The sequence below is a fragment of the Tsuneonella sp. HG094 genome (assembly GCF_053819285.1).
Genome location: NZ_JBSORA010000001.1, coordinates 395,109 through 449,744, shown reverse-complemented (window position 1 = coordinate 449,744; position 54,636 = coordinate 395,109). Strand labels below are relative to the sequence as shown.

The window sequence follows — 54,636 nt, the reverse complement described above, 5'->3', positions numbered from 1 at the left end:
CGAGGCAGCCCGCCCGGTGCCCCGGTTGATGGCTGCCCGCAGCATCTGTTCCATCTCGGCATGGGTCCGGCCAGACAGACGCTCGCGATTGCTCCAGTCCCAGGCCTGCGCCAGCCAGCCTTTCTCGGGCTGGCCAAAGGCGCGCGGAACGACCGGGAAATCGTTTCCGGCGATCCCCGCATAGGCCGCGGTCAATTCGAGCAGCGTCATGGTCGAGGTGCCAAGTGCGAGGCTTGGATCGCCCTGTGCCAGCGGAGAGGTAACGCCGAGATCGCGTGCCGTCGCGATCACCTTTTCGCTCCCGACAGCCTGCAGGAGGCGCACCGCGGCGACGTTGCTCGAACGGGCAAACGCATCCTCTAGCGTGATGCTGTCGGAATAAGTACCGCCTGCGTTCTTCGGGCGATACCCGCCGGTGGTGATCTGGCGATTGTCGATTCTGTCGTCGGGGTCCATTCCGTCGCGCAGCGCGGCGAGCCAGACGAACAGCTTGAAGGTGGAGCCCGGCTGGCGCCGTGCCTGCGTCGCCCGGTTGAAGGGCGAACGGGCGTAATCCTTGCCGCCGATCATGGCGACGACCTCGCCATTCGGCCGCATCGCGACCAGCGCGACTTGCGCCTTTCCCGGCACCTGCGCGGTGGCGCGGCGGGCGATCGCCTGCAAGCGCGAATCGAGCGTCGTCGTCAGCGTCTGGCCGCCGTATCCCGTCTCGGCGAGTTGCCGGCCCTGCGGCAGCGCCCAGTCGGCGAAGTAGGTTCCCGTCGGCAAGTTGGGCGCGGGACGCACGTCGAGTCGCGGCGCGCGCATCGCGCGGGCCTCCGCGGGCGTCAGGTAACCGGCGTCGACCATCGCGGCCTTGACCATCGCCATGCGCCTGGCCGCTCGGTCGTAGTGCTTGGTCGGGGCGAAACGCGATGGTGCCTGGACCAGCCCCGCTAGCATCGCCGCCTGTTCGGGCCGCAGCCGCTCGGGCTGGCGGTAGAAATAGTGCAGCGATGCCGCGCGAAGGCCGTAGATATTATCGCCGAAATAGGTGTTCGACAGATACCGCTCGAGGATTTCGTCCTTGGTCAGCCACGCCTCCAGCCAGAAGGCGATCAGCATTTCGCGGCCCTTGCGGGTCAGCGTCTGTTCGGGGGTGAGGAACGTGAACTTGGCGAGCTGCTGGGTGATTGTCGATCCGCCGCCGACGCCGGTGAAAGCCGCCCGCGCGATGCCGCGCGGGTCGATCCCCCAGTGCGAATAGAAACGCCGGTCCTCGATCGCGAGGAACGCCTCGACCACGTGCGGCGGCAGCTTCTTCACCTCGACCGGCTCGTCGATTACCGCACCGTTGCGCGCGATCGGAGTGCCATCGCTTGCAAGCAGGGTGAGTTGGGGTGCGGCAATCGGGTTGAGCGACTTCGACAGCGGCGCGGTGACAGCGAGCCACGCGACGATCAGGATGAAAAGCGCCGCCAGCGCGGCGATCCCTCGCCCTATCCACCACCGCTTGCGGCGGCCGAACCACTGCCGCTTGGTTCGCGCGGTCGGCTCGGCAGTGTCGAGCCGGCGGTCCCAATCGTCAAATCGGTCATCGATCCGCGAGCCGTCTCCGTAGGTTTCATGCAGCGCGAAATAGCCGCCGTGCGGCTCGGGCTCGGCGGGCTTTCTAGGGTGAGACCAGGGAAGCGACATCGTCAGTGTGTTACCAAGTCAATACAGCTTTGGAAAGCGGCGCGTGTCGATGCGATATCAAAAGGATTCCACGATCGAGCGGTAGAATTGGGCATCGTCCACCTGTTCCAGGAACGGTCGGTCGGGCGCTTTCCGGCAGCGACCGATCACTTTCTGCCATTCCTTTTCGCGGCGCGCATAGCTTGCTTCACGCTGCTGGCGGCTGAACGGTTCGCCGCGTTCTATGGCGCGCAACCCGGGCAACGAGGTGTAGGCGTTCTCAAGCCAGAAGATTGCCCGCTCCCCCCTGTTGGCGGCGGCGAACCAGTCGGCTTCGCGGACCAGGTCGGCGCACGTGTAGTCGTCGAGCCCCCCTCCAGGGCTGCGCCTGTCCCATCGCGCGTAGGAAAGAAGGACGCGTGCGGTTCCGGCGACCTTCGCTCCCTGCGCGTCGAGTGCGGGGAGATAATAGGCGCGTTCTGCCCATTCCCGCGCCGTCGCATCGATCGCGGGAGAGTGGCTGGTGTCTATCAGGGTGTAGCCGGCCGCCTTGCCGTCCTCCCCCACACTCACCTGCCAGGTGACGCTGCCGTTGTGCCCGGCGTCCTTCGCCGCCTGCGGGATATCGACCTTGCGCCCGGTCGCGGTCGCTTCCGAGGGATGACGCCGCGCGACGGTCGGCACGACGCGCACAGGCTTTGCCACCGATGACGCTGCAGCCTCCTGCGCACTTGCCGGCGATGCCGCGAAGGAGATCGCCGCGACGGCGAGCAGTGCCCTCACTTCTTGCCGATCACGCTTTCCGGCAGGTCGACCCCGAATACGCGCTGGTAGTATTCGGCCACGAGCACCCGCTCGGCCTCGTCGCACTTGTTGAGGAAGGTGAGGCGGAACGCGAAGCCGACGTCGCCGAAGATCGCGGCGTTCTGGGCCCAGGTGATCACGGTGCGCGGGCTCATGACGGTCGAGATGTCGCCGCCCATGAAGCCCTGCCGGGTCAGGTCGGCGACCTTGACCATGTCGGCTACGACCTTGGCGTCGGTCTCCGGGCTCTTGGCCGAGACGATGTCCTGCTCGGTCTTGGCCGGCAGGTAGTTGAGCGCGACCACCAGGTTCCAGCGGTCCATCTGGCCCTGGTTGATCGCCTGCGTGCCATGATAGAGCCCGCTCGTATCACCGAGACCGACGGTGTTTGCAGTCGCGAACAGGCGGAAGTGCGGATCGGGGCGGATCACGCGGTTCTGGTCGAGCAGGGTCAGCTTGCCCTGTTGTTCGAGGACGCGCTGGATCACGAACATCACGTCCGGACGCCCGGCGTCGTATTCGTCGAACACCAGGGCGACCGGGTGCTGCAGCGCCCACGGCAGCAGGCCTTCGCGGAACTCGGTCACCTGCAATCCGTCGCGCAGCACGATCGCGTCGCGGCCGACGAGGTCGATACGGCTGATGTGCGCGTCGAGGTTGATGCGGATGCACGGCCAGTTGAGCCGGGCGGCGACCTGTTCGATGTGGGTCGACTTGCCGGTGCCGTGATAGCCTTGGACCATGACGCGGCGGTCGAACGCGAACCCGGCGAGGATCGCCATCGTTGTGTCCGTGTCGAACACGTAGCTGTCGTCGATGTCCGGCACGCGGGGGTCGGCCTTCGAGAAAGCCGGAACCTGCCAGGCGACGTCGAGGCCGAAAACATCGCGTGCGCTCACGGTCGTATCGGGCGCGGCGAGGACGGTGCGCTGGGCTGTGTCGAGTGCGTCGGTCATGTCGTTCATTGCGGTTGGCGGACTAGACGTGCGCGCGGGAGGCCGCAACGCTATTTCCTCGCGCGCGCCTCCAACCTTTGCTTCAGGCGAGGCGCAAGCTGAGAAACTACCTTGAGGTAGGCTCGTGTCTTGACGGTAAACGACAAAACCTACTAAGGGGTAGGTTGATGAAAACGAGCCGCGAAACACTGCTCGAAATCGGCACGGAAATCGTTCGCCGAAAAGGGTTTGGCGGGCTCGCCTTCGGCGAAGTTGCAAGTCGCGCCGGCATCAGAAAGGCCAGCTTGCACCACCATTTTCAAACCAAGCTCGACTTCGGCCTCGCCCTCATCGAACGACGCATCGCTGCTCTCGAGGCCGAGCAAGCCGTGGCCGATGCCGACCAGCGGCGCGGCACGGTGATGTTCCGCGCCTTCATCCGCGCTCGCCGCGAGGCACTGGCGGAAGGCGAAGCGCTCGATGTCCTGACCGCTCTCGCCGGAGATGCCGCACCCCTCGGTCGTGCGATGCGCGACGCCCTCGGCACTGCACGCGGACTGACCGTTCGGCGGCTTGCAGCGATCCTCCAGACCGGTCGGCGCGATCGGACGATCGCCGTGGCGGGCGACATCGACGAGGAAGCGCGCGCGCTGCTCGCCCAGATCGAGGGCGCAGAGCTGGCCGCCCGCGCGGTCGGCGACGTCGCCGAGTTCGACCGGGCGCTGGCTACGTTCGAGAAGCGGATGTCCGCTTACTGAAGCGCCTCAGGCGAGCGGCGGCGGCAGGCTGAACAGGCTGACGTAGCGCATGGCGAGATCGCGATTGCCCTCGATGCGAAGACCGGCATCGCGCTCGAGTTCGGTCCACGGCACGCCTGCATAGATCCCGCCCGCGATCACCGCGGCGACGGGCGCGCGGAACACGGCGTCGGCACCCTCTACCGGCGCCCTGGCGATCGGCAGTTCTCCCTTGCCCGGTTCGGCCACGAACGTCTCGTCGCCGACCGCGAACCCGATCCGGCCCTTCACCGTGCCAACCTTCGCCTTGTCGACCATCGTGCGCATCGACAGCATCAGCGATACCGGCGACAGCGGCAGCGTGGGATCGTGCGCGCTCGATTGCGCGGCCCAGCGGCCCGCTTCCTGGATCAGCGGCTCGGCGGCATAGCCCCAGGGGGTCAACTCGTAGACCTGTGCTTTCGCCGGATGCGGCAACTGGCGACGGACCAGCACACGTGCCTCCTCCAGCGAGGCGAGGCGCTCAGTCAGCACCTTGGCGGAGATTCCGGGCAGGCTGGCGCGAATGTCGGAAAACCTGCGCCCGCCGAGCATTAATTCGCGAACGATCAGGAGCGACCAGCGCTCGCCCACCAGTTCCATTGCGAACGCCGTTCCGCAGGCATCGGCATACCAGCGACCATGACCCTGTTTCGACTCGGACGTTTCTTTTTGTAACTTCATAGTTGCTTTTAGTAACTCAATGTGGGACGAATCGCAAGTCCCGAGTCGCGGCCCGGATGAGAGGAGAGCGTCATGACCCAGATGATTTTCGTGAACCTGCCCGTTGCGGACCTGCCCAGGTCCAAGGCGTTCTACGAGGCCATCGGCTTTACCAACGAGCCGAAGTTCACCAACGAGATGGCGGCCTGCATGGTCCTGTCCGATGCGATCTACGTCATGCTGCTGACGCACGATTTCTGGAAGACGTTCACAAGCAAGACGATACCCGACCCCAAGACGAGCGCGCAATTGATGCTCGCGATCAGCCGAGAGAGCCGCGACGCGGTGGATGCCATCGTCGATGCGGCGGCGAAGGCCGGGGGCAACCCGGATTGTAATCCGAAGCAGGACTACGGCTTCATGTACGGCCGCAGCTTCGAGGACCCGGACGGCCATATCTGGGAGCCCAACTGGATGGACCCGGCCGCGGTCGAGCAGGGGCCCGAAGCGTTCGCGGCCGAGCCGGCGAGCTGAGCGGTGGGTATGCTCGATCCCGCAGCCAGCCTCAAAATCTACGCATACGAGTGGGTACCACCGTTCGCGCAAGGGCATGTGCGCGACCTGCGCCCCCGCTGGGCGTGCGAAGAGGCTGGCATCCCCTATCGCGAGCACCTCATCAACGTGATGAACAAGCCCACGAGCTACTTTGGCGAACAGCCGTGGGGCCAGGTTCCCGCCATCGTCGATGACGGTATCCATGTGTTCGAAAGCGGCGCTACCCTCATCCACCTCGGCGAGAAGAGCGAAACCCTGCTCCCGGCAGGCGGGCAGGCCCGCGCGACCACCCTGTCTTGGCTGCTCGGCGCCTTCAACACGGTCGAGCCAGTGATGATGGAGTTTGGCAACATCACCTTCTTCGCCAAGGGTGAGGAATGGGCGACCTTGCGTCGCCCGTCGCTCGAGGAATTCCTGCGCAAGCGCCTCGCGCCGGTCGAGGCGCGGGTCGCGGGCGAGGAATGGATCGCCGGAGCGTTCTCGATCGCGGACATCGCGATGGTTACGATCCTGCGCACCATCGAGGACAGCCCCCTGATCGCCGAACACCCGGCGATCGGTCGATACCTCGAACGCGGCACCGCACGCCCCGCCTATGCGCGGGCATTGGCCGACCAGATGGCCGCCTTCGCGCGCCACCCACAACCCCAGATGGAAGGAGCCTGACCCATGTACATCAACGGATTCATCGTCCCCGTCCCGGCGGACAAGAAAGAGGAATATCGTGAAGTCGCCGCCAAGTTCTGGCCGATCGCCAAGGATTACGGATGCACCGGCCACGTCGAGGCGTGGGAAGCCGACATCAAGGACGGCCAGTGGACCGATTTTCGCAAGGCGGTCGACCTCAAGGAAGGCGAGAAGGTCGTCTTCTCGTGGATGATCTGGCCCGACAAGGAAACTGCCGATGCGTCGCAGGAAAAAATCATGGCCGACGAGCGCATGAAGACCGATTTCGGCGCTCCTGACGGCAGCGACATGCCGTTCGACGGCAAGCGCATGGTCTTCGGTGGGTTCGACCTGCTGTTCCAGGCGGGAGACTGAGCCATGGGTGATCCGACCGATCGCGGGGCATTCATCTGGTATGAGCTGATGACGCCCGACGTCGTCGGCGCGCGCGAATTCTACCGCGCGGTCGTCGGCTGGGAAATCGGCGAGCATGCCATGCCTTCGGGCGGGGGCGGGGCCTACCACATGATCGGCCGCAGCGACGGCGGCTTTGCCGGCGGCGTCCTCGTCATGGGCGACGAGATGATCGGCGACGGCTGGAAGCCCGGCTGGTTCGGCTATGTCCACACGCCCGATGTCGATGCCACCGCAGCGGAGTTCGTCGCGGCGGGCGGGTCGATCGTGATGGGGCCGATGGACATGCCGGGCGTCGGGCGCATCGCGCTGCTGACCGATCCGCAAGGCGCGCACATCTACCTGATGAAGCCCACCCCGCCCCCCGGCAATCCGGACGCGAAGAGCGACGTCTTCGACTATGAGAAGGCCCAGCACATGCGCTGGAATGAACTTCAGACGTCGAACCCGTCCGAGGCGGTGGCGCTCTACACCGGGCAGTTCGGCTGGGAGCAGAAAGACAGCATGCCGATGGGTCCGCTCGGCGATTACCTGTTCATCAATAGAGCCGACGGGATGATCGGCGCGATCATGCCCGAAATGCCCGGCGGCGGCGGCACCTCGTGGTCCTACTACATCGGTGTCGACGACATCGACCGCGCAGCTGGCGCGGTGACAACGGGCGGCGGGACGCTGAACGGCGAAATCATGCAGATTCCGGGCGGCGAATACTCGGTTCACTGCTCCGATCCACAAGGCGCGCCTTTCGGCCTCGTCGGCCCGCGCAAGGAGACCTGAAATGGACAAGCTGACAACGGTACTGTGGTTCGATGGCGACGCCGAGGAGGCGGCGCGCTTCTATGCTGCGACTTTTCCCGACAGCGCGGTTGGCCAGGTGTTCCGCGCACCCGCCGATTTCCCGAGCGGGAAAAAGGGCGATCCGCTGACCGTGGAATTCACCGTCTGCGGGCGGGCTTTTTCCGGGTTGAACGGCGGGGACATGTTCAAGCCCAACGAAAGCGTCAGCTTCATGGTGGTGACCGAGGACCAGGCCGAGACCGACCGCTACTGGGATGCGATCGTCGGCAATGGCGGGCAGGAATCGGCGTGCGGCTGGTGCAAGGACAAGTGGGGCTTCAACTGGCAGATCACTCCCCGCACGCTGCTCGAATCGCAAGTCGCGGGCGGCGACGAGGCGAAGCGCGCCTTCGCGGCGATGATGGAGATGCAGAAGATCGACGTGGCGAAGATCGACGCCGCGCGCCGAGGAGACTGATACGATGACCCGCAAGATTACCGGCGCCGCGTTCCTGTCGCTCGACGGGGTGATGCAGGCCCCCGGCGGCCCGACCGAGGACACGCAAGGCGGCTTCCGCGAAGGCGGCTGGATGTTCAAAATCTGGGACCCGGGCATCGAGGAGACTCTCGGCGGCCTGTTCTCGGGCGACTACGACCTGCTGCTCGGACGGCGGACCTACGACATCTTCGCCGCGTACTGGCCCTATGCCGAGGAGCCCGAGAACCGCCCGATGCGCGATGCGTTCGACGCCGCGAACAAGTACGTCCTCACCCGAGGCGACCAACCGCTCGAATGGCAGAACAGCCACCGGTTGTCGGGGGTTGAGGACGTTGCGCGAATCAAGGCCGAGCCGGGGTCGGACATCATCGTCCAGGGATCGAGCACGATCTATCCGGCGCTGCTCGAAGCAGGGTTGATCGACGAGCTGATCACGATGACCTTTCCGGTCCTCCTCGGCCACGGCAAGCGGCTGTTCGGCGAGGGAACGCCGGTCGACAAGCTGGCAATGACGCAGCACTCCGTCACCGACCAGGGCACCGTGATCGCGCACTACACGCCCGGCGGAACGCTGCCACCCTATCCCGATGCCGCCCCCATCGCCGCGCAAAGCGACCGCGAGCACGTGCGCCAGCAGAAGATGCAGGACGGTTCCTGGTGAGTGGCCTGATCCTCTACGGCCACCCGTTCTCGTCCTACACGTGGAAGGCGCTGATCCCGCTCTACGCCAATGACACGGCATTCGAGTTCCGCAACGTCGATCCCGCCGAGGGCAACCACTGGGATTTCGTGCGCGAGGCGCACCCGGCCGGCAAATTTCCCGTGCTGGTCGATGGCGAGGCGGTGATCTTCGAATCAACCGCGATCGTCGAGCATCTGGCGGTGCAACACCCCGGACCCGCACCGCTAATCCCCGGCGATCCCGCCAGTGCAGTGATCGCCCGGATGATGGACCGGTTCTTCGATCGCTACGTGATGGACGTCGCGCAGCTGACGGTGAACGCGTACATCGCCGATCGCGCCAACCCCGACCCCACGGCGCTGGCCGCCGCCAGCACGGGGTTGCTGCACAGCTACGCGTGGCTCGAGGAATGGCTAGGTCGCAATACGCTTCCGCCGCACGTCAGCCTGGTCACGTGCGCCGCGGTGCCGAGCTTGTTCTACGCCGACTGGATCGAACGGATTCCGCAGAGCTGCCCGCGTGTACAGGCACTGCGCGCCGAAATTCTCGCTCTCCCGGCTGCCGCGCGTTGCGTCGAGGAAGCGCGGACCTATCGTCACTACTTCCCGCCGGGCGCGCCAGACCGCGATTGACGGCCCAGTTTGTTCTATTTACGTTCCTCACGAACGAAAGGGCGAGACGATGGCTGAGTACACCTTCTACACGAACCCGATGAGCCGCGGGCAGATCGTCCGCTGGGCGCTGCACGAGGCCGGTGCGGACTACGAGCAGGTGCTGGTCGACTGGGCGGCGAAGGATAACCTCGTCGCGGTCAACCCGATGGGCAAAGTTCCGACTATCGTGCACCACCATGGTAGCCACGACCACGTCGTGACCGAGGCGGCGGCGATCTGCCACTACCTTGCCGAGATGACCGCGCCCGACCTCCTCCCGCGCGAGCACGAGAAGGCGGACTACTTTCGCTGGCTGTTCTTCGCCGCCGGGCCGGTCGAGCAGGCGGTCGTCGCGCGCAGCATGAGTTGGGAAGTGCCTGCGGAACGCGAAGGCATGGCCGGTTTCGGCAGCTACGATCGCACGATCGACGCGTTCGACGGCTGGCTGTCGGGCCGCGACTACGTCTGCGGAGAGCGGTTCACGATGGCCGACGTCTATGTCGGCAGCACGGTCGACTGGGGCCTGATGTTCGGATCGATCCCCCCGCGCCCCTCCTTCGAGGCCTATGCCGCGCGTTTCCGAAACCGCGAAGGCTACAAGGCGGGCAAGGCGATCGACGGCGCGCTGATCGCCGAGGCGCAGGCCAGCAGCTAGGCCAGCGCGGCGCTCTTCCTGAGGAGCTGGTACGCCTCGACCACGCGGGTCAGTCGCCCCTCGTGACTCCGGTCGCCGCCGTTGCGATCGGGATGATAGCGCCGGACGAGTTCCGAATAGCGCCGCCGCAGCGCGCTGCGATCGATGTCGCCGCCAAGGTCCAGCGTTGTCAGCGCCGCTTGCTCTTCGCGGTTGAAGCGGGCGGGACGCATCGTTTCGCGCGCCCGCTGCCCGGCATGCCTGCGCACGTCGGCCGCGCGCGCGCCGATGGCATCGAGCGGATCGGCGAAATCGGCCCAGCGCGGCGTATCCGACACGCCGGCATCGGCACGAAACGTGCGCGTGGTGCTGCCGTTCGCCCAGCCCGCCGCGGGATGCTGCGCGGCGACAATCTCGTCCGCGGTCATTCCCGCGAAATAGTTGTAGCGCGCGTTGAATTCGCGGACGTGGTCGAGGCAGAACCACAGGTGATCGCCGGGACCGTCGAAGCCTGGAGAGCGCGGACCGGGCGCGCGGAACTGCCCGGGCTCGTCGCAGCCCGGCGCCTGGCATTCCTGGACCTGGTCCTCGAAACGCCCGTGAAATCTCGCTGACCGCATCGACCCTGAGGTAGGCATGGACAAGCCCGCCCGCAACTTCCAAAGGAACCCCATGCCCGGCCCGTTGCAATCGGAAATGGAGTCGCTGCTCGCGGGCGCATTCGCCCCGACCCGGCTTGAAGTCATCAACGACAGCGCGAAGCATCGCGGCCACATGGGCGACGATGGCAGCGGTGAATCGCACTTCACGCTCGTGATCGAGAGCGCCGCGTTCGCGGGCAAATCGCGGCTCGCGCGCCAGCGCATGGTCAACGCCGCGCTCGGCGACATCCCCGGCCAGCGGGTCCACGCGCTCGCCATCCGCGCATCCGCCCCCGGAGAATGAGCATGATCGAAACGACCATCACGCCGGTCGCCCACGACCTCGGCCAGTTTGAGGTCCGCCGCGTGTTGCCCAACAAGGCGCGCACGATGGTGGGGCCCTTCATCTTCGTCGACCAGTTCGGTCCCGCACAGCTCGATCTCGGGGCCGGGATGGACGTGCGCCCGCACCCGCACATCGGCCTGTCGACCGTGACCTGGCTGTTCGAAGGCGCGATCGACCACCGCGACAGCCTCGGCAGCTTCGCGACGATCCGCCCCGGACAGGTCAACCTGATGACCGCAGGGCGCGGCATCGTCCATTCCGAGCGCTCGCCCGCCGACGAGCGCGGCAAGGGTGCGCGGCTTTACGGGATGCAGACCTGGCTCGCGCTGCCCGATGGGCGCGAGGAGATCGACCCGGCGTTCGAGGCCATGACCGACCTGCCCGTGATCGACGACGGCAGTGCGAAGGCGACCGTCGTGATGGGCGAACTGTGGGGCGCGCGCGCGCCGACCACGACATATTCGGGCACGATCTATGCCGAGATCGCCCTTGCGCCCGGCGGCTCGATGCCCATCGACGCCGAGGCGGACGAGCGCGCGGTGATGCTGTTGGGCGGCGAGGCAACGCTCGACGGCGTGGCGATCGAGCCATTCACGCTCGCCATCCTAGCCCCCGGCGTGCCGATGAAGCTGTCTTCGCAGAACGGGGGGCGCGTGATGTTGCTCGGCGGCGAGGCTTTTGCGACCAGGCGCCACGTCTGGTGGAACTTCGTCGGCTCCAGGCGCGAGCGGATAAGTCAGGCCAAGGACGACTGGCGCAGCGGCGCCTTCCCGCTCGTCCCCGGCGACAGCGAGGAGTTCATCCCCATTCCCGACCAGCCCAAGACGGTAAGCTATCCATGACGCACAAGGGCAAGGTCGCCTGGATCACCGGCGCATCAAGCGGAATCGGCGCGGCGCTTGCGCGGCAATGGGCGGCGCGGGGCGGTAACGTGATCCTGTCGGGCCGTGACATCGGACGGTTGCACGACGTCGGCGATTCGCTGCCGACAGAATCGCTGCTGCTCCCCTTCGACGTGAGGGACGAGGAAACGCTTGCCGAGGCGACCGAGGCCGCGCTGGTGTGGAAAGGAGCGATCGACCTCGCAGTCGCCAACGCGGGCATCTCGCAGCGTTCGGCGGCGGTCGATACCGACATGCGCGTCTATCGCGAGATCATCGAGATCGACCTCGTCGCCCAGATCGCATTTGCACAAAGTCTGATCGGCCCAATGAGCGAGCGCGGCAGCGGCGCACTGGCGTTCATCTCGTCGATTGCGGGCAAGGTCGGCGTGCCCATGCGCACTGCATACTCCGCAGCCAAGTTCGGACTCGCCGGCTATGCCGACGCCCTGCGCGCTGAACTGTCGCAGTCGGGTGTCGCAGTGCACACGATCTACCCCGGCTCGATCCGCACCGAAGTCAGCCGCAATGCCTTGGGCGCCGACGGATCGCGCCGCGGCAAGAGCGACAAGGCGATCGACGAGGGAATCGATCCCGATGTCGCAGCAACGCAGATGCTCGACGGGATTACGGCTGGAGCGCGCGAGATCATCGTCGCCGAAGGTGTGGAACTCGCGATGGGCGAAGCGCGGCGGACACCCGATGCGCTGTTCGACCAGGTCGCCGCTATGGTCGCCCGCGGCTACATGGAGCGGCTGAAAGGAGGCTAGCCCCCCACCCACTCGATGTCCGCGCCATGCGGGTGCGACCACGCGAGCAGGCGCTCCTGCTCCCCGCCTGGCCAGTATCGCACCTTCAGGCCGTGACGATGGACCGTCCGGTCCGCCTCGACCGCGATCCACGCCAGCGGCTTATCGGGCGTCGCGCGCGTCCCTGCTTCTTCCATTGCCGCAGTCACCCGCTCCTGCTGGTCCTTCGGGACGTACTGCCAGACGATCGAGTGCATCAGCACCCGCGTGGTGCCCGATGCCTGCGGCTTTTTCAGTTTCGTCTCGATGAAATCGGCGGCGTTCATCCGCACAAGGTCCGGCGCGCGCTCGGTGGCGGCAGCAATCGCGGCCTCCATCCGCTCGAAACGGATCGTGTGCTCGGGCCAGATGTAGGCTTTGAGGCGCAGTGCTTCCACCGGGTCGGTCAGGTCGACCGGCGCGACGTCGCAGCCCTTCAGCGAAGCGAATTCGACTGCCCCGGTGGGCGGCGGAGGCCCGAACCATTTGGGCGCGAACGCCATCGCCGAGTCCGCCGGCCCGACCTTCACGCCGCCCAGGTCGTAGGCGTAGCGATCCATCATCAGATTGATCCCCGCCGACGAGCCGATCTCGAGGCATTCGAACCGCGGCGGCAGGCCCTGCCCCGCCAGCCACAGCATCGCCGCCATGAAGTTCGACGACCGTCCCGCCTCGTTGGTTTGCGGCGGCCCGTCGAGCCACGGCATCAGCACCGCCTCGTGCGCGGCGACCGCCTCGCGCATGATGGTCACATCGTTGCTTGCCGCCTCGCCGCGATAGATCCGGCCCAGCTCGGGCTGGGCACCGGACAGCCAGAGCGAATGAATCCCGCCCGCGATCCGCAGCGGCAGCGCGTCGGCAAGCGGCGCGCCCTGCCAGGAGCGGATGCGATCGAGCAACGCGCCCGGCGCGTCGCATTCGACCAATTCGAGCAAGGCCGCGACGACCCGCGCGGTGATCGGCGCACTGGCCGAACGGCAATAGGCAACCTGGTTCTCGAACGCGCGGACGACGGCCCCGTCGCCGGTCAGGTCGATATCGACCAACTCGTACTTGGGAGCGGCCTCGGCCATCTTGCGTTGCCCTTTCACGTCACGCGCCCTAAGTCGCGCGCGCCATGACCGGGTCACTCACCCCCACCCCGCTGACGTTCGCCGTGCCGAAGGGACGCATCCTCGACGAGGCGCTGCCGCTGATGGCGCGCGCCGGAGTCGTGCCCGAAGCGGGGTTCCACGACAAGGGCGACCGGCGCCTTGCGTTCGGCTGCGAGGATGCGGATTACCGCGTCATCCGCGTGCGCGCGTTCGACGTGGCGACGTTCGTGGCCCACGGCGCGGCGCAGGCGGGCATCGTGGGGTCCGACGTGATCGAGGAGTTCGACTATTCGGACCTCTACGCGCCGGTCGATCTGGCGATCGGTCACTGCCGCCTCTCGGTCGCCGAGCCCGCGGCGGGAGCGTCCTTGGAGGGCGGATCGACCCATCTTCGCGTCGCCACCAAGTATCCCAACCTCACCCGCCGCCATTTCGAGGCGCGCGGCGTGCAGGCGGAGTGCGTGAAACTCAACGGCGCGATGGAGATCGCCCCGGAGCTCGGCCTCGCGGGCCGGATCGTCGACCTCGTGTCGAGCGGGCAGACGCTGAAGGATAACGGCCTCGTCGAGATCGCGACGATCATGGAGATCACCGCGCGGCTGGTGGTGAACCGCGCGGCGCTCAAGACCGATCCGCGCGTCGCCGCGCTGGTCGAACGGTTTCGGAACGCGTGTCAATGAAGCGCTTGATTGCCTCTGATCCAACGTTCGAAAAGGCGTTCCGGCGCATTGTCGACTACCGCCGCGCGAGCGACGATGACGTGGCGAGCGACGTCGCCGACATTCTCGCCCGCGTGAAGGCGAAGGGCGACGACGCGCTGAGCGAATACACCCACCGGTTCGATGATCACCAGCTGACCGAGGAAGGCGACTGGCGCATCGACCTCACCGACTGCCGCGCTGCGTTCGAAGGGCTGGAGCCGGGTCTTCGAGACGCGCTCACCTTCGCTGCCGACCGCATCCGCGCCTACCACGCAAAGCAACTCCCCGCCGACCGCGACGAGACCGACGCGGCGGGCGTGCGGCTCGGCGCGCGCTGGCGGCCGGTCGATGCCGCGGGCCTCTACGTGCCCGGCGGACGCGCGGCCTATCCTTCTTCGCTGCTGATGAACGCGATCCCGGCCAAGGTGGCGGGGGTCGAGCGACTGGCGGTCGTGACCCCGACGCCGGGCGGTCGCACCAACCCGCTCGTCCTCGCCGCCGCGCACGTTGCGGGCGTGGACGAGGTCTGGCGCATCGGCGGGGCGCAGGCGATCGCCGCGCTCGCTTATGGCACAAAGCGGATCAGGCGCGTCGACGTCGTCACCGGCCCCGGCAACGCCTGGGTCGCGGAGGCCAAGCGCCAGCTCTACGGCGTGGTCGGCATCGACATGGTCGCCGGGCCGAGCGAGATCCTCGTCATCGCCGACGGCGCCAACGATCCCGACTGGATCGCCGCCGACCTCCTCAGCCAGGCCGAACACGACCCCGATGCGCAGTCGATCCTGATCACCGACGATGCCGATTTCGCCGGGCAGGTCGAGGACCGCGTCGACGTCCAGTGCGCGATGCTCAAGACCCGCAAGGTCGCCCGCCAGAGCTGGGACGATCACGGTGTGATCATCGTCGTCGACCGGCTCGAACAGGCGATCCCGCTCGCCAACGCGCTTGCCGCCGAACACGTCGAGCTCGCGCTCGCCGACCCGCAGCCGTTCGTCGACGGCATCCGCCACGTCGGCAGCCTGTTCATCGGCCGCATGGCACCCGAAGCGGTGGGCGACTATGTCGCGGGACCCAACCACGTCCTCCCCACCGGTCGCCGCGCGCGCTTTTCCAGCGGGCTGTCGGTGCTCGACTTCATGAAGCGGACGAGCTTCATCGAGCTCGGCCTTGAATCCCTGCGCGAAATCGGACCCGCCGCCGCTGCGCTCGCCCATGCGGAGGGCCTCGAAGCCCACGCGCGCTCCATCGAACTGAGACTGAAATGACCTCCAGCCCCCGCTCCCAGGCGCGTTCCGCCGCCCGCCTCGCCGCCGTCCAGGCGCTCTACCAGCACCACATGGAGGGCACCGGCACCGCGCGCCTGCTCGACGAATTCCACCAGCACCGCCTGGGCATGACCGACGACGAAGGCGAAGCCGAATTCGCCGATGCCGAAGTCGATTTCTTCGACGACTTGGTGTCCGGCGCGCTCGCCCGCAGGGATGAGATCGACGACCTCTTGACCGCCCGCCTCGCCGACGGCTGGACCCTCGCGCGGCTCGACAAGACGATGCTGCAGATCCTGCGAGGCGGCGCCTACGAGCTTCTCGCTCGGCCCGACGTGCCGGTCGCCGCCGCGATCAGCGAGTGGGTCGACGTCGCCAAGGCGTTCTTCGACGACCGCGAAGCGAAATTCGTCAACGGCGTGCTCGACGCGGTGGCAAAGGGCGTGCGCTGAGCGGCGAATTCGCCTTCATCGACGCCCTGCGCCGCATCGCGACGCACCCTGCCGCCCGCAACCTCCAGGATGATGCCGCCGTGCTCGAAGTCGGCGGAGAGACGCTCGTCCTGACCCACGACACGATGGTCGAGGGCGTCCACTGGCTTCCGGGACAGGACATGGCCGACGTCGCATGGAAGCTCGTCGCGGTGAACCTGTCGGACCTTGCCGCCAAGGGTGCCGAGCCGATCGGAATGCTCCTCGGACATACGCTCGGCGTAGGGGATGATCGGTTTGTGGCTGGGTTGGACGAGGTCCTCGCAGCCTATGGCGTGCCCCTGCTCGGCGGCGATACCGTGTCCGGCAGCGGCGCGCGGACACTTGGCTTGACTGCCATCGGTCTCGCCACCTGCCGCCCCGTGCCGGGGCGCAGCGGCGCGCGACCGGGTGACGCGGTCTGGCTTACTGGCACGATCGGCGCGGCGATGGCGGGGTTCGAGGCGCTGCGTGACGGAACGGGCGCCGAGAGCGCCGCCTATCGCCGCCCCATCCCGCTGCTGGCCGAGGGTCGCGCGCTCGCCCCGCACGTCAGCGCGATGATGGACGTTTCGGACGGCCTTCTGCTCGATGCCTCGCGCATCGCGGATGCGAGCGGTGTTACCATCGACCTCAATACTGCCGCTGTGCCCATTGCAGAGTCCGAAGACCGCCGGGCCGACGCGCTGCGCTGGGGCGACGATTACGCGCTGCTGTTCACTGCTCCCGAGGCGGCCGATCTGCCCGTCGCGGCGACCCGGATCGGCACCGTCCTGCCGCGCGGGGATGCGCCCCTCCTGCTCGATGGAATCGCGCCGTCGCCGGACGACCGGCTCGGCTATCGCCACACGACCTAGAACCAAGGGCGCATACCCGGCGAAAACCGGGCGTTTGTGGCTTGCGCCTCCGAGTCGCGGCCTTATACCTCCCCGCCTCAACGCCGCACGGGAGATGCGGCATCATCCACGAATGCAGGAGGGGACTTGGCCGTGGACTTGGTACTCATATCGATTGTTCTGGGGGCACTGGCCGTCGTGTACGGCTTCGTGACCAGCCGCCAGGTGCTGGGTTCCAGCGCCGGCAATGCAAAGATGCAGGAAATCGCCGCGGCGATCCAGGAAGGCGCGCAGGCCTACCTTCGCCGCCAGTACACCACCATCGCGATCGTCGGCGTCGTCGTCGCCGTTCTGGTCGGTGTGTTCCTCGGCGCCATTTCGGCGACCGGCTTCGTGATCGGTGCGATCCTTTCGGGCGTCGCGGGCTTCATCGGGATGAACATCTCGGTCCGTTCCAACGTCCGCACCGCGCAGGCCGCTTCGGTCGGCCTGCAGGAGGGCCTGACGATGGCGTTCCGCGCAGGCGCGATCACCGGCATGCTCGTGGCGGGCCTCGCGCTCCTCGCGATCGCGGTGTTCTTCTGGGTCCTCACCAACTCGATGGGCTATGCGGCCAACGACCGCGTGGTGATCGACGCGCTCGTCGCGCTCGCCTTCGGCGCATCGCTGATCTCGATCTTCGCGCGCCTCGGCGGCGGCATCTTCACCAAGGCCGCCGACGTCGGTGCCGACCTCGTCGGCAAGGTCGAGGCGGGCATCCCCGAAGACGATCCACGCAACCCGGCGGTGATCGCCGACAACGTGGGCGACAACGTCGGCGACTGCGCCGGCATGGCCGCCGACCTTTTCGAAACCTACGTCGTCACCGTGGGCGCCACGATGGTGCTCACCGCGCTGCTCATGCAGGGCCTCGGCGATCTGCTGATGCCGATGATGAGCCTGCCGCTGCTGATCGGCGGCGTCTGCATCGTGACCTCGATCATCGGTACCTACTTCGTCCGCCTCGGCGGATCGAAGAACGTCATGGGCGCCATGTACAAGGGCTTCCTCGTCTCCGCCGTGCTGGCAGTACCGGCCATCTGGTGGGCGATCATGACCGCGCTCGGCGGCATGGACACCCAGCTCAGCGTCGGCGACACCACGTTCACCGCGATGAGCCTGTTCTGGTGCGCCCTGCTCGGCCTCGTCATCACCGGGCTGATCATCTGGATCACCGAGTACTACACCGGCACCAACTACCGCCCGGTGCGCTCGATCGCCAAGTCGTCGGAAACCGGCCACGGCACCAACGTGATCCAGGGTCTCGCGATCAGCATGGAAGCCACAGCGCTGCCGACGCTGGTGATCGTGGCGGGCATCATCATCGCCTACCAGCTCGCCGGCCTCATCGGCATCGCCTATGCCGCCACCGCCATGCTGGCGCTCGCGGGAATGGTCGTGGCGCTCGATGCCTATGGTCCCGTGACCGACAACGCCGGCGGCATCGCCGAAATGGCGGGCCTCGACGACAGCGTGCGCGAGAAGACCGACCTGCTCGATGCGGTGGGCAACACCACCAAGGCGGTCACCAAGGGCTACGCGATCGGATCGGCCGGCCTTGCCGCGCTGGTGCTGTTCGCCGCCTATACCACCGACCTCAAGGAGTTCTTCCCGAACCTGACGGTCGATTTCAGCCTCGAGAACCCGTACGTCATCGTCGGGTTGCTGCTGGGCGCGCTGCTGCCCTACCTGTTCGGATCGATGGGGATGACCGCCGTCGGCCGAGCGGCGGGCGACGTCGTCATCGACGTGCGTGAGCAGTTCAAGAGCAACCCGGGCATCATGACCTACGAGTCCAAGCCCGACTACGCGCGCACGGTCGACCTCGTCACCAAGGCGGCGATCAAGGAGATGATCATCCCCTCGATGCTGCCGGTGCTGGCGCCGATCGTGGTCTATTTCGCGATCACGATGATCGCGGGTCAGGCCAACGGCTTCGCTGCGCTGGGCGCGCTGCTCCTCGGCGTGATCGTCGGCGGGCTGTTCGTCGCGCTGTCGATGACGGCGGGCGGCGGCGCGTGGGACAACGCCAAGAAGTACATCGAAGACGGCCACCATGGCGGCAAGGGGTCCGAAGCCCACAAGGCCGCGGTGACCGGCGACACCGTGGGCGATCCCTACAAGGACACCGCGGGTCCGGCCGTGAACCCGATGATCAAGATCACCAACATCGTCGCGCTGCTACTGCTCGCGGCGCTGGCGGGGGGCCACGCGGTCTGACCGCGGCGCCCCGGTAACGGGCATCGAAAGGCCCGCCCCGTTTCAGGACGGGGCGGGCTTTTTCGTGGGCGCGTTAAGGCTTCCTCTAACGCTGCGCGGTATCGCGGCATCAGATGGAGCAGCGTGCCGCCCTTGCCACTGACGCGCCAGCAGGAGTCCCCGCATTCGCGGTGGCGCCGTGGCGTGCGCTGCCCGGTGCGATGGAGTGGGATACCCTCGCCGCTAACGCCACCGAGCCAAACCCTTTCGCCGAGCGATGGTGCCTCCAGCCCGGCCTTGCCGCCTTCGACCCGCAAGAGCGCGTTAGCCTCGCCGTTCTCCGCGACGGCGATACGCTCGTGGGGGTCGTGCCGATCGCCCGCAGTGGACGGTACGAACGCTATCCGCTGCCCCATATCGGCAACTGGCGCCATGCGAACGCCTTCTGCGGCACCCCGCTGGTGGCGGCGAGGCACGAGCACACCTTCTGGCACGCCCTGCTCGGCTGGGCGGACGACCACGCGGGCGCCGCGCTGTTCCTGCATCTCGACGCCCTGCCCACAGACGGCCCGCTCTTCGCCGCTCTGCGCGACGTGTGCACGGTCGAGCGCCGCCCCGCCGCGGTCGTGCACCGGTACGACCGCGCGCTTCTAAAATCCGACCTTTCGCCCGAGGCGTATTTCGAATCCTCGATGACCGGCAAAAAGCGCAAGGAACTGCGCCGCCAGTTCACCCGGCTGTCGGAAGAAGGAGCCCTCTCCTTCGAGCGGTCGACCGATACCGTGGGCTTGGCGGAGTGGATCGCGGCCTTCCTCGCGCTCGAAGGCACGGGGTGGAAGGGCGCCGAAGGCTCGGCGATCGCCTGCGACCCGGCCAAGGCGCGTTTCTTCGCCGAAGCCCTCGACGGAGCGGCGTCCTCAGGTCGGCTCGAAAGGCTGTCGATCCTGCTCGACGGACGGCCGATCGCGATGCTCGCCAACTTCCTCGCCCCGCCCGGCGCGTTCAGCTTCAAGACCGCGTACGACGAGCGGCTGGCCCGCTTCTCGCCCGGTGTGCTGCTCCAGCGCGAGAACCTCGCCCTGCTCGCCCGGCCGGACATCGCGTGGACCGATAGCTGCGCCGCGCCCGACCACCCGATGATCGAGCGCATCTGGCGCGAGAAGCGCACCATTGCCCGCGTCAGCATCGCCATCGGCGGCCGCCTGCGCCGCGCGGCCGCCGCTGCAATCTTTCGCGCCGAGACACGCGCCCACTTGCAAGGACTTTGACCGATGGACGCCCGCACCGGTTTTACCACTCTCGACCGCCCCGTCTTCGGACCCGAGGCGCGCGCGCAGTTCGCCGCCGCCTATCCCGAGGTGCCGCGCACGCTGCGCCACGGCCTTGCCGACAACGCGCTGCTGTCGCTCGATGCGCTGGCGTCGCTTGCAGGGAGGCTCCCTGACCGGTCGATCGAGTACAATCGCGGCGACCTGCCGATCGGCGTCGACGGCAAGCCCGGCGGCACCGGCCTGTCGATCGAGGACACGATCCGCCAAATCGCGACCAGCAACAGCTGGGCCGTCCTCAAGAACATCGAGCAGGTGCCCGAATACGAAGCGTTGCTGCTGTCGCTGCTCGGCGAACTGCGTCCGGCGATCGAAGCCCGCACGGGCGCCATGCTGCGGCCACAGGGGTTCGTCTTCATCTCCAGCCCCGACGCGGTCACCCCGTACCACTTCGATCCCGAACATAACATTCTGCTCCAGCTGACCGGCATCAAGACGATGACCCAGTTTCCCGCGGGCGACAGCCGGTTCGCTCCCGATACGACCCACGAAAGCTACCACACCGGCGGCCCGCGCGAGCTCAAGTGGAGCGACGAGCTGGCGGCGGGCGGGTCCGAATTCGTCCTGCATCCGGGCGAGGCCGTGGTCGTCCCGGTGATGGCCCCGCATTTCGTCCGCAACGGGCCTGCCAGCTCGATCTCGCTGTCGATCACCTGGCGCAGCGACTGGTCGTTCGCGGAGGCCGATGCGCGCTGCTGGAACAGCCTGCTCCGCAAGGCCGGAATAACCCCCCGCGCCCCCGGACGCTGGCCGATGAGTAACCGGGGCAAGTCGTTCGCCTGGCGCGCATGGCGCAGGGTCGCCCGCGCCGGTTGACCAAAGCGTAAGGCAGGGCCAAAGCCGCCCTGCATGACCGACCGCCCCGACCCCGAAACGCTCGTCGCCGACCTGCTGGCGCTGCTCGATCCGCGCCCCATCGGCCTCGACAGGTTCGAGGGTCCGCGCAAGAAGGATGGCGTCGGCCGGGTATTCGGCGGGCAAGTGATCGCGCAGGCGCTGATCGCCGCCGAGCGCACGGTCGCCGACGACCGCGCGGCACACTCGCTCCATGCCTATTTCCTGCGCGGCGGCAGCGAGGATCACCCGATCGACCTTGCGGTCGACCGCCAGCTCGACGGCGGCAGCTTCTCCAATCGCCGCGTGGTCGCGAGCCAGCCCGGCCCGGACGGCACGCTGCAGCCGATCCTCAACTTGTCGGCGAGCTTCCAGAAGCACCAGCCGGGCCTCGAGCACGAGCGGGCGGAGATGCCCGACGTCCCCGGACCCGTCGACCTGCCGAGCGACCAGAACCTGCGCGAAGAGGTGGCCGAAAAGCTGCCGGAACGGGCGCGGCAGTTCTTCGCGGCACCGCGCCCGATCGAGATCCGCTCCGCCACCGGACGGCACTGGCTGTCGTCCGAGCGCCGAAAGCCCGTGCAGCACGCCTGGTTCCGTGCCTGCAGCGTCCTGCCCGACGATGCTCGCATTCACCGCGCGGTGCTGGCCTACCTTTCGGACATGCAGTTGCTGGGCACCAGCATCATGCCGCACGGCCTGTCGTGGCTGCGCGGCGAGGTGAAGAGCGCCAGTCTCGACCACGCGATCTGGTTCCATGCCCCGTTCCGCGCCGACGAGTGGCTGCTCTACACCTGCGACAGTCCGTGGTCGGGCGGCAGCCGCGGATTCAACCGCGGGCAGATCTTCCAGGACGGCCGACTCGTCGCCAGCGTGGCACAGGAGGGCATGATCCGACCGGTCGAGCCGCGCGCGCGATGAATTCAACGTCAAGCTAACCTCGTCTTAACCCCGATCGCCGAACCTCATCTCCGCCAATTGTTCAGCGGAGTGTCCAGACTTGTCCATCGAAGCCCGGTTCGAAACGACCGACCCCGCCGATCAGCGCGGTGCTCTCCGGCGCACCCTGCATCTGGGCGTCAGCGGCCGCTTCGCGGAGGCGAGCGTGGGCGCTGCGACGGTTCACAACATTTCCGCGACCGGCATGCTCGTCGAAACCGAAGTGCCGCTGGAAGAGGGCGACACGATTGCAGTCGAATTGCCGGAAACCGGCGAGACGAGCGCGACCGTCGTGTGGGTCGACGCGCCGATGCACGGGTGCCGCTTCAACACCACTATCTCCACAGCAGCGCTCAGCGCAGCCCAACTTCGCGGCGCGGTGCGTCCCGACGACGCAGGGTTGCCGCCACTTGCCGAAACCTTTGGTTCGCGCCTACACCGCCTGCGCTCGGAACGCGGCCTGTCGCTCGCCGACGTGGCCGATCGTCTCGGCGTCAGCAAGCCGACCGTCTGGGCGTGGGAACACGGCAAGGCCCGCCCAGTGGAACGCCGCCTTGCCGCGCTCGCCGAAGCGCTGGGCGTAACGCCCGGCGGGCTCGAACCCGCCACGTCGGGTCCGATCGAGGCCGTCGAAGCAGGACGTCGGCAGATCGCCGCAGCCTATGGCGTCGAACCGGCGCGCGTTCGGATCATGATCGAACTGTAAGTCAAGCCATTCACAAATCTGCTTGCAAGTTTTCCACAAATGGAAAAGAAGAACGTGGTTAATGAATTGCGTTTTTCGGTGAAACTTCAAGTCGTTAGTTCAAGCTAACAATTCACCTAACGCAATTCACTGACAAGACCGGAGTAGCAATACTCTTGTCGAGTGGCTGCGTTTGTTGGGATCATGCGCAGCCTGGGGCATCGTTAGTTTCTCGCTTCGGACGTTCTGCCGAATCGGGTGATGAAACAGGGGATTGCGACGAGTATGTGGGGCGAACTCTCGCCGGGCGAAGCCTCGGCGCTTTATCGGCTGGTCGCGGATAGTCCGACCGACCTCGTGCTCAAGACCGATCGCCATGGCCGGATCGTCCATGCGACCCCGGCGAGCGCGGGACTGGGCCTGGCATTCGCGGGCGATCCGGTCGGGCGGCATCTGCTCGAACTGCTGCACCCCTCGTATGCCGAGATAGTGCTTGCGGAGCACACTGCGGCGCTCGACGGGACCGATGGCCGGGGATGGCTGGAAGTGCTCGCGCTGGCGCAGGACGGTTCGCCGCGCTGGCTCGAGATGAAGCTCGGCACCCTGCCCGGCCAGCGCGGCGCGCTCGGCATCTTCCGCTCGATCGACGACCGCCGCGCCCTGGAAGATCGCCTGTTCGCCGCCGCGATGACCGATCCGCTCACCAACCTGACCAACCGCGAGGCCTTCGTGCGGATGCTCGGCCATCTCGTCGAGGCCGGCACGGCAGGCCACGTCGCGCTGTTCGACCTCGACCATTTCCGCACGATCAACCTGAAGCACGGACACAGCGGGGGCGACCGGGTGTTGGTTGCCTTTGCGCGCCTGCTCCAGAGCCTGCTGCGCGCAGACGACATCGTCAGTCGCGTAGCCGGTGGCACCTTCGGCGTGCTGCTACCCGATGCGAGCGAGGCTGCCGCCCACGCCGCCTGCGCGCGGGTGATCACCGCGATGGAAGAGCTGAACGCCGGGGCGGGCCGCGAGCGGCTCACCGCCAGCGCCGGGGTCGCGCGGTTCGCCCGCTCGGCCGACGCCACGCTGCGCGACGCGGAACTCGCGCTGCTGGCCGCCAAGTCCCGTGGGCGCAACCGCGTCGAGCGGAGCACCACGCGCCACTAACTCAACCGGCGCCGAGCTTCGCGCTGTCCATGATCTGCCGCACCTCCTCGAGGTGGTGCTCGTAGTAGTGCAGCTTCGGCGCGTCCCAGTTGATGAGGTAGAGCCGCCCGCCGATGATCGCCCCGCGCACGAGCCCGCGCCGCGCGACCTCGTCGCCCCCGGTATAGATGAACTCGAACTCCACCCCCGGATGCCCGGCGAGCGTCGCCGGCTTGACATAGGTCGTCTCGAACAGCGATCCGCCGAGCACGGTGCGCGCGGTATCCTCGAAGAACTCGACGAGGTCGGTCGGCAGCATGTTCGGATCGAACTTGGGCAGCGGGGCCTTCTTCTTGCTCTGCTCCTTGAACAGCGGCTCGCCCGGCTTGAGGCCGAGCCAGAAGTCGAGTTCGCCCAGTGTCGTGCCGTCCTTGGTCCAGATCTCGGTCCGCTTCGTGGGCCGGTCTGTCGACCGGTTCCACTCGGCTGGCGCGGTCACGACCATCGCCCCGCCGACCACCTCGCGCGGTTCGGCTGCCTTGACGAGGCGCCACTGCGCGGCGGCAGGGGCCGAAGCGAGGCCGAGCGCGAGCGCCAGCAGGAGGAACAGCCGCCTCATGCCCCGTCTCCCGCCATCGCGCGGAGCATCGCGTAGTCGTAGGCGTCCGGGTTGCGCGTCAGGTAATCACGCAGTGCCGCCTGACCGCCCGGCCGATCCCCGCCGCGCATGAGCGCGAGGCCGAGGCCGCGCCAGCTTTCGACCGGTGCATCGCCCTTCGCGATCGCCTGCCGGTAGAAGTCGGACGCCTGCGCGAAGTCCGTGCCCTTGCCGCGCGCGCGATAAAGCTCGCCCCGCGCGTAGAGCAGGTCCGCAGTCCATCGCGCCGGGTCGTTGCCGGCCAGTGTCGCCAGCATATACTCGGTCCCGCCAAAGTCATTCAGGCTGATCTGGTCGTCGACCAACCGGCCCCACCACGGCGCGATAGCGGCCTTGTATTCGGCCGCGCGAGTGACGCCGGGATCGGCAAGCTGCTTCGCCTCGGCAAGTTTCGCCAGCGTGGCCATGCGCTCGGTGGTTCGGGGATGGGTCGAGAACATCCCGCCGCGATCCTTCTGGCTCTTGTGCTTGCGTTCGGCGGCGGTCGCATCGAGCTCGGCGCCGAGCTGCGCCCAGATGCGCGACGCCTCGCGCGGGTCGTAGCCACCGCGCGCCATCTCCTCGATCGAACCCGCGTCCGCCTCGCGCTCCATGTCGCGGCTGAAGCCGTAGACGCTGCCGATCAGCGCAATCTGGCTCGCCATGCCGAGGTAGGGGATAGGGATGAAGCTCAGCCAGCTCAGCGCGTCGGTCTTGGCGCGGATGTCGCGGAAGAGGCGCACCGAATGCCGGTTCTCGAAGTGGGTGAACTCGTGCCCCAGCACCGCGGCAAGCTGCGCCTCGTCGCGCATCCGCAGCAGCAGCCCGGTGTTGACGATGGTGAGCCCGTTGGGCGCCATGCTCGCGTTGAATTGCGGCACGCGCACGATGTAGAGCCGAGTCTGCTGGCAGCGATCCTCGCCCACGGTGCGGCAAAGCACGCCCTTGACGTATTCGTTGAGCGCGGGATCGGTGACGAGGAACTTGCTCGTCTTCAGCTCGCGCTCGGCCTCGTCGACCTGGTACCACAGCCCGCGTTCGAGCTCGTCGGCGGGCTTGTAGCCGGCCGTGCTGGGAGCGGGTTCAACGGGCTTTGCGGTCTGCGCGGCGAGCGGCTGCGCGAGGACCGCGCACGAAAGCAGCGCGGCGGCGATGGTGCGGCGGATCACTTCGGGTCCTCCTTCACGGGCGGAGGAGGTGGAGGCGGCGCTTTCGGATCGTCGACTGTGCCGGTGCCGGGCAGTTCGATCGTCGCGGCTCCGTCCGGGTTCGGGCGCGGCGCCGGTTCGGGCGTGGCGAGCGCGGGGCCGCTTGCCTTGACCGGAAATTCCTCGAGCAACTGCGCCACGCGCTTCTCGGCCCCGTCTGCGGTCCGCACGTCGCCGCCCATCGCGAGGTCGGCGTTGAGCCAGACAAGGTCGCCGGTCTTGAGGTCGACCAACCCCGCATAGCCGACATGGACGCCCGAACTCATCAGCCCGAAGCCCATGACCGCGCCGAGGATCTGCGCGACCTTGCGGCCAGTCGAGCCGTACGAATCGAAGGTGAAGAAGAACAGGCCGTAGTCTCCGCCAAGGGCACGGAGCTGAGATGCTTCCTGCCCCAGCGTCCAGTCGAATTCCTTCTTCTTGGTCGGCAACCGGTTGCCGGGGAACATCTTGTGGTTGAACGCGGCCTCGGCGACCGTGCGGAACAGCGCGGTATAGTCGGCGACGAGCTGCTGCTGCTCACCCGCGAGGTCCGGCACCATCACGAGGCTGGTACCGCGCGCCCGCTGCTCATTCTCGAGCGCGGTGACGAGGTGGCCCTTCGCCGCCTCGGTCCACGCCACGCTCGGCTCGTTCATCCCGCCGGTCGTTTGCTCGCCGACCGCGACCTGCGGGCGGAAGACGAGGACGCGCACCTCGCCCGGCGGAAGGACGAAACCTTCCCGCACGGCGGTGGCCTCACCGCCGCCGAACTGGGCTTGTGCGGAAGCGAGCGGCAGGAATGCGATCGATGCGACGGCGGCAAGCGCCAGGACACGGCGAATCATAGGGTGCGACCCCCGGTGGAGTGGTGGTTGCGGTTTATGCATCGAGGTGGTGAACCGTGCATGAAAGGCGACAAACTCCTCGCCCATGCCAGCGTTCCCTAGCGGCGCTGATCGAATCGCCGGCCCACCAGCGCGGCGGCGATGTTGGTCTTCTGCACGTCGATGCTGCCCCCGGCGATGCCCCACGCGAACCCGTCGCGCAGACGCTGCTCCATGCCGTAGTCCTTGTGGTAGCCGTAGCCGCCCATGACCTGCATCCCCAGCGCGGCGACCGTGCGCACCATCTCGTTGGCAAAGCATTTGGCCATGCTGCTCTCAAGTGCGCTGGGCAGGCCGTTGTCGGCGTGGGCGGCATTGGCGGCGGCGCGCCAGATCAGCAGGCGCGCGGCCTCTACCTGCATCGCCATTTCCGCGAGCTTCAGCTGCACCGCCTGGAAATCGACGATCGGCTTGCCGAACGCTTCGCGTTCCTGGGTATAGGCAAGCGCCTGTTCGAGCGCAGCCGCCGCCGTGCCAAGCGCCTGGGTCGCGTTGCCGCAGCGTTCCAGCCCAAAGGCGGACATCAGCTTGCCGAACCCGCCGGCGGCGATCACCTCGTTGTCTCGCGGCACGCGCACGCCGTCGAGGATGATGTCTGCCGTCTCGATACCGCGAAATCCCATCAGGTGCTCGCGCTTGCCGAAGCCGACGCCGGGCAGGTCCTTTTCGACCATGACCGCGCCGATGCCCTTGGCGCCCGGCGCGTCCGACATGCGCGCATAGACGATGTAGTAGCGGGCGTGGCCCGCGCCCGAGGTCCAGCGCTTCGCCCCATCGACCACGTATTCGTCCCCGTCGAGCACGGCCCGCGTGGTCAGATCGGTCAGTGCCGTCCCGGCATCGGGTTCCGACATGGCGACCGCGACCGTTGCAGCGCCGGACGTGACCTGGGGGATAATCCTGCCCTTCAGGCTATCCGAGCCATAGCGTTCGATCGTGTGGACCGGCCCGACGAGCGCCTCGAACACCGGAAATGCGACCGCGCTCGAAATCATGGCGAACTGTTCGAGAACCAGCAGCGCCTCGAGGTGCCCGAGGCCGAGCCCGCCGTATTCCTGCGGCAAGTTGACGCCCAGGAAGCCTTGTTCCCCGTACCGGCGCATCATCTCGGCGGGGACCGGATAGTCGTTTTCCTCCATGTCGCGCGCAAGGTCGGGCAATTCGCGGCGGGCAAATGTGCGCGCCGCGTCCTGCAGATCGCGTTGCGTTTCGGTCAGTCGGAAATCCACTCAGTCCCCCACACGCCATTGGCCGGCGAACGGATCGACGGCCGGGCAATCGTAGGCGCAGTTCGCGGCGGCGCGCAACTCTACCCGAGCTTCGCCTTCAAGAGCTGGTTGACGACGCCCGGATTGCCCTTGCCCTGCATGGCCTTCATCGTCTGGCCGACGAAGAAGCCGAACAGCTTGTCCTTGCCGCTCCGATACTCGGCGACCTTGTCGGCGTTGGCGGCGAGGACCTCGTCGATGACGGCCTCGATCGCCCCGGTGTCCGACTGCTGCTTGAGGCCTTCGGTCTCGGCGATCTCGGCCGGATCGCGGCCGGTCTTGAGGACGATCTCGAAGATCTCCTTGGCCTGCCCGCCGCTGATCTCGCCCGCGGCCTGCATGCCGAGAATCGCCGCCTGCGCCGCTGCGGTGGCGTGCGCGGGGTTGGCCTCGGGCCCAAGCGCGTTAATCACGCCGGGAGCGACCGAAAGAGACCAGTTGGCGACCTGGGTGGCGACATCCTTTTCTTGCCTGCCCAGCTTGGTCGCGGTCTCGCCCAGCAGCTGCTCGAACCTGGCGAACGTCTCGACCTCGGCGGTCAGTTCGCGCGCGTTGTAGTCCGACAGGCCGAGCGTCTCGACATAGCGGGTACGCTTGGCATCGGGCAGCTCGGGCAGGCTCGCGCGGCATTCGGCGAGGAAGGCTTCGTCGAGTTCGAGCGGCAGCAGGTCGGGGTCGGGGAAGTAGCGATAGTCGTGCGCGTCTTCCTTCGATCGCATCGAGCGGGTCGTGCCGGTGCCCGGATCGAACAGCCGGGTTTCCTGGACCACCTTGCCGCCGTCCTCGATCAGGTCGACCTGGCGGCGCGCCTCGTGCTCGATCGTCTGCATGACGAAACGCACCGAATTGACGTTCTTGGTCTCGGTCCGGGTGCCGAATTCCTCGCCCGGCTTGCGCACGCTGACGTTCACGTCGGCGCGCATCGAGCCTTCCTCCATGTTGCCGTCGCACGAACCGACATAGCGCAGGATCGCGCGCAGCTTGCGCACATAGGCGCCCGCTTCGGCGGGCGAGCGCATGTCGGGGCGGCTGACGATCTCCATCAGCGCGACGCCGCTGCGGTTGAGATCGACGTACGACATCGACGGGTGCTGGTCGTGCATCAGCTTGCCCGCGTCCTGCTCGACGTGGATGCGCTCGATGCCGATCACCTTGTCCGCGGCGATGCCCACCTTCTCGTCCGCCTCGATCGTCAGCGATCCCTCGCCCACGATCGGGTGGTAGAGCTGGCTGATCTGGTAGCCCTGCGGCAGGTCGGCGTAGAAGTAGTTCTTGCGGTCGAACCGGCTCCACGCGTTGATCTGCGCGTCGATCGCCATGCCCGTGCGCACGGCCTGCCGGATGCACTCGCGGTTGGGCACCGGCAGCATCCCCGGCATCGCCGCATCGACGAGGCTGACCTGACTGTTCGGCTCGGCCCCGAACGCCGTCGCCGCCCCGCTGAACAGCTTGGCGTTCGAAGTGACCTGCGCGTGGACCTCGAGGCCGATCACGACCTCCCACTCGCCCGTCGCGCCCTGGATGCGGTAGGTGCTCACCACCATTTCTCCGGCTTGGCGTTGAACATTGCCCGCTGCTCGATCGCGAGGCCCGCGTTGAGCACGCCCTGCTCGTCGAACGCTCGTCCGATGATCTGGAGGCCCAGCGGCAACCCGTCGGAATTGAGCCCGGCGGGCACACTCATCGCGGGGAGGCCGGCGAGGCTGGCGGGGACGGCGAACACGTCGTTGAGATACATCGCCAGCGGATCGTCGACCTTGTCGCCGAGCGGGAAGCTGGCGGTGGGCGTCGTGGGCGCGAGGATGACGTCGCATTGCTCGAACGCGGCCGCGAAGTCGTTCGCGATCAGCGTGCGGACGCGCTGGGCCTGGTTGTAGTAGGCGTCGTAGAACCCCGCGGAGAGCACGTAGGTGCCGATCATGATGCGGCGCTTCACCTCGTCGCCGAAGCCGGCGGCGCGGGTGGCGGCATACATCTCCTGCAGGTTCGCGCCCGTCGGCAGGTCGCGCAGGCCGTAGCGCACGCCGTCGTAGCGGGCGAGGTTGCTCGACGCTTCGGCCGGAGCGACGATGTAGTATGCGGGCAGCGCGTACTTGGTGTGCGGCAGGCTCACCTCGACAATCTCGGCGCCCGCGTCGCGCAGCCACTCGATCCCGCGATCCCAGCTCGCGAGAATTTCCGGATCGGTGCCGTCCATACGGTATTCGCGCGGGATGCCGACCTTCTTACCGCGCAGGTCGGCGTTCAGTGCCGCTTCCCAGCCCGGCACCGGCATGTCGAGGCTGGTCGAATCCTTCGGATCGAAACCGGCCATCGCCTCCAGCATGATCGCGCAGTCGGTCACGTCGCGCGCCATCGGCCCGGCCTGGTCGAGGCTGCTGGCGAAGGCGACCACGCCCCACCGGCTGCATCGGCCATAGGTTGGCTTGATACCACTGATGCCGACGAACGCGGCGGGCTGGCGGATCGAGCCGCCGGTGTCGGTGCCGGTCGCCGCCGGGCACAGCCGCGCAGCGATCGCTGCCGAACTGCCGCCCGAGGAACCGCCCGGCGCCAGCGCGGCATTGCTGCCCTGCTTGCGCCACGGGGAAATCACGTTGCCGAAATAGCTCGTCTCGTTCGACGAGCCCATGGCGAACTGGTCGAGGTTGAGCTTGCCCAGCATTCCCGCGCCTGCGTCCCACAGCTTCTGCGAAACAGTGCTTTCGTATTCGGGCACGAATCCTTCGAGGATGTGGCTCGCCGCGGTGGTCTGCACGCCGCGCGTGGCGAACAGGTCCTTCATGCCGATCGGTACGCCGGCCATCTTGCCCAGCGTATCGCCTTTCGCGCGCGCCGCATCGACCGCATCGGCCGCCTCGAGCGCCTTTTCGGGCGTGGCGACGATGAAGGCGTTGAGCGCTTGCTGCGCCGCGGCGACGTTGGCGTTGAACGCTTTCGCCACCTCGCGCGCGGAGAACTGCCCGGAGGCGACCCCGTCGCGGATCGCCTTGACGCCGAGTTCGGTGAGGTCGCTCATCTACTCGATCACCTTCGGCACGCCGAAAAAGCCGTGCTCGGCCGCGGGCGCGTTCGCCAGCACCTTGTCGCGCACCCCGCCGCCGGTCAGCGGATCGGCGTCGATCACGTCGTCGCGCAGGCGCAGGTGGTTCGGGATCACCGCGGTCATCGGCTCGACGCCGCTGGTGTCGACCTCACCCAGTTGGTCGACCCAGGCGAGGATGTTGTTGAATTCGGGCACCAAGCGATCGAGGGCCGCGTCATCCATGCGGATGCGCGCGAGGCTCGCGATCTTGGCCACTGTTGCTCGGTCTACGGACATGCGCGCGCCCTAGCGAGGCGGGCGCGGCGCTTCAACCTTGCTGTCGTCCAGCGGTTGTCCGATCGGCACGCCGTCCACGGTGATGTAGCGGCGTGGCAACGTCTGCACCTCGACCTTGCTGTCCGGCCGCAGGGTGACGTCGGAGGTGGGCGCGACCTCCACCGGGCGGCCGTCGCTCGGCAGCACGGCCTCCTGGTAGCCCGGCCCGTTGACGATCGCCACGCGGCGCTTGCCATCGGGCGCTGCGCCCAGATCGATTGCCACGCACGTCTCGCTGCAGGCCCACGGGTTCTGCCGCAGCCAGTCCCGCACCATCCGCTCCAGCGCCGGATCGGCGGGCTGGACGCGCAAGTCGATCTCCGACGGCTTCGGAGAGCCGGGCCAGACCCGCACGGTCTGCGCCCTCGCCTCCGCCGCCGCCCTGGCGATGACCGGATTGCCGCTTTTCGCAAGCCGCGCGAGCGCCCGCCGCCCGGCATCGCCGAAGTCCCAGCGCAGCGCGGCATAATCGAAGTCGTCCGCACTCACGCGGCCATCGCCGAGCCGGGCAAGCTGGCTACGCGCGCTGATCGCGCCGAAATCGAAGATCGGCAGCGCGAGGATCAGCGCAATGCCGCAGATCGCCACCGCGAGGTGAAGGTTTGCGCGCCGCACGTTCTCGCGCCATTTGCCACCCTTCCAGCCCCGCACCACAGCGACGAACCACGCGAGGCCATACGCCGTCGCGACGCCGATCGCGATGAGGCCCCAGAGCCGTTCGGGGCTGAGGCCATGCTGGGCGATGCGCGTGCCGAGCGATACCGCGGCGAACACCGTCAACGGCAGCACCACGAGCGCGAGCGCCAGTCCCGCTCCCCGCAGCACGCGGTTGCCGCTCATCTCGGCGTCGTCGTCGCGCACGATCGCGTTGGCGAGCACCCATGCGCCTGCTGCGCACAGCAGCAGGATCGGCGTCGCGCTGCGGGTCGCCTGCCACAGCACCTCAGGGCCCGAGAGCACCATCGCGACGAGAAACAGCGCGAGTCCGGCTGCGAGAGGCACCGCGAGGATCGACAGGACGGTCATCACGACCCGCTTCAGTGTCGAGAGGATGCCGATCTCGTTGCGCAGAACGCCAAGCGCGGCGGCGAACGCGGCGCACGACCATGTCCAGCCGAACCAGCCGTCGTCGATCAAGTCATGCAGCAGGTCGATCCTGAGCAGGCGGAACAGCTCGGACAGCAGCACCAGCAGCAGCCACGACGCGCCGAGGAACACAAGGCTGCCCCCGGCGCAGATCGCATCGCTCCAGACGTGATGATGGACCGCGCGATAGGGCGTCGCCAGCCGCGTCCGGTGGAAACCGGCCTGGAACAGCGGCAGCGCGAGGCCGGTGGCGATCACGCCCGCGAGGAAACCGTACTGCGGGTCGGCAATCGATTCGCCCGCGCCGACCGCGCGCCACGCGAGGCCAGCCATGACAACGCCGACAAGCACCGCGAACGCCAGTGGCCCGCGCCAGTCGTCCCTTTCGGCAGTAAAACCGAAGGCGAGCGGCCCGAAGAAGAACAGTGCGGTCGCTGCCGCCTGCCAGCCGACCGTCGTGCCCGGCCCGTCGCCGCCGCCGATCGAATAGATCAGGAATCCCGCGACCGCTCCGATCGCGCCGAGGATCCATGGCCGCAGCGGCCACTCGGGTCGGTCGATGGGCGTATCGGTCATGCGTGGTCCTCCCGTTGGAGAGCCACACCTAACCGATCACGCCCGCCGAGGCATGAGCGCGGCGTGAGGAAGCGGTGAAAAACGCCCGATTATTGCGGAGCGGCTGGGTTCGCCGGAGCCGCCGGGGCAGGAGCGCCCGGAGCGGGAGCGGCACCGTTGGGCTGGCCGCCCTGCTGCGCCTGCATCATCTGCTGCAGCACCTGGAAGCGGCGCTGGGCATCGGCCTCGCTCATGAAGTCGATCAGTTCGACATCGAACACGAGGTCGGCGTTGGGCGGGATCGGCGCACCCTGCGGCGGGGTGGCGCCGTAAGCGGACTTCGACGGGATGAAGAGGCGATACTTGCCGCCCTTCTGCATCTTCTGCAGCCCCTCAGCGAAGCCCGGAACGACGCCCGAAACCTGCATCGGCATACCGTCGGGGATGATGCCGCCGGTCGGGAAGGGAAGCTCGCGCGAGCGATCGAACTCGGTGCCGTCGGCCAGCTTGCCGACGTACTTCACGAAGACGACATCCGACGCGTTCGGGCTGGGTCCGGTACCCGCGGTCAGCGTTTCGACCTCGACCCCGGCGGGCACGCTCGCCCAGGCGATGCCTGCACCCAGGACCACCGCGGCGATCACGCCGAGCCAGAGCTTGATCAGCGATCCCTTGGCGATCGGCTGGAGGGGAACGCGGGTAATCTCGGTCATACGGGTCGGGTCCTGAAACGGAAACGGGGCGCAGCTTGCGCCGCGCCCCGATGCCTTATCGCTGTGGTGCTTGCAAGACGGCGCTTACTTCGCGCCGTCGCGTTCCATGCGCTTGCGCTCGAGCTTGCGGGCGCGGCGAACGGCAGCGGCCTTTTCGCGGGCGCGCTTCTCGCTCGGCTTCTCGTAGTGGCGGCGCAGCTTCATTTCGCGATAGACGCCCTCGCGCTGCAGCTTCTTCTTGAGCGCGCGCAAGGCTTGATCGACGTTGTTATCGCGAACCATGATCTGCATAAAAAGTCCAACACCTCACAGCAAAAAGCCCAGAGCCCGCATCGGTCGGCGGGGTATCGCCTTTTGAAAACAAACGAAAAAAGCGGCGCATCCGTACCCGGACGCGTCCGAACCGGGGCGCCCTTAACCCCGTGGCACCGATTCTGCAACCCTTGCGGGCACACCGCAGCGCTTTGCATCGTGCGGCGCAGCGGCTAGGGCGCGCGCCATGACCGTGCCTTCGCCCCTTGCCGCAAGCGCCCTCGTCTTCGCCGGCGGGGGAGCGGGCGCGCTGCTGCGCTACCAGACGGGGCGGGCGATGACCCGCCTCCTCGGCCCCGCGACGATGACCGCTTTCCCTTGGGCAACGCTGGCCGTCAACGTGATCGGCAGCCTTGCGATGGGTCTCGTCGCGGGCGCGCTCGCGAAGGGTGCGGACGGAGGGAGCGAGACGCTGCGCCTGCTGGTCGGGGTCGGCCTGCTGGGCGGCTTCACCACCTTCTCCGCCTTCAGCCTCGAACTGATGCTGCTGATCGAGCGCGGCGCGGCGGGCACGGCGGTCGCCTACGCCGCGATCTCCGTCCTCGCGGGCCTCACCGGCCTCTACATCGGCCTTATCGCGATGCGACTGGCATGAGCGAGCCAACAACCGACAGCGTTCGCCAGTTCACCGTCGCGCCTGACGATGACGGAGTGCGACTCGACCGCTGGTTCAAACGGCACCTGCCGCAGGTCGGCTTCGCGACTGTCAGCCGCTGGGCGCGCACCGGCCAGATCCGCGTCGACGGCAAGCGCGCCAAGCCCGAGGATCGACTCGTTGCCGGGCAAGTCCTCCGCGTGCCCCCGGGCGGCGAAGCGCCGCGCGCCAAGGCCGCACCGCGCCGCCGCGAACTGACACCCGAACAGATCGCCGAGGCCGAGGCCATGGTGATCGAAATGACGCCTGCCGCGATCGTGCTCAACAAGCCGCCGGGCCTTGCCACGCAGGGCGGAACCAAGACGTTCGACCACGTCGACGGCCTGCTCGACGCCTTCATGGGCGAAGGCGAACCGCGTCCGCGCCTCGTCCACCGGCTCGACAAGGATACCTCGGGCGTATTGCTCGTCGCCCGCACGCCGGGCAGCGCGGCATTCTTTTCCCGGCGCTTTTCGGGGCGCAGCGCGAAAAAGGTGTACTGGGCGCTGGTCATGGGCGTGCCCGATGTGGCGCACGGCATGATCGAGGCCCCGCTCGCCAAGCAACCGGGCACCGGCGGCGAGAAGATGCACGTCGACGAGGAGAACGGGCAGCCGGCCAAGACGCGCTACCGGGTTGTCGAGCGCGCGGGCAACGCGGCATCGTGGGTCGAGCTCGAGCCGCTGACCGGGCGCACCCACCAACTCCGCGCGCACATGGCCGCGATCGGCCACCCGATCGTGGGCGATGGCAAATACGGGGGCCGCGATGCGTTCCTGACCGGCAGCGTCAGCCGCAAGATGCACCTCCACGCGCGGCGGCTTATCATCGACCACCCCGAGGGCAGGAAGCTCGACGTGACCGCCCCGCTCCCCGACCATTTCGCGGCGAGCATGGAACAGATGGGCTTCGACGTGTCGAGGAGCGATGCCGCGCCGACCGAAGGCCCGGTCGAGAAGTCGAAGGACGAAAAGAAGCAGGCCGCGCGCCAGCACTTCAAGCAATTGCGCAAGAGCAAGCCCACCCGCCGCGGCCGGGCCACCGCCAGCGCCGCGCCGAAACGCAAGCCCTCTGGTCCCAGGAAACCGGGGGGCAAGGGTCCGGGGGGCAAACACTGATGCATCCCAACCCGCTGTTCCGCAGCGAGGATCGCCCGCTTCTGGAATCGCTGATCGACGAGGTCGGCTTCGGCATGGTTTTCGCCGGCACCCCCGACGGCCCGCGCGTGGCGCACACCCCGCTGCTGTCGACCGGGGACGGCGTACTCCAGTTCCACCTGTCGCGCGGCAACGGCCTGACCCGCTGGCTCGACGGCGAGACCGCGCTGATCGTGGTAAACGGGCCGGACGCCTACGTCTCCCCCCGCTGGTACGCCGACCGCGCGACGGTCCCGACCTGGGACTACGTCGCGCTCGAACTCGAAGGCCGCGTCCGGCGGATGGAGCGCGAAGGGCTCGACGCGTTCCTCTATGCGCTGATCGAAAAGCACGAGGGGCGCCTCGGCGGCGAGCAATGGAGCGCCGAGGAGACCCCGCGACCGATGTGGGACAAGCTGCTGGCCGGGATCGTCGGGTTCGAGCTCGAAGTGCTCGCCTGGCGCCCGACGCTCAAGCTCAGCCAGAAGAAATCGGCACCCGAACGCGAGACGATCGCCGCGGGGCACGAGGCGAACGGAGCGCCCGCCCTCGCCCAGCTCATGCGCACGATGGTCCCGTGAAGCTTGCCGTATTCGACTGCGACGGCACGCTCGTCGACGGGCAGGCCGCCGTGTGCGAGGCGATGGAAGCCGCGTTCGCCGAGGCCGGTCTCGACGCCCCCGCCCGCCCCGCGATCCGCCGCATCGTCGGCCTGAGCCTGCCGCAGGCTGTGCGCGCGCTCGCCCCCGGTGCCGACCCCCTGCGCCAGGCCGCCGCGGTCGACGCATACAAGGCCTCATTCAGAGCTTCCCGCGAGAGCGGCCGGCTGGAAGAACCGCTGTTCGACGGCATCGCCGACCTGCTGCGCGAGCTGGCGGCGGACGGCTGGGCGCTCGCGGTCGCTACCGGCAAGTCCGATCGCGGCCTTGCTTCGTGCCTTGCCGCGCACGGGATCGCGGACCTGTTCCGCTCGCTCCAGACCGCCGACCGGCACCCGTCGAAGCCGCATCCCGCGATGCTCGAGGCCGCGCTGTTCGAAGTCGGCGCCGCGCCGCAAGAGGCGGTGATGATCGGCGACACCAGCTTCGACATCGACATGGCGCGCGCCGCCGGGGTGCGTGCGATAGGCGTCGCCTGGGGCTATCACTCCGCCGCCGAACTGCTGGACGCCGGGGCCGACGCGGTCGCCGACGATACGCGCCACTTGAAGGACCTACTCGATGGCTAGCCGCCCGCCCGAATTCACCCCCACTCCGCCGACCGCGCAGGAGCGGAACCGCTTCTTCGTGCTCAACGCCATGCGGCTGTCGGGTGTGGCGTTCGTGCTGTTCGGCATCCTCGTGCTCAACGGCAAGGTCGGCCTGGCACCCGGTGCGGGCTGGGTGTTCCTGGTCGTCGGGCTGCTCGACATCTTCGTCGTGCCGCAGGTGCTCGCCCGCAAGTGGCGCACGCCCAAATCATGAAGCGGTTCTGGAAGGAGGTCGCGGTCGGCGAGGTCGATGGCGGCTGGCGCGTCACGCTCGACGGGCGGCCGATCCGCACGCAGGCGGGCGCCGCGCCGCAGGTCGTGCCGACGCGCGCGCTGGCCGAACTGCTTGCCGCCGAATGGGCCGCGCAGGGCGCGGACATAGACCCTGCCGCGTTCGCCTCGCGCGACATGGCCGACTATGCACTCGACGAGGTCGCCGCCGCGCCTGAAGCGACGATCGATAAGTTGCTGCAATACGCGGAAACCGACACGCTCTGTTACCGCGCCGACCCCGACGAGCCGCTGTGGAAGCGCCAGCAGGCGGTGTGGGAGCCGGTGCTGACCGCATTCGAGGCGCGCGAGAGCGTGCGGATGGAACGGGTGAGCGGGATCGTCCATCGCCCGCAGCCCGCCAGGACGCTGGCGGCATTGCGCGACAGGCTGTCGACGCTCGATCCCTTCACCCTCGCCGCGCTGGAGGCGATGACCTCGCTCTCCTCTTCGCTGGCGGTCGCGTTGTCCGCGATCGAGCCGGATGCCGACATCGCCGCGCTGTGGGCCGCCGCCGAGCTGGAAGAGGCGTGGCAGGTCGAGCAATGGGGCAGCGATGCGCTGGCGCAAGAGCGGCGGGACAAGCGCGCCGCCGCTTTCGCCCACGCCGCCGCCTTTGCCCGCGCCGCCGCCTGACGGATCAGCCCGCCCAGGTCTCGAAGATCACCCACGCGCCGAGCACGAGGAACAGCACTGCGGCGATCGTTCGCACGACCTTCAGCGGCACCCATTCGACGATCCGGTGGCCGAGGAATACCGCGGGCACGTTCGCCACCATCATGCCGAGCGACGTCCCCGCTGTCACCGCGAGCACGTCGCCATAGCGCGCGCCGAGCGCGATCGTGGCGATCTGGGTCTTGTCGCCGATCTCGACGATGAAGAACGCGACCAGCGTGGTGAGGAATGCCCCGAAGCGCGAGGGCGCGGTCGCCTCGTCGTCATCGAGCTTGTCGGGCACCAGCGTCCACGCCGCCATCGCGATGAAACCCGCGCCCACGGCATAGCGGAACCACTCGCCCTCGAGCAGGCTCGCCACCGATTGGCCGACGAATGCGGCGATGCCGTGGTTGGCGAGCGTGGCGACGAGAATGCCGAGGATCACCGGCAGCGGACGGCGGAAACGGCTGGCGAGCACGATCGCCAGCAGCATCGTCTTGTCGCCGATCTCGGCAAGCGCGACCACCGCGGTGGAGGTGAGGACGGGTTCCATGGACATTCTCCGGGCCGGGCGGATCGAGACTGCAACGACACCGCCTCCCCCGCCCGGCCGGACGTGGGTTTCGGTGTCATTGGTCTCGCCCGAACGGTGTCCCGTCCCCGCCGCGCCATGACCTCTCGGCCAAGTATGTTGACGCGGGGCACCGCCGAGGCGGCGGGCTACTCCCCAGATGACGAGGGTGCGCTAGCGGGGCGGCGGGCGAACCGCAACCCTGCTCAAACGGCGAAGGTGACGTGCCCCTGTTCGTCGATCGTCCACGCCGGGTTCCACGCGATCTCCCACGCGTGGCCGTCGGGATCGGCGACGTAGCCGCGGAAACCCCCGTGCGGCGGGGCATCGCCGGCGCGCAGGATCGTGCCTCCAACGGCCGCAAGCCGGTCGATCAACGGCTGGACGTCGCCTTCGGTGGGCACGTTGTGCGCCAGCGCACAGGCTCCTGCTCCCACTGCGTCGGGCCGCTGCATATCCTCCGCCAGCGAATCCTTGAGCCAGGTGCCGAGCACCAACCCGTTCATCTGGTAGAACGCGATCTCCTCATTCTCGAACACCGGGGTCCAGCCGAATCCTTCGCCATAGAACCGCCGCGACCGCGCGAGATCGTCGACGCCGAGGGTGATCACGGAAATCTGCTGCTGCATGCCAAGTCCTTTCCCGTGCCGCCGCAACGCCGCGAACGGCCGTTCGGGTCCCGCGACACGGCGCCGCGCGACGAAGGTCGGGGTTCGCTGGATGCGATGGCCGGGCCAACCGCACCGACTTCGCTTTTGCAACCTCGGCGCACGCTAGGCACGGTGCTGCGCACGGGCGAGCAAGCTCGCACGTCTTCGATGTCGGCTCTTGGGTTGTGCTGGATCTTATGTGAGCGACGGAAATGAGGGTGGAAAGCGGACATTCCGAACTACGCGGTCCGGCGTCGACCCTTGGACCGATAATGGTAAGCCTGCTCTTGGCACCTTAGTCGGCAACAAGAACATTCGCTGGTCCAGGGGGCCATAGCGCATCGCGAGGCGTTCTCCTCATATGTCCATGCATCACACGCGATCAGGCCGCGGCAAACCCCTTCTTCTCGTCCACGGCCTCGGAGGGAGCTACCGCTCTTGGGATATCATCTCGGCCTCTCTCACAAAGACAAGGGACGTGATTGCCCTCGATCTTCCGGGCCACGGGCAGACCCCCGCAGAGGCCGACAGCGGCACGTTTAAGGGCTTGGCCCGCAGCTTGGAGGACTGGTTGGTTTCGGAGAATCTCACGGGCATTGACATGGTCGGCAGCTCAATGGGCGCCCGCCTCGTGCTTGAGATGGCTCGGCGCGGCCGCGCGGGTTCCGTCGTCGCGCTCGATCCGGGTGGCTTTTGGCAAGGGTGGGAGCGTACGTTTTTCAGAACCACCATCACGGCATCAATTGCACTGGTGCGGGCGATGCAACGGGTGCTTCCGGCCATTGCGCGTAATGTCGCAGGCCGGACGGCTCTCATGCTCCAGCTTTCGGCAAAGCCGTGGGCGCTGGAGCCCGCATTGGTATTCAATGAACTCCGGTCGTTCGCCGGAACACCTACTTTCGATTCGCTCGTGAAAGATCTCGCCACTGGCCCAATGCAGGAGGGCCCCGCAGCCACCTCAGCGCCGGTTATCATCGGGTGGGGCTGCAAGGATCGGCTGTGTCTGCCTCGCCAGGCACGCCGTGCGCTTGCCGCTTTTCCAGACGCGACGATGCACTGGTTCGCGCAAAGCGGGCATTTCCCGATGTGGGATCAGCCACAGGAGACCATTTCGGTGATCCTTGATGCCACGCATCGATTGCAATCACCCTGACGTCGCAAAAGCTGGTCGGTACCCGATGGCGAAGACTTGCTGCGACGGTGGCAATTTTTGGGGTCGTTTGCCGACAGTCAGCTATCGGCAACACGCTGGCGAAAGCCGACCTCTATGGGCCCGCCCTTCAGCTCACCCAGTCGGCGACCTGTCCCGCTACGTCGTTCGCTGCCTGGTTGAGCGCGGCGCCGACCGGGGCGGCTTCGGCGACGACGCCGGGGACGGTGGCAGTGAAGCGCTTCGTGGTCACGTTGGTGCCGTTCACGTCGCGGATGGCGTCGAAGGTCACGACCACGCTCGACGAGCGGGCGTCGTAGCCGAAATCGACCAGCGTGCCGCGCAGCTGGTTCTTGGGCGTGAGCGCAGCGTCGTCGTTGTCGATGACGAGGCGGTTGCCTTTCGCGCGGATCGTTTCGCCGAGCAGGCGGCGGAACAGGCGGCTGGGCTTGTCCACCCACACCGCGTCCTTGATGTAGGCGATCTGGGTATCGTCCATTTGCACCGGCACGCGGGTGTTGGCGAGCTTTGCGGGGGTCGAAGGTTCCTCCACCGCGATCGCCTGCGCGACATCGCCGCTGATCGTAGTGCCGGCCGCAACCGTCGCGGTCGGCGTCAGGCTCAGCAGGCTGTCGGGCACCTTGCCGCCGAGGCTGAGGCAGCCCGAGAGCAGCAGGCTTGCGCCCAACACGGTTGCGATCCGGCGCACGGTCATGGCGTCCCTCTTCATGGCTTGTAGTCCGGAAGCTTCTGGCCGCCGATGAGGCCGCCGGCCCCTTGCGTCTCGATCTTTTCGGTCACGGCGCGCAGCGAACGGCTGGTCTCGCGCAGGTCGCGCAAGGTCGCTTCGGCAGCAGGCAGCGTGCTTTCGGAGAGCTGGCGCGCGGCGGGCCGCGCATCATTGAGCGTGGCCGACAGCGATTTCGCCGCGTCGTCCGCCGATTTCAGCGTGGTCCGCATCTGCGCGGCGAGGTTCTGACCTTCCTGGTTCAATAGCTTGTCGGTCGAGCCGAGCACCTTTTCGAACTGGTCGAGCGTTTCGCTCGCTTCACGCAAGGTGACCTGCAGCTCGGCCAGCGTGCGTTCGACCTGCGGGGTCGCCTGCGCGAGGTCGCCGGTCATGCGGTTGGTGTTGGCGAGGATGCCCTGGATCGACTTCTGGTTCTCGTCCGACAGCGTCTGCGTCAGCCGTTCGGTCAGCGTGGCGAGCCGTTCCATCAGCAGCGGGGCATTGGCGAGCAGTTCGCCGAGGCCGCCCGGCTTGGTCGGGATCACCGGCACGCCTTCGGGGCACGCGGTCTTGCCGATGCCCTCGCCCTCGCACGTCAGCGGCGGCGCACCGCGGCGCGCACCGTCGAGCAGGATCGTCGAGACGCCGGTAAAGCTGCCCTGGATCGTCGCCGTGGTGCCGACGAGCACGGGCGTGCCCTCGTCCACCTTCACGCGGACGCGGACGAATTCGGGATCCTTCGGCCAGAGCTGGATCTCGGTCACCTGGCCCGAGGGAACGCCGGAAAAGCTGACCTCTGACCCCTTGGCGAGGCCCGAGACCGACTGCTTGAAAAAGATGTCATACTCGTTCTGCTCGCCCTTGTTCAGCCCGGCGAGCCAGACGATGAACACCGCGAGCAGTGCAAGCAGCACGAGCGTGACCGCCCCCACCCAGACATGATTGGCCCGTGTTTCCATTCGGTTGCCCCTATGCCCCCGGCTTTGCAGGCTTGTCCAACGATTTGGCGTGCGTCTGGCTCGCCTTGGCGGCGCGGCCACGCGGGCCGTTGAAGTATTCCTCGATCCACGGATGCCCGGTTTCGAGCAGTTCGGGGATGGTGCCGACCGCGACGACCTTCCTGTCGGCCAGCACCGCCACGCGGTCGCAGATCTCGTACAGGGTATCGAGGTCGTGGGTGATCAGGAACACCGTGATGTCGAGCGTTTCCTGCAGTTCGCGGGTCAGCGCGTCGAACGCCGCCGCGCCGATCGGGTCGAGGCCCGCGGTCGGCTCGTCGAGGAACAAGAGCTCGGGATCGAGCGCGAGCGCGCGGGCGAGACCGGCGCGCTTCTTCATGCCGCCCGACAGCTCGCTGGGGTACTTGGCCACCGCATCCTCGGGCAGGCCCGTCAGCATGACCTTGTAGCGCGCGATCTCGTGCATCAGGTCTTCGGAGATGTCGGGGTAGAACTGCTTGAGCGGGACCTCCACGTTCTCGCCGACCGTCAGCGTGGAGAACAGCGCGCCGCCCTGGAACAGCACGCCCCAGCGGTTGCGCACCCCGACGACTTCCTCCGGGTCGCCATCGGTAATCGCGCGGCCGAATACCTCGATATGCCCCTCGTCGGGGGTCTGGAGGCCGATGATCGAGCGCATCAGCACCGACTTGCCGGTGCCCGATCCGCCGACCACGCCGATGATCTCGCCGCGCTTGACCTTGAGGTCGAGCCCTTCGTGGATCACCTGCTCGCCGAAGCAGTTCTTCAGCCCCTCGACCACGATGGGGTATTCGCCCTTGAACCGTTCGAACCGGCGGTTGACGTCGGGATCGCCGTATTCGCCGGGATCGAGGTCTTCCTCGGCCTCGATCTCTTCGATTTCCTCGGGCGGCAGTTCGCTCTCGCTCATGCCCAGCCCACGTTGGTGAAGAACACCGCGAAGAACGCATCGAGCACGATCACTGTGAAGATCGCAAAGACGACCGCATTGGTGGTCTTGAGGCCGACTTCCTCCGAATTCCCCTCGACCTTCATGCCCTGGTAGCAGCCGGTCATGCCGACGATGAGGCCGAACACCGGCGCCTTCACCAGGCCGACCCACAGGTCGTAGATCGGCACCACTTCCTTGATCCGGGCGAGGAAGGTGAGGAACGGGATGCCGAGCTGCAGGTCGCCGATCACCGCGCCGCCGATGATCGCCATGCACGCCGAATAGAACCCCAGCAGGATCATCATGAAGGTGACCGCGAGCACGCGCGGAAGGACCAGCGCCTCCATCGGCGAGATGCCGATCGTGCGCATCGCATCGACTTCCTCGGTCAGCTTCATCGTGCCGATCTGCGCGGCGAATGCGCTGCCTGAGCGGCCCGCGACCATGATCGCGGTCATCAGCACGCCGAGTTCGCGCAGGGTGATCCGGCCGACGAGGTTCACCGTCAGCGTTTCCGCCCCGAACTGGGCAAGCTGCACCGCGCCCTGCTGCGCGATGACGATACCGATGAGGAAGCTCATCAACCCGATAATGCCGAGCGCGGAGACCCCCACCAGCTCGAGCTGGCGGACGAACGCCTTGGTGCGGAAGCGGCGCGGATGGCGGATCACCATGCCCGCGGCGAGGAGGAACTGGCCGAGGAAGGCGATCGAGCCGATCGTGCCGCGCTTCATGCCCGCCACGCGCGATCCGGTCGCCTCGAACACGCGTTCGACCACCGGGGCGCGGTCGGGATGGACGTCTCCCTCGGCCTCGGTCTTGCTCAGCGCTTCGATCAGACGGGTGGCGCGTTCGTCGCCGCCGACGATCCTGCCGCCGGTCTGCCGCGCGAGGCTCAGCGCCATCCATGCGCCGACGGTATCGATCTCGCGGATGCCGGAGAGGTCGATCTCGCCGACCTGCTCGTCGATCGCGCGCAGGTCCTGGTCGACGGGCCCGATCGTGGACACGAGGTAGTTTCCGGACAGCACCAGCCGGCGCCCCCCGTTGCCATCCTCTATCGCGAAGTCTGCCCCGTCGCTCATGCGAGGGAGCGTATGGGGCGAAAAGCGCGTCTCGACAAGCGGATGCGTGAAGCGGTGTTGCGCGTGCGAATAGGCGCTGGCATGGCCGCGCCGCTATGAGCACCGAACTCGACAAGACTTTCGATCCCGCCGCCATCGAGGCGCGCTGGTATGCCCACTGGGAAAGCGCCGGGCTGTTCCGCCCCGAGCGTCCCGACGCGCGGCCCTTCACCATCGTCAACCCGCCGCCCAACGTGACCGGCAGCCTCCACATCGGCCACGCGCTCGACAACACGCTGCAGGACGTGGTCATCCGGTACGAGCGGATGCGGGGCAAGGACGCCCTGTGGGTGGTCGGCACCGACCACGCTGGCATCGCCACGCAGATGGTCGTCGAGCGGCAGATGGCGGAGCGCCAGGACAAGCGCACCAACTATTCGCGCGAGGATTTTGTGGCGAAGGTGTGGGAGTGGAAGCACGAGAGCGGCGGCACGATCACCCGCCAGCTCCGCCGTCTCGGTTGCTCGATGGACTGGTCGCGCGAGCAGTTCACGATGGACCCGCACTTCAGCGCGGCGGTCATCAAGGTGTTCGTCGACCTCTACAACCAGGGCCTGCTCTACCGCGACAAGCGGCTGGTGAACTGGGACCCGGCGCTGAAGACCGCGATCTCCGACCTCGAGGTGGAGAGCCGCGAGGTGCAGGGCCACATGTGGCACTTCAAGTACCCGCTCGCGGGCGGCGAGACCTACACCTACGTCGAGCGCGACGCCGACGGGACCGTGACCCTCGAGGAAGAGCGCGACTACATTTCGATCGCCACCACCAGGCCCGAGACGATGCTGGGCGACGGCGCGGTGGCGGTCCACCCGTCGGACGCACGCTATGCGCCGATCGTGGGCAAGCTGTGCGAAATCCCGGTGGGCCCGAAGGAGCACCGCCGGCTGATCCCGATCATCACCGACGAGTACCCCGATCCCGACTTTGGCAGTGGAGCGGTGAAGATCACCGGCGCGCACGACGAGAACGACTACGGCGTGGCGCAGCGTGGCGGCATCCCGATGTACCGCCTGATGGACGAGGTCGCCGCGATGCGGACCGACGGCGCATCCTATGCCGAAGCCGCCGCGCGCGCCGGCGAGATTGCGCAGGGTGCATCGTTCGACGCCAAGGAGATCGACGCGCTCAACCTCGTCCCCGACGAATACCGCGGGCTCGACCGTTACGAGGCGCGCAAGCGCGTCGTGGCCGACATCGACGCCGAGGGCCTGATGCTCGGCATCGAGGACAAGGTCATCATGCAGCCCTTCGGCGACCGCGGCGGCGTGGTGATCGAACCGATGCTGACCGACCAGTGGTACGTCGACGCCAAGACGCTCGCGCAAGCGCCGATCGAGGCGGTGAAAGACGGCCGGATCGAGATCGTCCCCAAGACCTGGGAAAAGACCTTCTTCAACTGGATGGAGAACATCCAGCCGTGGTGCGTCAGCCGCCAGCTATGGTGGGGCCACCGCATCCCTGCGTGGTACGACGCCGACGGTAAGTGCTACGTGGCCGAAACCGAGGAGGCCGCGCAGGCGCTCGCCGGTGCGGGCGTGGCTCTGACCCGCGACGAGGACGTTCTCGACACGTGGTTCTCCTCCGCGCTGTGGCCCTTCGCCACGCTCGGCTGGCCGGAACAGACCGACCTCGTCGCCCGCCACTACCCCAACGACCTGCTGATCTCGGGCTTCGACATCCTGTTCTTCTGGGACGCGCGGATGGCGATGCAAGGGATGCATTTCATGCAGGAAGTGCCGTGGAAGCGGCTCTACCTCCACGGGCTCGTGCGTGCGGCGGACGGGGCGAAGATGTCCAAGTCCAAGGGCAACGTGGTCGATCCGCTGGGCCTGATCGACCGCTTCGGCGCCGACGCGCTGCGCTTCTTCATGTGCGCCATGGAGAGCCAGGGCCGCGACGTGAAGATGGACGAGAGCCGGGTCGAGGGATACCGCAACTTCGCGACCAAGCTGTGGAACGCGACCCGCTTCTGCCAAGCCAACGGCATCGGCGCATCGCAGACGCTCCACGCGCCTGAGGCCACGCAATCCGTCCACAAATGGATTATCGGAGAAGTCGTTGCAACTCAGGTGGCCGTGGACAAGGCAATGTCCGATTTACGGTTCGACGCGGCTGCAGGAGCGATCTACCGCTTTGTTTGGGATACCTTCTGCGATTGGTATCTCGAGTTCGTAAAGGGCTATTTTTCCGCTGAGAAGCAGGAGGGAATAGCTCCTGAAGCCATGACAAACAGAAAAATGCGAGCTGAAGAATCCCGAGTCGTCACCGCTTGGGTTCTCGATCAGATTCTCGTGATGCTGCATCCATTCATGCCATTCATAACTGAGGAGCTGTGGCACGCGCAGGGCGAGCGACCCTACGAGCTGATTATTGCTCGCTGGCCGGAAACCAACGCAGAAATTGACGAAGCGGCTGCACTTGAGATTCGCTGGCTTATAGAAACGATCCGCGATGTTCGATCTGCTCGAGCGTTACTCAATGTCCCTCCTAGCGCACGTCCCACAATGGAAGTTTACGAGCAATCCAATCAGGTAAGTGATTACCTCTATAACAATCAGGCGTCTTTTATGCGCCTAGCGCGTGTTCGCTTGTTATTTCCGCAAGGCGGACGAGGAACTGACCCCCTTTGGAATCAAGTGCAAACTCGGCGAGCACGTAAAGGTGCAATTCTAATCGAGCGAGAAGGTTTCGCGGCGAATATACCGGTGGCGGAATACATCGACATCGAGGCCGAAAAGGCGCGGCTGGCGAAGGCGCTCGCGACATCCGAAAAGGAAGCGGCATCGCTTGCCGGACGGCTCGGCAACGCGAGCTTCGTCGAGCGCGCCAAGCCCGAAGCGGTCGAAAAGGCCCGCGCCGACCACGCGCACCACGCGGCCGAGGCGGAACGATTGAAAGCGGCACTGGCGCGGCTGGGCTGAGGCGTTTTCCTACACGCGAGGAATGTGCCAAGGGTCTGGGATGACCACCGCCCTTCCTTTCGCGAGCTCTTCTTTCCACGAGCACGGTCCGCTCTACACGTTGGAAGTGGAAATTGGTGTATACTTCGTGTCACCTTCCGGCGCCTGACGGCAGGCGATGACCGACCTCGTCCTCGCCACCGACGACGCCGGCCATCCGGAAATCTTCGCCTCGCTACAGGGCGAAGGTCCATCGGCGGGCCAGCCTTGCGCGTTCATCCGGCTGTCGCGCTGCAACCTCGCCTGTGTCTGGTGCGACACCGCCTACACCTGGCGGTTCGAGGGGGATGAGCGCCCGCATCGCGACGGCGTGGTGTTCGACCGCAAGGCGAACCAGTTCGCGCTCTCGCCGGAGGACGCGGCGCGCGCGATCGCCGCGCTCCCGCCGCGCCGCCTCGTCGTGACCGGAGGGGAGCCGCTGCTACAGGGCGCGGCACTGGCCGAACTTGCCGCCCTGCTGCCCGACTTCGCGATCGAGGTCGAGACCAACGGAACCGTTCCGCCCCATGCCGGGTTCGACGCCTTCGTGGACCACTACACCGTCAGCCCCAAGCTCGCCCACAGCGGCAACGCGGCGAGCCTTGCGTTGCCGCCCGAGCGGTTGGCTGCATGGGCGCAAAACCCGCGCGCGTGGTTCAAGTTCGTCGTGGCGAGACCCGCCGACGTCACGCAGGTCCTCGCGCTGCAGGCGGCATTCGGTATCGCGGGATCGCGGATCTACCTGATGCCCGAGGGCACCGACAGCGCCGCGCTGCGCACCCGCGAACGGTGGCTCGCCCCGCTCTGCGTCGAGCAAGGCTACCGCCTGTCGGATCGCCTGCACATCCATCTCTACGGCGACACCCGCGGAACATGAGCGAGGCCGACCTGCCCCTTGAGCCGGTCCCCGCCCGCCAGCCGGGCCAGCGGCGCGACCTGACCAGCGGTCCGGTCATGCGCACGCTGATCCTGTTCGCGCTGCCGACGCTGGGATCGAACCTGCTCCAGTCATTGAACGGCACGGTCAATTCGATCTGGGTCGGGCGGCTGATCGGCGAGGCGGCGCTCGCCGCGACCGCCAACGCCAACCTTATCATGTTCCTGACCTTTGCCGGGGTGTTCGGCTTCGGCATGGCGGCGACGGTCAAGATGGGCCAGTTCTTCGGCGCGGGGGACGAGGACGCCGCCCGGCGCACTTTCGGCAGCGCGGTGGGGCTGTGCCTGGTCCTGTCTCTGCTGGTCGCAGGCCTCGGCTGGGTCTTCGCGCCCGCCTTGCTCGACCTGCTCGGCACCCCCGGAGAAGGCTACACGCTCGCGCTCGATTACCTGCGGATCATCTTCGTCGCGGTGCCATCGAGCATGGTCACGGTGATGATCGCGATGGGCCTGCGCGGAGCGGGCGATTCGCGCACGCCGTTCCTGTTCATGGCATTGACCGTCTTGCTCGACGTGATCCTCAATCCGCTGCTGATAGCAGGAGTGGGTCCGTTTCCGGCAATGGGAATCGCCGGGTCCGCCATGGCGACCGCGATCGCCGGGTACGTCTCGCTCGCCGCGATGGTCGTCTATCTCTACGCACGCGACCTGCCGCTGCGCCTGCGCGGGCGGGAGCTTGGCTACCTCGTGCCGCGCCGGGCTGAACTCGGCTACATCGTTGGTAAGGGCTTTCCGATGGGCGCGCAGATGCTGCTCGTCTCGTCCGCAGGGATCGTCTTCATCGGGTTGGTCAACCGCGAAGGACTGCTGGCGGCGGCCGCCTATGGCGCGTCGTTGCAGCTGTGGACCTATATCCAGATGCCCGCGATGGCGATCGGCGCGGGCGTGAGCGCGATGGCGGCGCAGGCGATCGGCGCGGGCCTCCCCGAACGGCTCGACAGGATCAGCCGCGCGGGCGTTACCGCCAACCTGGTGATGACGGGGGTTATCACCGCGTTGCTTCTGCTGTTCGACCGGGCGGCGCTGGTGCTGTTTCTCGGCCCCGACAGTCCCGCGGTTCCGCTCGCGCGCCACATCCAGTTCCTTGCCAGCTGGAGCTTCATCCTGTTCGGCGTCACCATCGTGCTGTTCGGCACCATGCGCGCGGGTGGCGTGGTGTGGGTGCCGCTGGTGGTGCTGGGCATCTCGCTGTTTCCCGCGCGCCTCGGCTTCTACTACGCGCTCGAGCCGGCGTTGGGACAGGACGCGCTGTGGCTGTCGTTCCCCGCAGGATCGATCGTCTCGATGACCCTCGCGATCCTGTTTTACCGCCGCAAGGGCTGGCGGGCGCAGGCGCGCGCCATCAGCCCCGAGCGCGCCGCCGAGGAATGCCAGACCGACGGCGACGCCGCCGGCCGCTTCAAGCCGGATATGTAGTTTCTTGTTGGGCCCTCAAGCGCCGGGCGGAGCGCCTCCGCGCTCCTTGGCTTCCGCGCCATAGGGCGCGACGGCCGTTCGGCCTTGCGGCCGCCCTGCGGGCGGCCGTTACTACTTGCCTTGGCTGCGCCAGCGCTGGACGATGCGGTGGACCCGGTCTTCCTCGCCGCCCGACTGGCGCCAGAGTTCGACGAAGCTCGGGTCTTCGGACGCCGGGCGCTTCTGTTCCTCGAGGTTGTCGAACGCTACGCGGATCGGGATCGCGACGCCCTCGCCGCAGATGATGCATTCGCGGTTGCGCAGCGCCGGGATGCTGTCGAGGAAGCCGCGCGCGCCTTCGGGCATCGCGGCCTTCACGAACGCCTGGTCGCGGTCGTTGTTGAGGCGCATCGAGATGATCGTGCCGCACTGCGACAGCACGCCTTCGGCAAGGTCCGAAGGGCGCTGGGTGATCAGGCCCAGGCTGATGCCGTACTTGCGCCCTTCCTTGGCGATGCGGCTGAGGATCGTGCCGACGCTGGAGCCGTCGGCGTTCTTCTCGTTGGGCACGTAGCGGTGCGCCTCCTCGCAGACGAGGAGGATCGGGCGGGTCTTCTCCTCGCGGCCCCAGATCGCGAAGTCGAAGACCAGTCGGCTGAGCACCGCGACCACGGTCGAGGTGATGTCCGACGGCACGCCCGATACGTCGATGATCGAGATCGGCTTGCCGTTCGACGGCATCCGGAAGATCTTGGCGAGGAAGTCCGCCATCGTGTCGCCGACCAGCATGCCCGAGAACATGAACTGGTAGCGCGGGTCGCTCTTCAGTTCCTCGAGCTTGGCCTTGATCCGCTGATAAGGCGCCGTGTTGGTCGCCTTGTCGAGCTTGCCCATCTCGTTCTGGATCTCGTTCGAGAGGTCCGACAGCAGGTAGGGCACCGGCGAATCGACGGTGATCTTGCCCATCGTCTCGGCAAGCCGGTTCTTCTGCCGGGCGCGCAGCAGGCACTTGGCGAGAATGTCGCCATCGATCTGGCGGTCGTTGCCGTTGGTGGTGAGCAGCACCTCGCAGTGCTCCTCGAAGTTCATTAGCCAGTACGGCATCTGCAGGTTGCTGACGTCGAGGATCAGGCCGGTGTTGCGGAACGCCGCCGAGTACTCACCGTGCGGGTCGATCATCAGGATGTGGCCGTCGGGCGCCGCATCGCAGATGCGGTGGAGGATCAGCGCGGCGCTGGTCGACTTGCCGGTACCGGTCGAGCCGAGCAGCGCGAAGTGCTTGCCGAGCAGCGCGTCGACATAGAGCCCCGCGCGAATGTCCTTGGTGGGGTAGACGGTGCCGATCTGGATGCCCGACCGCCCGTCGCCGGCGTAGATCTGGCGGAGGTCTGCGGTGGTCGCAGGATAGATCAACGCACCCGGTATCGGATAACGCGTCACGCCGCGGCGGAAGCTGCTGATTCGCCCCGTCAGCTTTTCCTCGGAGCCCTCGCCCAGGAAATCGATGTTGGCGACGACCCCGCCGCCGCGCCGGTCCTGCCTCTGGTTGCGCACGCTGGCGAGCAGCCACGAGTTGCCGACGCGGATCTTGATCTGGCTGCCGACCTGTCCGGCAAGCGCGACCGAAGGATCCTCGTCCTCCATGCACTCGTTCAGGCGTTCGAGGTCGAGCGCGATCTGCGATCCGGATCCGGCGATCTCGAGGATCACGCCGATCGGCTGGGTCGCATTGTCGGCGGGCACGGCCTTCGCAGCGGGCGCACTGCCGTCCGCCGGCTCGAAGTTGCCGAAGCTCTGCCTGTCGAGATCACCCATCGTTCGCTACGCCCCAATCCAAAGTCGCGCGTACCTTGGCGCAGCGCGGTTAAGATCGGGTCAACGATATTGGGCAGGCGTCGTCAGATGAGCGCAAAGAGACGCCCTGCAATCCAGCCCATGCCGACCGACAGGGCGACCGCGAGCAGGCCGTAGAGGAACGACTGGTTCTGCGCGAAGATCTCCACGAACCGCTCGAAGCCCGCCTTTTGCACCTCGACCTCGGCGATGGCGGAAGCGACCACCCGCCCCTGGCTGACCGCGAATGTCTCGGCGGTGTAGGTGCCGGTCACCACGTTCGATGGCAGCGAGATGCGCGCCTGGTAGAGCACCTTTTCGCGGATCTGCACCCCGCGCATGTCCTCCTTGTAGAGACCCTGTCGCTGCTTGAGATCGACCAGCCCTGACGAAAACCGCTCCTGTTCCACCGGGTCGATTTCACCAGTGGGCGACAACTGGATGAAGCGGGTGCCGAACTCGTAGATCGCGGCGGTCTTCTCGTCGACGATCTCGGCTACGGGGCGCGAAGCGGCGACCGCGAAGTACGACGGCGCCGAACGGAAATCGGTGCTGGCGGCGTTGATCCACATGCCGCCCACTTTGTCCTTCTCGCGCAGCCGGATCGCCTGCGAAGGCCCCTTGAGCACGACCACCACGTCGTAGCCGCGCGGGGAGCGGGTGCCCGACGGGTCGAGGATGGCCCCGAACAGCAGGAGTTCGGTACCGGTGAACCCCTGGCGAACCTGCACCGTGTGCTGGCTCACCTCGGGCACAAGCACCGGATCGCGCTGCGCCGCGGCGGGCTGAGCCGAGGCCAGCAGCAACCCTGCGACGAGGAACAGCCACCGCATCAAAGCGGGTTCACCGTATAGATTTCGTCGGGCCGCACCCCGAGACCCCACAGCATCCGCAGTGCGATCAGGAGGACGATCGAGGCGAGGACGAGGCGCAGCACCTCTGGCTTGGCCTTCTGCGCGAGCTGCGTGCCGATCTGCGCGCCCGAGACGGATCCGAGCAGCAGCAACGCCGCAAGCACCACATCGACCGCTTTCGTGGTCAGCGCGTGCATCATCGTGGTGACCATCGTCACGAACAGGATGTTGAACAGGCTGGTGCCGACGACCACCCCTGCACTCATGCCGAGGATGTAGAGCATCGCGGGCACAAGGATGAAACCCCCGCCCACTCCCATCAACATCGTGAGAATGCCAACCCCCACACCGAGGATCAGCGGCGCGAGCGGGGAGATGTAGAGGCCGGAACGATAGAACCGCCAGCGCAGCGGCAGCGCGGCGACAAGGGGGTGATGCCGCCGCTTGGCGATGCGCGGGCTCTCCCCCGCCTTGGTCGCCTTGATCGCGCCCCATGCTTCGATCGCCATCAGCGTGCCGATCGTGCCCAACATCACGACGTAGAGGATCGAGATCACGGTATCGATCTGGCCGATCGACTGGAAGAAGCGAAACAGCAGCGCGCCGATCGCACTGCCGAGCGCACCGCCGACAACGGTCACTCCGCCCATCTGGTAGTCGACGCCGCCGCGGCGGTTGTGGGCGAGTACGCCCGATACGCTGGCCCCAGTCACCTGCGTGGCTGCCGAGGCAGCAGCAACCGTGGGCGGCACCCCGTAGAAAATAAGCAGCGGGGTCGTCAGGAACCCGCCGCCGACGCCGAACAGGCCCGACAGCACGCCAGTAAGCGCCCCGAGAAGGACGATGACCAGCCCGTTGACCGACAGGTTGGCGATCGGAAGGTACACGTCCATGCGGCGGGCTTACGCAAATGGTGCCGCGGTTTAAAGGTGCGCCGCCCTAGAATCCGGTCGACAGCGTGACCGCCACTCCGTTCTCCGGCCGCGCGTTACCCAGCACCCTGATCCGGTAATCGACCGCGATCCGACTCGCTGTTCCGCCGAGGTCGAGCGCCACGCTGGCCGTCGGCCCGACATCGAGGCGACCGGCAAACTTCTGCGCCCCGCCCCAAGCGCCCGCGCCGACTTGGACTCGTGCCGATCCCGCCGACGCTAGCGCCCGCTCGACACGCAACTGGCCATCGACGAATGGCGTCGCGTAGCGGCCACCGACCCAGCCGGCCTGACCATACGTCTCCGCGCTGAACCCGAGCGGCAGCGCGACAGGTGCAAGTTCGGCAATCGCGGCCACTGCCGGTCGCACCGACGTTTCGCCCGCGATACGGGTCACCCGCGCCTCGCCCTGGAGGCGGACGGGCACGCCGGGGATGGGGCGCCCACCGATTCCGAGCGCGACGTCCCCTTGCGCGGGCCGTGCTGGTGCGTGGATGGCGCGGAGGTATGCCTGCGGTCGGTATTCGCTCGTGCCCAGGTCGGCCCGAAGCACTATCCCGCCCTGCGTACCGCCATAGGCCAATGCGGGTGCCGCGCCCGCCGCCACCCTTGGCAGTCCGCTGCCCGGTCTCCACGCGTACCACGCATCGACGTGCCAGCCTCGCTGGCGAAGCGGCGCATATCCTGGCGGCAATTCAACGGTCGTAGGGACGGCGATTGCGGTGGCAGGCGGGCGGCCGTCTTGGGGACTGGGAAAGACGAAGATAGACGCTTCGGATGCCGTAGGCGGTCCTGCATAAGTTCCGATGGGCCGCAGCGCGAGATGACTTACAACTGCAGCGGTGGCCTCTCGAGGCGCGAGCTTCGACGCCATGCGCGTTTCTGGATCCGGCGATGATGTCCCCGGGTTCGTAAGACTGACAGGCGCCCAGAGGTCGGATGGAACCGGCCTGTCGAACCGAACCGCCGCCTCGGCCCCCGGCATGCCTTCGGGATAGATCGGGGTTTCCCACGTCAGCGCGCGGCCGCCAATCCACAGCATGCCGATGGCGAGCAGGACCACCACCGGCTCACCGCGCCGTCGTTGCAGGGGTGCGTCGGTCATGCGCCGAAACTGGTGTTCCGGCGTATCGCGGGGTGGACCGTGTGCAAGGTCTTGTCCCACTCCGGCTCACGACCGCGCAGCGTGCGGATATAGTCGAGGAACGCCCGCCGTCCGGCGAGGATGGTGATCGTATTGGCGATGGGAATCCGCAGCACAGCGCGCACGCCCTCGAGCCAGCCATATTCGCGCGCGGTGAAGGCGAAACGCCAGACGCCGCGCCATACAAAACTGAGCGTATTCGCCGCGATCAGCGCCGTCATTACCGGAGTGATTTCTAGGGATGGTGCAAAGCCCGCATGGTGCGCAAGCCAACCGACCGAGGCCAGCACCACGAGGAAATACGCGACCGCCAGAACAAGCGCGGTCAGCGGGCCGCGCCGGTCGCGAAGGCGCATCCACAGGTCGGCCGGCTGGCTGCTCCAGCCGAGCCGGTCCCACGACTGGAGCGCGATGCCATGAATCCAGCGGGTCTTCTGCCGCACCGCCCAGTCGAGCCGCGCAGGGAAGCATGCCCGGGTCGCCACGAGGCGACCGTCGTCCCTCCGACACCGAACGAAGCGCGAGCGCCCCCCGAGCGCGGCGATGCCGAGCCCGAGTTCATAATCCTCGGTCAGGCAGTCGGCCGCGAACGGCCCTTCGCTGCCCCGCTTGGTGGCA

Annotated in this window: 59 protein-coding genes and 1 riboswitch (2 of these 60 running past the window's edge); of the genes, 32 read left to right on the top strand and 27 right to left on the bottom strand. The window is 67.3% G+C overall.

The genetic code is table 11. The features are described from left to right. From ACWPMX_RS02235 to cobS, 3 genes are all read right to left on the bottom strand, one after another. Positions 1–1,677, bottom strand: the 5' portion of a protein-coding gene (locus ACWPMX_RS02235; protein WP_455698424.1) for a transglycosylase domain-containing protein. The gene continues 468 nt to the left of window position 1, outside the view; the window shows 1,677 of its 2,145 coding nt (coding positions 1–1,677); its start codon is at positions 1,675–1,677; its stop codon lies beyond the left edge, outside the window. Between the two features lie 57 nt (positions 1,678–1,734). After that, positions 1,735–2,361 (bottom strand): TonB family protein, encoded by a 627-nt coding sequence (locus ACWPMX_RS02230; RefSeq protein ID WP_455698423.1) that lies wholly within the window; start codon positions 2,359–2,361, stop codon positions 1,735–1,737. 74 nt (positions 2,362–2,435) lie between these two features. Next, the gene (gene cobS, locus ACWPMX_RS02225; protein ID WP_455698422.1) at positions 2,436–3,425 is read right to left on the bottom strand and encodes a cobaltochelatase subunit CobS; all 990 of its coding nucleotides are present in this window, start codon (positions 3,423–3,425) and stop codon (positions 2,436–2,438) included. 158 nt (positions 3,426–3,583) lie between these two features. Between cobS and ACWPMX_RS02220 the strand changes: the two genes are divergently transcribed. Then, the gene (locus ACWPMX_RS02220; RefSeq protein ID WP_455698421.1) at positions 3,584–4,153 is read left to right on the top strand and encodes a TetR/AcrR family transcriptional regulator; all 570 of its coding nucleotides are present in this window, start codon (positions 3,584–3,586) and stop codon (positions 4,151–4,153) included. A 6-nt stretch (positions 4,154–4,159) separates the two neighbouring features. Here the strand turns inward: ACWPMX_RS02220 and ACWPMX_RS02215 are convergent, their stop codons facing one another. After that, positions 4,160–4,774, bottom strand: a complete 615-nt coding sequence (locus tag ACWPMX_RS02215) for a winged helix-turn-helix transcriptional regulator (protein WP_455698420.1) — start codon at positions 4,772–4,774, stop codon at positions 4,160–4,162. A 153-nt stretch (positions 4,775–4,927) separates the two neighbouring features. On the opposite strand from ACWPMX_RS02215, the gene ACWPMX_RS02210 reads away from it, so the two are divergent. The 8 genes from ACWPMX_RS02210 to ACWPMX_RS02175 are packed head-to-tail and all read left to right on the top strand — an operon-like array spanning position 4,928 to position 9,735. Continuing rightward, positions 4,928–5,368 carry a VOC family protein gene (locus ACWPMX_RS02210; RefSeq protein WP_455698419.1) on the top strand — a complete coding sequence of 147 codons (441 nt, stop codon included), beginning with the start codon at positions 4,928–4,930 and terminating at the stop codon, positions 5,366–5,368. A 9-nt stretch (positions 5,369–5,377) separates the two neighbouring features. Further along, positions 5,378–6,055: a glutathione S-transferase family protein gene (locus ACWPMX_RS02205; protein ID WP_455698418.1), complete on the top strand. Its 678-nt coding sequence runs from the start codon at positions 5,378–5,380 to the stop codon at positions 6,053–6,055. A gap of 3 nt (positions 6,056–6,058) precedes the next feature. Then, complete coding sequence (locus tag ACWPMX_RS02200) at positions 6,059–6,430, top strand: DUF1428 domain-containing protein (protein WP_455698417.1); 372 nt, start codon at positions 6,059–6,061, stop codon at positions 6,428–6,430. Positions 6,431–6,433: 3 nt separating this feature from the next. After that, positions 6,434–7,246 carry a VOC family protein gene (locus ACWPMX_RS02195; RefSeq protein WP_455698416.1) on the top strand — a complete coding sequence of 271 codons (813 nt, stop codon included), beginning with the start codon at positions 6,434–6,436 and terminating at the stop codon, positions 7,244–7,246. 1 nt (position 7,247) lies between these two features. Further along, positions 7,248–7,724 (top strand): VOC family protein, encoded by a 477-nt coding sequence (locus ACWPMX_RS02190; RefSeq protein ID WP_455698415.1) that lies wholly within the window; start codon positions 7,248–7,250, stop codon positions 7,722–7,724. A 4-nt stretch (positions 7,725–7,728) separates the two neighbouring features. Beyond that, positions 7,729–8,406 carry a dihydrofolate reductase family protein gene (locus tag ACWPMX_RS02185; protein ID WP_455698414.1) on the top strand — a complete coding sequence of 226 codons (678 nt, stop codon included), beginning with the start codon at positions 7,729–7,731 and terminating at the stop codon, positions 8,404–8,406. Next, positions 8,403–9,059, top strand: a complete 657-nt coding sequence (locus tag ACWPMX_RS02180) for a glutathione S-transferase family protein (protein WP_455698413.1) — start codon at positions 8,403–8,405, stop codon at positions 9,057–9,059. Before ACWPMX_RS02185 ends, ACWPMX_RS02180 begins: the two co-directional genes overlap by 4 nt. 49 nt (positions 9,060–9,108) lie before the next feature. Continuing rightward, positions 9,109–9,735 (top strand): glutathione S-transferase family protein, encoded by a 627-nt coding sequence (locus tag ACWPMX_RS02175; protein ID WP_455698412.1) that lies wholly within the window; start codon positions 9,109–9,111, stop codon positions 9,733–9,735. Here ACWPMX_RS02175 and ACWPMX_RS02170 read toward each other — a convergent pair. Beyond that, positions 9,732–10,334 (bottom strand): J domain-containing protein, encoded by a 603-nt coding sequence (locus ACWPMX_RS02170; protein WP_455698411.1) that lies wholly within the window; start codon positions 10,332–10,334, stop codon positions 9,732–9,734. The two genes, ACWPMX_RS02175 and ACWPMX_RS02170, sit on opposite strands and share 4 nt — an antisense overlap. 52 nt (positions 10,335–10,386) lie before the next feature. Here ACWPMX_RS02170 and ACWPMX_RS02165 point away from each other — a divergent pair, with 52 nt between their 5' ends. Genes ACWPMX_RS02165 through ACWPMX_RS02155 form a run of 3 tightly spaced genes read left to right on the top strand, consistent with a single transcriptional unit; the run spans position 10,387 to position 12,352 of the window. Continuing rightward, positions 10,387–10,659 carry a BolA family protein gene (locus ACWPMX_RS02165; protein WP_455698410.1) on the top strand — a complete coding sequence of 91 codons (273 nt, stop codon included), beginning with the start codon at positions 10,387–10,389 and terminating at the stop codon, positions 10,657–10,659. Further along, positions 10,656–11,543 (top strand): pirin family protein, encoded by an 888-nt coding sequence (locus ACWPMX_RS02160; protein WP_455698409.1) that lies wholly within the window; start codon positions 10,656–10,658, stop codon positions 11,541–11,543. The genes ACWPMX_RS02165 and ACWPMX_RS02160 overlap by 4 nt, the downstream gene beginning before the upstream one ends. Continuing rightward, on the top strand, positions 11,540–12,352 hold the full coding sequence (locus tag ACWPMX_RS02155; RefSeq protein WP_455698408.1) for an SDR family NAD(P)-dependent oxidoreductase: 813 nt from the start codon (positions 11,540–11,542) through the stop codon (positions 12,350–12,352). Before ACWPMX_RS02160 ends, ACWPMX_RS02155 begins: the two co-directional genes overlap by 4 nt. Here the strand turns inward: ACWPMX_RS02155 and ACWPMX_RS02150 are convergent. Continuing rightward, positions 12,349–13,461, bottom strand: coding sequence for a DUF2332 domain-containing protein (locus tag ACWPMX_RS02150; protein ID WP_455698407.1), 1,113 nt, complete (start codon positions 13,459–13,461; stop codon positions 12,349–12,351). The genes ACWPMX_RS02155 and ACWPMX_RS02150 overlap by 4 nt on opposite strands. Positions 13,462–13,487: 26 nt before the next feature. Here ACWPMX_RS02150 and hisG point away from each other — a divergent pair, with 26 nt between their 5' ends. From hisG to ACWPMX_RS02100, 10 genes are all read left to right on the top strand, one after another. Beyond that, the gene (hisG, locus tag ACWPMX_RS02145; protein WP_455698406.1) at positions 13,488–14,144 is read left to right on the top strand and encodes an ATP phosphoribosyltransferase; all 657 of its coding nucleotides are present in this window, start codon (positions 13,488–13,490) and stop codon (positions 14,142–14,144) included. Then, a complete protein-coding gene (gene hisD / locus ACWPMX_RS02140; RefSeq protein WP_455698405.1) occupies positions 14,141–15,430 on the top strand; it encodes a histidinol dehydrogenase in 1,290 nt (429 codons plus the stop codon). The genes hisG and hisD overlap by 4 nt, the downstream gene beginning before the upstream one ends. Beyond that, positions 15,427–15,882 (top strand): transcription antitermination factor NusB, encoded by a 456-nt coding sequence (nusB, locus tag ACWPMX_RS02135; protein WP_455698404.1) that lies wholly within the window; start codon positions 15,427–15,429, stop codon positions 15,880–15,882. The genes hisD and nusB overlap by 4 nt, the downstream gene beginning before the upstream one ends. Next, complete coding sequence (thiL, locus tag ACWPMX_RS02130) at positions 15,879–16,757, top strand: thiamine-phosphate kinase (RefSeq protein ID WP_455700710.1); 879 nt, start codon at positions 15,879–15,881, stop codon at positions 16,755–16,757. The genes nusB and thiL overlap by 4 nt, the downstream gene beginning before the upstream one ends. A 132-nt stretch (positions 16,758–16,889) precedes the next feature. After that, complete coding sequence (locus tag ACWPMX_RS02125) at positions 16,890–18,995, top strand: sodium-translocating pyrophosphatase (RefSeq protein ID WP_455698403.1); 2,106 nt, start codon at positions 16,890–16,892, stop codon at positions 18,993–18,995. 113 nt (positions 18,996–19,108) lie between these two features. Continuing rightward, positions 19,109–20,242, top strand: coding sequence for a GNAT family N-acetyltransferase (locus tag ACWPMX_RS02120; protein ID WP_455698402.1), 1,134 nt, complete (start codon positions 19,109–19,111; stop codon positions 20,240–20,242). A gap of 3 nt (positions 20,243–20,245) precedes the next feature. Continuing rightward, positions 20,246–21,118, top strand: a complete 873-nt coding sequence (locus ACWPMX_RS02115) for a transcriptional regulator (RefSeq protein WP_455698401.1) — start codon at positions 20,246–20,248, stop codon at positions 21,116–21,118. 33 nt (positions 21,119–21,151) lie between these two features. Further along, complete coding sequence (locus tag ACWPMX_RS02110) at positions 21,152–22,057, top strand: acyl-CoA thioesterase (protein ID WP_455698400.1); 906 nt, start codon at positions 21,152–21,154, stop codon at positions 22,055–22,057. A gap of 79 nt (positions 22,058–22,136) precedes the next feature. After that, positions 22,137–22,781, top strand: a complete 645-nt coding sequence (locus ACWPMX_RS02105) for a helix-turn-helix domain-containing protein (RefSeq protein WP_455698399.1) — start codon at positions 22,137–22,139, stop codon at positions 22,779–22,781. A 240-nt stretch (positions 22,782–23,021) separates the two neighbouring features. Further along, on the top strand, positions 23,022–23,918 hold the full coding sequence (locus tag ACWPMX_RS02100) for a diguanylate cyclase domain-containing protein (RefSeq protein ID WP_455698398.1): 897 nt from the start codon (positions 23,022–23,024) through the stop codon (positions 23,916–23,918). A gap of 1 nt (position 23,919) precedes the next feature. Here ACWPMX_RS02100 and ACWPMX_RS02095 read toward each other — a convergent pair whose 3' ends face one another. The 10 genes from ACWPMX_RS02095 to rpsU form a co-directional block, all read right to left on the bottom strand. Continuing rightward, on the bottom strand, positions 23,920–24,516 hold the full coding sequence (locus ACWPMX_RS02095; protein ID WP_455698397.1) for a hypothetical protein: 597 nt from the start codon (positions 24,514–24,516) through the stop codon (positions 23,920–23,922). Next, the gene (locus ACWPMX_RS02090; protein ID WP_455698396.1) at positions 24,513–25,703 is read right to left on the bottom strand and encodes a M48 family metalloprotease; all 1,191 of its coding nucleotides are present in this window, start codon (positions 25,701–25,703) and stop codon (positions 24,513–24,515) included. The genes ACWPMX_RS02095 and ACWPMX_RS02090 overlap by 4 nt, the downstream gene beginning before the upstream one ends. Further along, positions 25,700–26,569, bottom strand: coding sequence for a hypothetical protein (locus tag ACWPMX_RS02085; RefSeq protein ID WP_455698395.1), 870 nt, complete (start codon positions 26,567–26,569; stop codon positions 25,700–25,702). The genes ACWPMX_RS02090 and ACWPMX_RS02085 overlap by 4 nt, the downstream gene beginning before the upstream one ends. 98 nt (positions 26,570–26,667) lie before the next feature. Then, a complete protein-coding gene (locus tag ACWPMX_RS02080) occupies positions 26,668–27,837 on the bottom strand; it encodes an acyl-CoA dehydrogenase family protein (RefSeq protein WP_455698394.1) in 1,170 nt (389 codons plus the stop codon). An 80-nt stretch (positions 27,838–27,917) separates the two neighbouring features. Then, positions 27,918–29,420, bottom strand: a complete 1,503-nt coding sequence (gatB, locus tag ACWPMX_RS02075; RefSeq protein WP_455698393.1) for an Asp-tRNA(Asn)/Glu-tRNA(Gln) amidotransferase subunit GatB — start codon at positions 29,418–29,420, stop codon at positions 27,918–27,920. After that, the gene (gene gatA / locus ACWPMX_RS02070; RefSeq protein WP_455698392.1) at positions 29,411–30,895 is read right to left on the bottom strand and encodes an Asp-tRNA(Asn)/Glu-tRNA(Gln) amidotransferase subunit GatA; all 1,485 of its coding nucleotides are present in this window, start codon (positions 30,893–30,895) and stop codon (positions 29,411–29,413) included. Before gatA ends, gatB begins: the two co-directional genes overlap by 10 nt. Next, a complete protein-coding gene (gatC, locus tag ACWPMX_RS02065) occupies positions 30,896–31,198 on the bottom strand; it encodes an Asp-tRNA(Asn)/Glu-tRNA(Gln) amidotransferase subunit GatC (protein ID WP_455698391.1) in 303 nt (100 codons plus the stop codon). A 9-nt stretch (positions 31,199–31,207) separates the two neighbouring features. Beyond that, complete coding sequence (locus tag ACWPMX_RS02060) at positions 31,208–32,899, bottom strand: DUF4153 domain-containing protein (protein WP_455698390.1); 1,692 nt, start codon at positions 32,897–32,899, stop codon at positions 31,208–31,210. 89 nt (positions 32,900–32,988) lie between these two features. Next, positions 32,989–33,591, bottom strand: coding sequence for an FKBP-type peptidyl-prolyl cis-trans isomerase (locus ACWPMX_RS02055; protein WP_455698389.1), 603 nt, complete (start codon positions 33,589–33,591; stop codon positions 32,989–32,991). An 84-nt stretch (positions 33,592–33,675) separates the two neighbouring features. Further along, on the bottom strand, positions 33,676–33,882 hold the full coding sequence (gene rpsU, locus ACWPMX_RS02050; RefSeq protein ID WP_419567368.1) for a 30S ribosomal protein S21: 207 nt from the start codon (positions 33,880–33,882) through the stop codon (positions 33,676–33,678). Positions 33,883–34,090: 208 nt separating this feature from the next. On the opposite strand from rpsU, the gene crcB reads away from it, so the two are divergent. The 6 genes from crcB to ACWPMX_RS02020 are packed head-to-tail and all read left to right on the top strand — an operon-like array spanning position 34,091 to position 37,828. Continuing rightward, positions 34,091–34,498 (top strand): fluoride efflux transporter CrcB, encoded by a 408-nt coding sequence (gene crcB, locus ACWPMX_RS02045; RefSeq protein WP_455698388.1) that lies wholly within the window; start codon positions 34,091–34,093, stop codon positions 34,496–34,498. Then, entirely contained in the window at positions 34,495–35,655 is a 1,161-nt protein-coding gene (locus ACWPMX_RS02040; RefSeq protein WP_455698387.1) for an RluA family pseudouridine synthase, read from the top strand. The genes crcB and ACWPMX_RS02040 overlap by 4 nt, the downstream gene beginning before the upstream one ends. After that, on the top strand, positions 35,655–36,254 hold the full coding sequence (locus ACWPMX_RS02035) for an FMN-binding negative transcriptional regulator (protein ID WP_455698386.1): 600 nt from the start codon (positions 35,655–35,657) through the stop codon (positions 36,252–36,254). The genes ACWPMX_RS02040 and ACWPMX_RS02035 overlap by 1 nt, the downstream gene beginning before the upstream one ends. Beyond that, the gene (locus tag ACWPMX_RS02030) at positions 36,251–36,901 is read left to right on the top strand and encodes an HAD-IA family hydrolase (protein WP_455698385.1); all 651 of its coding nucleotides are present in this window, start codon (positions 36,251–36,253) and stop codon (positions 36,899–36,901) included. Before ACWPMX_RS02035 ends, ACWPMX_RS02030 begins: the two co-directional genes overlap by 4 nt. Then, on the top strand, positions 36,894–37,136 hold the full coding sequence (locus ACWPMX_RS02025) for a hypothetical protein (protein WP_455698384.1): 243 nt from the start codon (positions 36,894–36,896) through the stop codon (positions 37,134–37,136). Before ACWPMX_RS02030 ends, ACWPMX_RS02025 begins: the two co-directional genes overlap by 8 nt. Then, entirely contained in the window at positions 37,133–37,828 is a 696-nt protein-coding gene (locus ACWPMX_RS02020; RefSeq protein WP_455698383.1) for an ATP12 family protein, read from the top strand. Before ACWPMX_RS02025 ends, ACWPMX_RS02020 begins: the two co-directional genes overlap by 4 nt. A gap of 4 nt (positions 37,829–37,832) precedes the next feature. Here the strand turns inward: ACWPMX_RS02020 and ACWPMX_RS02015 are convergent, their stop codons facing one another. Beyond that, positions 37,833–38,402: a TMEM165/GDT1 family protein gene (locus tag ACWPMX_RS02015; RefSeq protein WP_455698382.1), complete on the bottom strand. Its 570-nt coding sequence runs from the start codon at positions 38,400–38,402 to the stop codon at positions 37,833–37,835. 11 nt (positions 38,403–38,413) lie between these two features. Continuing rightward, positions 38,414–38,591, bottom strand: a riboswitch (yybP-ykoY riboswitch). 35 nt (positions 38,592–38,626) lie between these two features. Further along, complete coding sequence (locus ACWPMX_RS02010) at positions 38,627–39,049, bottom strand: VOC family protein (protein ID WP_455698381.1); 423 nt, start codon at positions 39,047–39,049, stop codon at positions 38,627–38,629. 382 nt (positions 39,050–39,431) lie between these two features. Here ACWPMX_RS02010 and ACWPMX_RS02005 point away from each other — a divergent pair, with 382 nt between their 5' ends. Continuing rightward, the gene (locus tag ACWPMX_RS02005) at positions 39,432–40,223 is read left to right on the top strand and encodes an alpha/beta fold hydrolase (RefSeq protein WP_455698380.1); all 792 of its coding nucleotides are present in this window, start codon (positions 39,432–39,434) and stop codon (positions 40,221–40,223) included. 127 nt (positions 40,224–40,350) lie between these two features. On the opposite strand, the gene ACWPMX_RS02000 is transcribed toward ACWPMX_RS02005, so the two are convergent. The 4 genes from ACWPMX_RS02000 to ACWPMX_RS01985 are packed head-to-tail and all read right to left on the bottom strand — an operon-like array spanning position 40,351 to position 43,946. Continuing rightward, on the bottom strand, positions 40,351–40,935 hold the full coding sequence (locus tag ACWPMX_RS02000; RefSeq protein WP_455698379.1) for an ABC-type transport auxiliary lipoprotein family protein: 585 nt from the start codon (positions 40,933–40,935) through the stop codon (positions 40,351–40,353). Positions 40,936–40,946: 11 nt separating this feature from the next. Beyond that, entirely contained in the window at positions 40,947–41,909 is a 963-nt protein-coding gene (locus ACWPMX_RS01995; RefSeq protein WP_455698378.1) for an MlaD family protein, read from the bottom strand. A gap of 10 nt (positions 41,910–41,919) precedes the next feature. Then, a complete protein-coding gene (locus tag ACWPMX_RS01990) occupies positions 41,920–42,840 on the bottom strand; it encodes an ABC transporter ATP-binding protein (RefSeq protein WP_455698377.1) in 921 nt (306 codons plus the stop codon). Then, positions 42,837–43,946, bottom strand: a complete 1,110-nt coding sequence (locus tag ACWPMX_RS01985; RefSeq protein ID WP_455698376.1) for an MlaE family lipid ABC transporter permease subunit — start codon at positions 43,944–43,946, stop codon at positions 42,837–42,839. Before ACWPMX_RS01985 ends, ACWPMX_RS01990 begins: the two co-directional genes overlap by 4 nt. Before the next feature lie 95 nt (positions 43,947–44,041). Between ACWPMX_RS01985 and ACWPMX_RS01980 the strand changes: the two genes are divergently transcribed. The 3 genes from ACWPMX_RS01980 to ACWPMX_RS01970 all read left to right on the top strand — a co-directional run bounded on the left by ACWPMX_RS01980 (position 44,042) and on the right by ACWPMX_RS01970 (position 49,276). Then, complete coding sequence (locus tag ACWPMX_RS01980; protein ID WP_455698375.1) at positions 44,042–46,906, top strand: valine--tRNA ligase; 2,865 nt, start codon at positions 44,042–44,044, stop codon at positions 46,904–46,906. Between the two features lie 157 nt (positions 46,907–47,063). Beyond that, positions 47,064–47,801: a 7-carboxy-7-deazaguanine synthase QueE gene (locus ACWPMX_RS01975; RefSeq protein ID WP_455698374.1), complete on the top strand. Its 738-nt coding sequence runs from the start codon at positions 47,064–47,066 to the stop codon at positions 47,799–47,801. Further along, a complete protein-coding gene (locus ACWPMX_RS01970) occupies positions 47,798–49,276 on the top strand; it encodes an MATE family efflux transporter (protein WP_455698373.1) in 1,479 nt (492 codons plus the stop codon). Before ACWPMX_RS01975 ends, ACWPMX_RS01970 begins: the two co-directional genes overlap by 4 nt. A 111-nt stretch (positions 49,277–49,387) precedes the next feature. Here the strand turns inward: ACWPMX_RS01970 and ACWPMX_RS01965 are convergent, their stop codons facing one another. From ACWPMX_RS01965 to ACWPMX_RS01945, 5 genes are all read right to left on the bottom strand, one after another. After that, positions 49,388–51,070, bottom strand: coding sequence for an ATP-binding protein (locus ACWPMX_RS01965; RefSeq protein WP_455698372.1), 1,683 nt, complete (start codon positions 51,068–51,070; stop codon positions 49,388–49,390). A gap of 83 nt (positions 51,071–51,153) precedes the next feature. Further along, a complete protein-coding gene (locus tag ACWPMX_RS01960) occupies positions 51,154–51,921 on the bottom strand; it encodes a TIGR02186 family protein (protein ID WP_455698371.1) in 768 nt (255 codons plus the stop codon). Then, positions 51,921–52,835 (bottom strand): sulfite exporter TauE/SafE family protein, encoded by a 915-nt coding sequence (locus ACWPMX_RS01955; RefSeq protein ID WP_455698370.1) that lies wholly within the window; start codon positions 52,833–52,835, stop codon positions 51,921–51,923. The genes ACWPMX_RS01960 and ACWPMX_RS01955 overlap by 1 nt, the downstream gene beginning before the upstream one ends. Before the next feature lie 46 nt (positions 52,836–52,881). Continuing rightward, complete coding sequence (locus ACWPMX_RS01950) at positions 52,882–53,979, bottom strand: hypothetical protein (RefSeq protein WP_455698369.1); 1,098 nt, start codon at positions 53,977–53,979, stop codon at positions 52,882–52,884. Further along, on the bottom strand, positions 53,976–54,636 hold the 3' portion of the coding sequence (locus ACWPMX_RS01945; RefSeq protein ID WP_455698368.1) for a glycosyl transferase family protein. 743 nt of this gene lie beyond the right edge of the window; the window shows 661 of its 1,404 coding nt (coding positions 744–1,404); its start codon lies beyond the right edge, outside the window — the gene reads right to left on this strand; its stop codon occupies positions 53,976–53,978. The genes ACWPMX_RS01950 and ACWPMX_RS01945 overlap by 4 nt, the downstream gene beginning before the upstream one ends.

Bases quoted from the DNA above. Each gene is read 5' to 3' on its own strand.
- ACWPMX_RS02055 (WP_455698389.1), bottom strand. From the start codon at position 33,591: ATGACCGAGATTACCCGCGTTCCCCTCCAGCCGATCGCCAAGGGATCG.
- ACWPMX_RS02185 (WP_455698414.1), top strand. From the start codon at position 7,729: ATGACCCGCAAGATTACCGGCGCCGCGTTCCTGTCGCTCGACGGGGTG.
- ACWPMX_RS02160 (WP_455698409.1), top strand. From the start codon at position 10,656: ATGAGCATGATCGAAACGACCATCACGCCGGTCGCCCACGACCTCGGC.
- cobS (WP_455698422.1), bottom strand. From the start codon at position 3,425: ATGAACGACATGACCGACGCACTCGACACAGCCCAGCGCACCGTCCTC.
- ACWPMX_RS02195 (WP_455698416.1), top strand. From the start codon at position 6,434: ATGGGTGATCCGACCGATCGCGGGGCATTCATCTGGTATGAGCTGATG.
- ACWPMX_RS02060 (WP_455698390.1), bottom strand. From the start codon at position 32,899: ATGACCGATACGCCCATCGACCGACCCGAGTGGCCGCTGCGGCCATGG.
- rpsU (WP_419567368.1), bottom strand. From the start codon at position 33,882: ATGCAGATCATGGTTCGCGATAACAACGTCGATCAAGCCTTGCGCGCG.
- ACWPMX_RS02205 (WP_455698418.1), top strand. From the start codon at position 5,378: ATGCTCGATCCCGCAGCCAGCCTCAAAATCTACGCATACGAGTGGGTA.
- hisD (WP_455698405.1), top strand. From the start codon at position 14,141: ATGAAGCGCTTGATTGCCTCTGATCCAACGTTCGAAAAGGCGTTCCGG.
- crcB (WP_455698388.1), top strand. From the start codon at position 34,091: ATGACCGTGCCTTCGCCCCTTGCCGCAAGCGCCCTCGTCTTCGCCGGC.
- gatC (WP_455698391.1), bottom strand. From the start codon at position 31,198: ATGTCCGTAGACCGAGCAACAGTGGCCAAGATCGCGAGCCTCGCGCGC.
- hisG (WP_455698406.1), top strand. From the start codon at position 13,488: ATGACCGGGTCACTCACCCCCACCCCGCTGACGTTCGCCGTGCCGAAG.
- ACWPMX_RS02170 (WP_455698411.1), bottom strand. From the start codon at position 10,334: ATGCGGTCAGCGAGATTTCACGGGCGTTTCGAGGACCAGGTCCAGGAA.
- ACWPMX_RS01995 (WP_455698378.1), bottom strand. From the start codon at position 41,909: ATGGAAACACGGGCCAATCATGTCTGGGTGGGGGCGGTCACGCTCGTG.
- ACWPMX_RS02155 (WP_455698408.1), top strand. From the start codon at position 11,540: ATGACGCACAAGGGCAAGGTCGCCTGGATCACCGGCGCATCAAGCGGA.
- ACWPMX_RS02040 (WP_455698387.1), top strand. From the start codon at position 34,495: ATGAGCGAGCCAACAACCGACAGCGTTCGCCAGTTCACCGTCGCGCCT.
- ACWPMX_RS02115 (WP_455698401.1), top strand. From the start codon at position 20,246: ATGGACGCCCGCACCGGTTTTACCACTCTCGACCGCCCCGTCTTCGGA.
- ACWPMX_RS02110 (WP_455698400.1), top strand. From the start codon at position 21,152: ATGACCGACCGCCCCGACCCCGAAACGCTCGTCGCCGACCTGCTGGCG.
- ACWPMX_RS01975 (WP_455698374.1), top strand. From the start codon at position 47,064: ATGACCGACCTCGTCCTCGCCACCGACGACGCCGGCCATCCGGAAATC.
- ACWPMX_RS02190 (WP_455698415.1), top strand. From the start codon at position 7,248: ATGGACAAGCTGACAACGGTACTGTGGTTCGATGGCGACGCCGAGGAG.
- ACWPMX_RS02175 (WP_455698412.1), top strand. From the start codon at position 9,109: ATGGCTGAGTACACCTTCTACACGAACCCGATGAGCCGCGGGCAGATC.
- ACWPMX_RS01980 (WP_455698375.1), top strand. From the start codon at position 44,042: ATGAGCACCGAACTCGACAAGACTTTCGATCCCGCCGCCATCGAGGCG.
- ACWPMX_RS01955 (WP_455698370.1), bottom strand. From the start codon at position 52,835: ATGGACGTGTACCTTCCGATCGCCAACCTGTCGGTCAACGGGCTGGTC.
- ACWPMX_RS02120 (WP_455698402.1), top strand. From the start codon at position 19,109: ATGGAGCAGCGTGCCGCCCTTGCCACTGACGCGCCAGCAGGAGTCCCC.
- ACWPMX_RS02005 (WP_455698380.1), top strand. From the start codon at position 39,432: ATGTCCATGCATCACACGCGATCAGGCCGCGGCAAACCCCTTCTTCTC.
- ACWPMX_RS02000 (WP_455698379.1), bottom strand. From the start codon at position 40,935: ATGACCGTGCGCCGGATCGCAACCGTGTTGGGCGCAAGCCTGCTGCTC.
- ACWPMX_RS02035 (WP_455698386.1), top strand. From the start codon at position 35,655: ATGCATCCCAACCCGCTGTTCCGCAGCGAGGATCGCCCGCTTCTGGAA.
- ACWPMX_RS02165 (WP_455698410.1), top strand. From the start codon at position 10,387: ATGCCCGGCCCGTTGCAATCGGAAATGGAGTCGCTGCTCGCGGGCGCA.
- ACWPMX_RS02200 (WP_455698417.1), top strand. From the start codon at position 6,059: ATGTACATCAACGGATTCATCGTCCCCGTCCCGGCGGACAAGAAAGAG.
- gatA (WP_455698392.1), bottom strand. From the start codon at position 30,895: ATGAGCGACCTCACCGAACTCGGCGTCAAGGCGATCCGCGACGGGGTC.
- ACWPMX_RS02220 (WP_455698421.1), top strand. From the start codon at position 3,584: ATGAAAACGAGCCGCGAAACACTGCTCGAAATCGGCACGGAAATCGTT.
- ACWPMX_RS01990 (WP_455698377.1), bottom strand. From the start codon at position 42,840: ATGAGCGAGAGCGAACTGCCGCCCGAGGAAATCGAAGAGATCGAGGCC.
- nusB (WP_455698404.1), top strand. From the start codon at position 15,427: ATGACCTCCAGCCCCCGCTCCCAGGCGCGTTCCGCCGCCCGCCTCGCC.
- ACWPMX_RS02085 (WP_455698395.1), bottom strand. From the start codon at position 26,569: ATGATTCGCCGTGTCCTGGCGCTTGCCGCCGTCGCATCGATCGCATTC.
- ACWPMX_RS02095 (WP_455698397.1), bottom strand. From the start codon at position 24,516: ATGAGGCGGCTGTTCCTCCTGCTGGCGCTCGCGCTCGGCCTCGCTTCG.
- ACWPMX_RS01950 (WP_455698369.1), bottom strand. From the start codon at position 53,979: ATGACCGACGCACCCCTGCAACGACGGCGCGGTGAGCCGGTGGTGGTC.
- ACWPMX_RS02015 (WP_455698382.1), bottom strand. From the start codon at position 38,402: ATGGAACCCGTCCTCACCTCCACCGCGGTGGTCGCGCTTGCCGAGATC.
- ACWPMX_RS01960 (WP_455698371.1), bottom strand. From the start codon at position 51,921: ATGCGGTGGCTGTTCCTCGTCGCAGGGTTGCTGCTGGCCTCGGCTCAG.
- ACWPMX_RS01965 (WP_455698372.1), bottom strand. From the start codon at position 51,070: ATGGGTGATCTCGACAGGCAGAGCTTCGGCAACTTCGAGCCGGCGGAC.
- ACWPMX_RS02210 (WP_455698419.1), top strand. From the start codon at position 4,928: ATGACCCAGATGATTTTCGTGAACCTGCCCGTTGCGGACCTGCCCAGG.
- ACWPMX_RS02010 (WP_455698381.1), bottom strand. From the start codon at position 39,049: ATGCAGCAGCAGATTTCCGTGATCACCCTCGGCGTCGACGATCTCGCG.
- gatB (WP_455698393.1), bottom strand. From the start codon at position 29,420: ATGGTGGTGAGCACCTACCGCATCCAGGGCGCGACGGGCGAGTGGGAG.
- ACWPMX_RS02215 (WP_455698420.1), bottom strand. From the start codon at position 4,774: ATGGAACTGGTGGGCGAGCGCTGGTCGCTCCTGATCGTTCGCGAATTA.
- ACWPMX_RS02025 (WP_455698384.1), top strand. From the start codon at position 36,894: ATGGCTAGCCGCCCGCCCGAATTCACCCCCACTCCGCCGACCGCGCAG.
- ACWPMX_RS02020 (WP_455698383.1), top strand. From the start codon at position 37,133: ATGAAGCGGTTCTGGAAGGAGGTCGCGGTCGGCGAGGTCGATGGCGGC.
- ACWPMX_RS02100 (WP_455698398.1), top strand. From the start codon at position 23,022: ATGAAACAGGGGATTGCGACGAGTATGTGGGGCGAACTCTCGCCGGGC.
- ACWPMX_RS01970 (WP_455698373.1), top strand. From the start codon at position 47,798: ATGAGCGAGGCCGACCTGCCCCTTGAGCCGGTCCCCGCCCGCCAGCCG.
- ACWPMX_RS01985 (WP_455698376.1), bottom strand. From the start codon at position 43,946: ATGAGCGACGGGGCAGACTTCGCGATAGAGGATGGCAACGGGGGGCGC.